At 58.7% G+C, this 57,286-nt stretch carries 53 protein-coding genes and 1 pseudogene (1 of these 54 cut by a window edge); 35 read left to right on the top strand and 19 right to left on the bottom strand.

Annotation, left to right across the window (positions count from 1 at the left end; all coding sequences use genetic code 11):
• Positions 1-68: 68 nt before the first annotated feature.
• The 4 genes from speA to Q6A51_RS10835 form a co-directional block, all read right to left on the bottom strand.
• Entirely contained in the window at positions 69-1,982 is a 1,914-nt protein-coding gene (speA, locus tag Q6A51_RS10850) for an arginine decarboxylase (RefSeq protein WP_201020354.1), read from the bottom strand.
• Between the two features lie 88 nt (positions 1,983-2,070).
• Positions 2,071-2,442: a translation initiation factor Sui1 gene (locus Q6A51_RS10845; RefSeq protein ID WP_201005002.1), complete on the bottom strand. Its 372-nt coding sequence runs from the start codon at positions 2,440-2,442 to the stop codon at positions 2,071-2,073.
• A 175-nt stretch (positions 2,443-2,617) separates the two neighbouring features.
• Complete coding sequence (locus Q6A51_RS10840; RefSeq protein WP_201020353.1) at positions 2,618-3,163, bottom strand: NUDIX hydrolase; 546 nt, start codon at positions 3,161-3,163, stop codon at positions 2,618-2,620.
• Positions 3,163-4,242, bottom strand: coding sequence for a DUF2333 family protein (locus tag Q6A51_RS10835; RefSeq protein ID WP_201005006.1), 1,080 nt, complete (start codon positions 4,240-4,242; stop codon positions 3,163-3,165). The genes Q6A51_RS10840 and Q6A51_RS10835 overlap by 1 nt, the downstream gene beginning before the upstream one ends.
• Positions 4,243-4,544: 302 nt before the next feature.
• Here Q6A51_RS10835 and Q6A51_RS10830 point away from each other — a divergent pair, with 302 nt between their 5' ends.
• The 13 genes from Q6A51_RS10830 to Q6A51_RS10770 all read left to right on the top strand — a co-directional run bounded on the left by Q6A51_RS10830 (position 4,545) and on the right by Q6A51_RS10770 (position 21,283).
• Positions 4,545-6,200 (top strand): response regulator, encoded by a 1,656-nt coding sequence (locus Q6A51_RS10830; RefSeq protein WP_201020352.1) that lies wholly within the window; start codon positions 4,545-4,547, stop codon positions 6,198-6,200.
• A 109-nt stretch (positions 6,201-6,309) separates the two neighbouring features.
• Complete coding sequence (locus tag Q6A51_RS10825; RefSeq protein WP_201020351.1) at positions 6,310-8,088, top strand: protein-disulfide reductase DsbD; 1,779 nt, start codon at positions 6,310-6,312, stop codon at positions 8,086-8,088.
• Positions 8,089-8,217: 129 nt separating this feature from the next.
• Positions 8,218-8,670 (top strand): type II 3-dehydroquinate dehydratase, encoded by a 453-nt coding sequence (gene aroQ, locus Q6A51_RS10820; RefSeq protein ID WP_201005012.1) that lies wholly within the window; start codon positions 8,218-8,220, stop codon positions 8,668-8,670.
• 79 nt (positions 8,671-8,749) lie between these two features.
• Positions 8,750-9,211: an acetyl-CoA carboxylase biotin carboxyl carrier protein gene (gene accB / locus Q6A51_RS10815; protein WP_201020350.1), complete on the top strand. Its 462-nt coding sequence runs from the start codon at positions 8,750-8,752 to the stop codon at positions 9,209-9,211.
• A gap of 17 nt (positions 9,212-9,228) precedes the next feature.
• Positions 9,229-10,572 (top strand): acetyl-CoA carboxylase biotin carboxylase subunit, encoded by a 1,344-nt coding sequence (accC, locus tag Q6A51_RS10810; protein ID WP_201005015.1) that lies wholly within the window; start codon positions 9,229-9,231, stop codon positions 10,570-10,572.
• 126 nt (positions 10,573-10,698) lie between these two features.
• The gene (gene prmA / locus Q6A51_RS10805) at positions 10,699-11,577 is read left to right on the top strand and encodes a 50S ribosomal protein L11 methyltransferase (protein WP_201005017.1); all 879 of its coding nucleotides are present in this window, start codon (positions 10,699-10,701) and stop codon (positions 11,575-11,577) included.
• A gap of 24 nt (positions 11,578-11,601) precedes the next feature.
• Positions 11,602-12,939, top strand: a complete 1,338-nt coding sequence (locus Q6A51_RS10800) for a DUF3426 domain-containing protein (protein WP_304574778.1) — start codon at positions 11,602-11,604, stop codon at positions 12,937-12,939.
• 316 nt (positions 12,940-13,255) lie between these two features.
• A complete protein-coding gene (dusB, locus tag Q6A51_RS10795) occupies positions 13,256-14,269 on the top strand; it encodes a tRNA dihydrouridine synthase DusB (protein WP_201020348.1) in 1,014 nt (337 codons plus the stop codon).
• Positions 14,266-14,586: a DNA-binding transcriptional regulator Fis gene (gene fis / locus Q6A51_RS10790; RefSeq protein ID WP_002555375.1), complete on the top strand. Its 321-nt coding sequence runs from the start codon at positions 14,266-14,268 to the stop codon at positions 14,584-14,586. Before dusB ends, fis begins: the two co-directional genes overlap by 4 nt.
• A gap of 86 nt (positions 14,587-14,672) precedes the next feature.
• Positions 14,673-16,280, top strand: a complete 1,608-nt coding sequence (gene purH / locus Q6A51_RS10785) for a bifunctional phosphoribosylaminoimidazolecarboxamide formyltransferase/IMP cyclohydrolase (RefSeq protein ID WP_201020347.1) — start codon at positions 14,673-14,675, stop codon at positions 16,278-16,280.
• A gap of 165 nt (positions 16,281-16,445) precedes the next feature.
• The gene (purD, locus tag Q6A51_RS10780; RefSeq protein WP_201005024.1) at positions 16,446-17,741 is read left to right on the top strand and encodes a phosphoribosylamine--glycine ligase; all 1,296 of its coding nucleotides are present in this window, start codon (positions 16,446-16,448) and stop codon (positions 17,739-17,741) included.
• A 91-nt stretch (positions 17,742-17,832) separates the two neighbouring features.
• Positions 17,833-20,619, top strand: a complete 2,787-nt coding sequence (locus Q6A51_RS10775) for a hybrid sensor histidine kinase/response regulator (protein ID WP_304574777.1) — start codon at positions 17,833-17,835, stop codon at positions 20,617-20,619.
• 67 nt (positions 20,620-20,686) lie between these two features.
• The gene (locus Q6A51_RS10770) at positions 20,687-21,283 is read left to right on the top strand and encodes a MarC family protein (RefSeq protein ID WP_201005026.1); all 597 of its coding nucleotides are present in this window, start codon (positions 20,687-20,689) and stop codon (positions 21,281-21,283) included.
• A gap of 4 nt (positions 21,284-21,287) precedes the next feature.
• On the opposite strand, the gene Q6A51_RS10765 is transcribed toward Q6A51_RS10770, so the two are convergent.
• The 8 genes from Q6A51_RS10765 to cobG all read right to left on the bottom strand — a co-directional run bounded on the left by Q6A51_RS10765 (position 21,288) and on the right by cobG (position 29,070).
• Positions 21,288-21,947: a hypothetical protein gene (locus tag Q6A51_RS10765; protein ID WP_201020345.1), complete on the bottom strand. Its 660-nt coding sequence runs from the start codon at positions 21,945-21,947 to the stop codon at positions 21,288-21,290.
• Positions 21,947-22,654, bottom strand: a complete 708-nt coding sequence (locus Q6A51_RS10760) for a hypothetical protein (protein WP_304574776.1) — start codon at positions 22,652-22,654, stop codon at positions 21,947-21,949. Before Q6A51_RS10760 ends, Q6A51_RS10765 begins: the two co-directional genes overlap by 1 nt.
• 72 nt (positions 22,655-22,726) lie before the next feature.
• Complete coding sequence (locus Q6A51_RS10755) at positions 22,727-23,518, bottom strand: hypothetical protein (RefSeq protein WP_201020343.1); 792 nt, start codon at positions 23,516-23,518, stop codon at positions 22,727-22,729.
• A gap of 310 nt (positions 23,519-23,828) precedes the next feature.
• Entirely contained in the window at positions 23,829-24,476 is a 648-nt protein-coding gene (locus Q6A51_RS10750) for a hypothetical protein (RefSeq protein ID WP_201020342.1), read from the bottom strand.
• A 196-nt stretch (positions 24,477-24,672) separates the two neighbouring features.
• Positions 24,673-26,376, bottom strand: a complete 1,704-nt coding sequence (cobJ, locus tag Q6A51_RS10745) for a precorrin-3B C(17)-methyltransferase (RefSeq protein WP_304574775.1) — start codon at positions 26,374-26,376, stop codon at positions 24,673-24,675.
• A complete protein-coding gene (locus Q6A51_RS10740; RefSeq protein ID WP_374005032.1) occupies positions 26,376-27,110 on the bottom strand; it encodes a precorrin-2 C(20)-methyltransferase in 735 nt (244 codons plus the stop codon). Before Q6A51_RS10740 ends, cobJ begins: the two co-directional genes overlap by 1 nt.
• Positions 27,107-27,733 (bottom strand): precorrin-8X methylmutase, encoded by a 627-nt coding sequence (locus tag Q6A51_RS10735; RefSeq protein ID WP_201005035.1) that lies wholly within the window; start codon positions 27,731-27,733, stop codon positions 27,107-27,109. Before Q6A51_RS10735 ends, Q6A51_RS10740 begins: the two co-directional genes overlap by 4 nt.
• The gene (gene cobG / locus Q6A51_RS10730) at positions 27,730-29,070 is read right to left on the bottom strand and encodes a precorrin-3B synthase (RefSeq protein WP_304574774.1); all 1,341 of its coding nucleotides are present in this window, start codon (positions 29,068-29,070) and stop codon (positions 27,730-27,732) included. The genes Q6A51_RS10735 and cobG overlap by 4 nt, the downstream gene beginning before the upstream one ends.
• 138 nt (positions 29,071-29,208) lie before the next feature.
• On the opposite strand from cobG, the gene cbiE reads away from it, so the two are divergent.
• The 19 genes from cbiE to Q6A51_RS10635 all read left to right on the top strand — a co-directional run bounded on the left by cbiE (position 29,209) and on the right by Q6A51_RS10635 (position 47,143).
• Positions 29,209-30,411, top strand: coding sequence for a precorrin-6y C5,15-methyltransferase (decarboxylating) subunit CbiE (gene cbiE / locus Q6A51_RS10725; protein ID WP_304574785.1), 1,203 nt, complete (start codon positions 29,209-29,211; stop codon positions 30,409-30,411).
• Entirely contained in the window at positions 30,411-31,508 is a 1,098-nt protein-coding gene (locus Q6A51_RS10720) for a cobalt-precorrin-5B (C(1))-methyltransferase (RefSeq protein WP_304574773.1), read from the top strand. Before cbiE ends, Q6A51_RS10720 begins: the two co-directional genes overlap by 1 nt.
• Positions 31,505-32,221, top strand: coding sequence for a cobalt-precorrin-6A reductase (locus tag Q6A51_RS10715; RefSeq protein WP_304574772.1), 717 nt, complete (start codon positions 31,505-31,507; stop codon positions 32,219-32,221). The genes Q6A51_RS10720 and Q6A51_RS10715 overlap by 4 nt, the downstream gene beginning before the upstream one ends.
• 113 nt (positions 32,222-32,334) lie before the next feature.
• A complete protein-coding gene (locus Q6A51_RS10710; protein WP_201005041.1) occupies positions 32,335-32,721 on the top strand; it encodes a DUF2946 domain-containing protein in 387 nt (128 codons plus the stop codon).
• Between the two features lie 55 nt (positions 32,722-32,776).
• Entirely contained in the window at positions 32,777-33,238 is a 462-nt protein-coding gene (locus Q6A51_RS10705) for a copper chaperone PCu(A)C (protein ID WP_304574771.1), read from the top strand.
• A 22-nt stretch (positions 33,239-33,260) separates the two neighbouring features.
• Positions 33,261-33,686, top strand: a complete 426-nt coding sequence (locus tag Q6A51_RS10700) for a DUF2946 domain-containing protein (RefSeq protein WP_304574770.1) — start codon at positions 33,261-33,263, stop codon at positions 33,684-33,686.
• A 126-nt stretch (positions 33,687-33,812) separates the two neighbouring features.
• Positions 33,813-35,186, top strand: a complete 1,374-nt coding sequence (locus tag Q6A51_RS10695) for a PepSY-associated TM helix domain-containing protein (protein ID WP_304574769.1) — start codon at positions 33,813-33,815, stop codon at positions 35,184-35,186.
• Between the two features lie 317 nt (positions 35,187-35,503).
• Positions 35,504-36,769: an urea ABC transporter substrate-binding protein gene (gene urtA / locus Q6A51_RS10690; RefSeq protein WP_201005049.1), complete on the top strand. Its 1,266-nt coding sequence runs from the start codon at positions 35,504-35,506 to the stop codon at positions 36,767-36,769.
• A gap of 89 nt (positions 36,770-36,858) precedes the next feature.
• Entirely contained in the window at positions 36,859-38,448 is a 1,590-nt protein-coding gene (gene urtB, locus Q6A51_RS10685) for an urea ABC transporter permease subunit UrtB (RefSeq protein ID WP_304574768.1), read from the top strand.
• Positions 38,448-39,527: an urea ABC transporter permease subunit UrtC gene (gene urtC / locus Q6A51_RS10680; protein WP_025262165.1), complete on the top strand. Its 1,080-nt coding sequence runs from the start codon at positions 38,448-38,450 to the stop codon at positions 39,525-39,527. The genes urtB and urtC overlap by 1 nt, the downstream gene beginning before the upstream one ends.
• Positions 39,524-40,384, top strand: a complete 861-nt coding sequence (gene urtD, locus Q6A51_RS10675) for an urea ABC transporter ATP-binding protein UrtD (protein ID WP_304574767.1) — start codon at positions 39,524-39,526, stop codon at positions 40,382-40,384. The genes urtC and urtD overlap by 4 nt, the downstream gene beginning before the upstream one ends.
• Positions 40,385-40,542: 158 nt before the next feature.
• The gene (gene urtE / locus Q6A51_RS10670) at positions 40,543-41,241 is read left to right on the top strand and encodes an urea ABC transporter ATP-binding subunit UrtE (protein ID WP_025262167.1); all 699 of its coding nucleotides are present in this window, start codon (positions 40,543-40,545) and stop codon (positions 41,239-41,241) included.
• Between the two features lie 48 nt (positions 41,242-41,289).
• Positions 41,290-42,135, top strand: coding sequence for an urease accessory protein UreD (locus Q6A51_RS10665; protein WP_304574766.1), 846 nt, complete (start codon positions 41,290-41,292; stop codon positions 42,133-42,135).
• 86 nt (positions 42,136-42,221) lie between these two features.
• Positions 42,222-42,524 (top strand): urease subunit gamma, encoded by a 303-nt coding sequence (gene ureA / locus Q6A51_RS10660; RefSeq protein ID WP_201005056.1) that lies wholly within the window; start codon positions 42,222-42,224, stop codon positions 42,522-42,524.
• Positions 42,525-42,536: 12 nt separating this feature from the next.
• Positions 42,537-43,079 carry a GNAT family N-acetyltransferase gene (locus tag Q6A51_RS10655; protein ID WP_201020331.1) on the top strand — a complete coding sequence of 181 codons (543 nt, stop codon included), beginning with the start codon at positions 42,537-42,539 and terminating at the stop codon, positions 43,077-43,079.
• Positions 43,080-43,089: 10 nt separating this feature from the next.
• A complete protein-coding gene (locus Q6A51_RS10650) occupies positions 43,090-43,623 on the top strand; it encodes a GNAT family N-acetyltransferase (protein ID WP_304574765.1) in 534 nt (177 codons plus the stop codon).
• Positions 43,620-43,928, top strand: a complete 309-nt coding sequence (locus Q6A51_RS10645; RefSeq protein ID WP_201005062.1) for an urease subunit beta — start codon at positions 43,620-43,622, stop codon at positions 43,926-43,928. Before Q6A51_RS10650 ends, Q6A51_RS10645 begins: the two co-directional genes overlap by 4 nt.
• A gap of 164 nt (positions 43,929-44,092) precedes the next feature.
• Complete coding sequence (ureC, locus tag Q6A51_RS10640; RefSeq protein WP_201005064.1) at positions 44,093-45,793, top strand: urease subunit alpha; 1,701 nt, start codon at positions 44,093-44,095, stop codon at positions 45,791-45,793.
• 234 nt (positions 45,794-46,027) lie between these two features.
• Positions 46,028-47,143 (top strand): sensor histidine kinase, encoded by a 1,116-nt coding sequence (locus tag Q6A51_RS10635; RefSeq protein ID WP_201020329.1) that lies wholly within the window; start codon positions 46,028-46,030, stop codon positions 47,141-47,143.
• A 40-nt stretch (positions 47,144-47,183) separates the two neighbouring features.
• Here the strand turns inward: Q6A51_RS10635 and cbpA are convergent, their stop codons facing one another.
• On the bottom strand, positions 47,184-48,134 hold the full coding sequence (gene cbpA, locus Q6A51_RS10630; protein ID WP_304574764.1) for a curved DNA-binding protein: 951 nt from the start codon (positions 48,132-48,134) through the stop codon (positions 47,184-47,186).
• A gap of 133 nt (positions 48,135-48,267) precedes the next feature.
• Complete coding sequence (locus Q6A51_RS10625; protein ID WP_304574763.1) at positions 48,268-49,956, bottom strand: DUF4153 domain-containing protein; 1,689 nt, start codon at positions 49,954-49,956, stop codon at positions 48,268-48,270.
• Between the two features lie 176 nt (positions 49,957-50,132).
• Between Q6A51_RS10625 and Q6A51_RS10620 the strand changes: the two genes are divergently transcribed.
• Positions 50,133-51,398, top strand: coding sequence for an Hsp70 family protein (locus tag Q6A51_RS10620; RefSeq protein WP_201020326.1), 1,266 nt, complete (start codon positions 50,133-50,135; stop codon positions 51,396-51,398).
• 105 nt (positions 51,399-51,503) lie between these two features.
• On the opposite strand, the gene Q6A51_RS10615 is transcribed toward Q6A51_RS10620, so the two are convergent.
• The gene (locus Q6A51_RS10615; protein WP_201020325.1) at positions 51,504-52,514 is read right to left on the bottom strand and encodes an AI-2E family transporter; all 1,011 of its coding nucleotides are present in this window, start codon (positions 52,512-52,514) and stop codon (positions 51,504-51,506) included.
• Positions 52,515-52,702: 188 nt separating this feature from the next.
• Complete coding sequence (locus Q6A51_RS10610) at positions 52,703-52,993, bottom strand: PsiF family protein (RefSeq protein ID WP_201005076.1); 291 nt, start codon at positions 52,991-52,993, stop codon at positions 52,703-52,705.
• Between the two features lie 134 nt (positions 52,994-53,127).
• Here Q6A51_RS10610 and Q6A51_RS10605 point away from each other — a divergent pair, with 134 nt between their 5' ends.
• Entirely contained in the window at positions 53,128-54,006 is an 879-nt protein-coding gene (locus Q6A51_RS10605) for a DMT family transporter (RefSeq protein WP_304574762.1), read from the top strand.
• Here Q6A51_RS10605 and Q6A51_RS10600 read toward each other — a convergent pair.
• Positions 54,003-54,893, bottom strand: coding sequence for an esterase/lipase family protein (locus Q6A51_RS10600; RefSeq protein ID WP_304574761.1), 891 nt, complete (start codon positions 54,891-54,893; stop codon positions 54,003-54,005). The two genes, Q6A51_RS10605 and Q6A51_RS10600, sit on opposite strands and share 4 nt — an antisense overlap.
• 176 nt (positions 54,894-55,069) lie before the next feature.
• Between Q6A51_RS10600 and osmE the strand changes: the two genes are divergently transcribed.
• Positions 55,070-55,408, top strand: a complete 339-nt coding sequence (gene osmE / locus Q6A51_RS10595; protein WP_201005192.1) for an osmotically-inducible lipoprotein OsmE — start codon at positions 55,070-55,072, stop codon at positions 55,406-55,408.
• Between the two features lie 153 nt (positions 55,409-55,561).
• Here osmE and Q6A51_RS10590 read toward each other — a convergent pair whose 3' ends face one another.
• Together Q6A51_RS10590 and Q6A51_RS10585 are read right to left on the bottom strand one after the other, a co-directional pair.
• Positions 55,562-56,299 (bottom strand): permease, encoded by a 738-nt coding sequence (locus Q6A51_RS10590; protein WP_304574760.1) that lies wholly within the window; start codon positions 56,297-56,299, stop codon positions 55,562-55,564.
• A 438-nt stretch (positions 56,300-56,737) separates the two neighbouring features.
• A pseudogene (locus Q6A51_RS10585) lies at positions 56,738-57,286 on the bottom strand (hypothetical protein); its annotated part runs 897 nt beyond the window's last position; the annotation flags it as partial.

Genomic DNA, 57,286 nt, shown 5'->3' with positions numbered 1-57,286 from the left:
GATTCGCTCCTACGAGGTGTGGGGTAGGAGCGAATCGGGCGGCGTTCCGCTCATTCGAGAAGAACAGATCAGGAAGACAAGTAAGACGAACGAGTCAGGCCAAGGCGCAACGCATCCAGATACTGCGTACGCTCACGCGGGCTGATCCTGGCGCTGGCAACCTTGTCCCGGTAATGGGTCATCAGTTCTTCCGGCGACAAGTGTACGTAACGCAGCATGTCCTCGATGGTGTCGTGGGTTTCGATACCGGCGTGGTACACGCTGCCGTCCAGGTTCTGGTAAATGTTCACCGAATCGGTATCACCGAACAGGTTGTGCATGTCACCCAGGATCTCCTGATAGGCGCCCACCAGGAAAATCCCCAGCAGGTAGTCTTCGCCTTCATTCAGGGCATGCACCGGCATGCTGGTTTCGATGCTCTGCTCGTCCACGTACTGGTTGATCTTGCCATCCGAGTCACAGGTCAGGTCCTGAAGCACCGCACGGCGCACAGGCTCTTCGTCCAGACGATGCAAGGGGATGATCGGCAGCACCTGCCCGATGGCCCAGGTATCGGGCAGGCTCTGGAATACCGAGAAATTGCAGATGTACTTGTCGGCCAGCTTGTCGTTGAGTTCGTCCAGCACCTGACGGTGGGAGCGCTGACGGGCCTTCAGCGAGTTATGCAGACGGCGGCAGACTGCGAAATAGCACTGCTCGCCCAAGGCCTTCTGCGCCAGGCTGATCTTGCCGTCGGCGTACTGGGTCGCGATATCGCTCATGTAGTGCGTAGCGCGCCAGTAAGTCTCGGTCACCATCTCGATATCGGTCGGGCCAAGCAGATCGATCAGCCACTGCACGGTTTCCGGCAGGCTTTCCTTGTCTTCGATCACCGGGACGTCATCGTTGTGTCTTTCGACGTCAGTCACCTGCACCACCAACATGGCGTGGTGCGCGGTCAGAGAACGGCCACTTTCGGAGAAGATGTGCGGATGCGGCAAGCCCTGCGCATCGCAGAACTCCTTGAGCATGCCGACCACGACACCGGCGTAGTCGTCCATGTCGTAGTTGATCGAGCTGGCATTACGCGAGTGCGTGCCGTCGTAGTCCACACCCAGACCGCCGCCCACATCGATGTGATCCACCGGCAGCCCCAGGTTGCGCAGCTCGCCGTAGTAACGAATCGCTTCCTTGAAACCATGCTGGTAGTCCGCCAGGTTGGCGATCTGTGAACCCATGTGGAAGTGCAGCAGACGAATGCCCTGGTCCAGACCAGCCTTGCGGAAACGCTCGACCACCGAGAGCAACTGTGCGGCCGACAGCCCGAACTTGGATTTTTCGCCACCGGTATCGGCCCACTTGCTGGAGGCCAGCGAAGACAGACGCACGCGCAGGCCCACTTGCGGAGCGACCTTGAGTTCTGCGGCTTCTTCGATCACCAGTTCGACTTCGGATTCTTTCTCGATCACGATGAAGACGTTGTGACCCAGCTTCTGGCCCATCAGTGCCAGGCGGATGAACTCGCGGTCCTTGTAACCGTTGCAGACGATGGTCCCGCCCTTGGGGGCCAGCGCCAGCACCGCCATCAGCTCGGGCTTGGAACCCGCTTCCAGACCAATGGAGACGTTCTGGGTGGCGATGATGTTTTCCACCACCGCTTCCTGCTGGTTGACCTTGATCGGGTACAGCGCCGTGTACTGGCTCTGGTATTCCAGGCGTGCAATGTTGCTGTCGAAAGCGCCGGTCAACTGGCGGACACGGTCCTGCAGGATATCGGGGAAACGCACCAGCAATGGCAGGGACAGACCGCTCTTGCGCAGATTGTCGACCTGCTCATAGAGATCGATGGGCGAACTGCCCGGCCCCTTGGGACGAACTTCAACGCGACCGGCTTCATTGATCGCAAAATAACCGGCCCCCCAATGACGAATCCCGTAAACACTGCGGCTGTCCGCAACGGTCCATTGGCTGCCATCGTCTTTGCGTGTGCGTCGTACGGACATCGAAGTCCCCTATAGATAAGTCATGTAGCGCCGGCCCAATGACAGGCATGCGCAGTGTAGAGAGTGGAAATGACGGTTTGGTTCTCGCTCAGCCGCCAGACTTTTTGGCCTTGAAGCCTTTCTTGACCAGTTCTGCCAGCAACAGCTCGACGTGATCGCCCTGAATCTCGATCACTCCGTCCTTGAGGGCTCCGCCTGTACCGCAACGCTGCTTGAGCGCCTTGGCCAGATCCTTGAGCCCTTCCTCGGCCAGCGGCACGCCCGTGATGGTGGTCACGGTCTTGCCTCCACGGCCTTTGCTCTCGCGCCGCACGCGCGCAATGCCGTCTCCTTCAGGGATGACGGTTTGCTTGCAGGTGCAGGCATCGACGGGCTGACGACATTCGGGGCAATGGCGCCCTGCGTCGGTTGAAAACACCAGGCCACCCAAGGCGGCAAAGGATGCGGCTTTTTTAGCCACGGGAAATCCTCTTGTTGAGGACTGAAGACGGGCCGGGCTCGGTATTGAGCCTTCGACCGCGAAGCCCCACTCTGGCAGGGGCAGCGCTACTGGAACGGCTCGGCCGGCCCAGCTTGAAAAGGTCGCGCAGTGTACCGGCAAAAAGCATGCTTGCTAAGAGCCTGAATGCGCCAATTTACTGAACATTTGCGACCTGCTCCAGATAGCGTTTCAGCGCCGCCAGAGAGTCCGGGCAATAAGGCTTTTCAGCGGTTTCCGTCAGCACTTGGGCAACCGGGATAAAACGCGCCTGCAACACCTCTTCCGGTTGCAGGCTCAGAGGCCCGTCCCAGACGGCGGAAAACACCGCGCACCAGATCCGGTTGCCCGGCTGATCGAAGAGAAACTGCTCATGGGCCTGCAACGCAACGCCAGCGACGCCCAGTTCTTCCTCAAGCTCGCGGGCTGCGGACTCGGCATAGCTTTCGCCAGCCTGAACCATACCGCCCGCCGCCACATCCCAGAAACCTGGGTAAATGGCCTTGCTCAGGGTTCTTTGGTGAACGCAGAGTTCGCCTGCCGAATTGAACAGCAATATATAGGTACCCCGCCCTATAAGGCCGCGCTCGCGCAATTGGGCACGGGGGAGCGAGCCCAATAGCTGATCCTGCTCATCGACCCAGGCGATCAGTTCGGCATCCGAGGCGGCGCGGTGCGCGGCCTCGTGCGAAGAAACGGCCATCAGCCCTGGGACAGCAACTGACGAAGGTCAATAACTGCCGCGTTGGCTCGCGAGATGTAGTTGGCCATGACCAGCGAGTGGTTGGCCAACACGCCAAATGCGCTGCCGTTCAGGACCATCGGGCTCCACAGCGGCTCCTGAGAGGCCTCCAGCTCACGAATGATCTGACGCACGCTGACGGTAGCGTTCTTCTTGGCCAGTACGTCCGCGAAGTCCACCTCGATGGCACGCAGCAGATGCGACAACGCCCAGGCCTGACCACGAGCTTCATAGAAGACGTTGTCGATTTGCAACCATGGGGTTTCCACTATTTCCTCATCGACCTGCGGCACTTCGCCCGGCTTGACCGAGGCAATGGCTTCGGTTTTCAGAGTGCTGTTGAGCTTGACCCGACCGACACTGGCCGACAGGCGTTGCGACAGGGAACCCAGACGGGTGCCGACATCGCCCAGCCAGTTATTCAGGTTGTCGGCACGGGCGTAGAACAACGCGCCCTTCTGGTTAGGATCGGACAAGCGGGCCTGATAACGGCTCAAGGCATTGATGCCATCGGTGTACTGCGACTCGCTCGATGGCAACACCCAACTGCGGTTGTCGAAGTTGAACAACGGCTCGGCACGGGCCAGATCCCCGTCTTCAGCCGATTGCGACTGCGAACGGGCAAAGTCCTTGCGCAACGCACGACTCAGGTCACGAACCTGCACCAGCACGCCATATTCCCAGCTTGGCATGTTGTCCAGCCACAGGCCTGGCGGAAAGCGGTCGTTGGACAGATAACCGCCACGCTTGGTGAGCAGCGTCTGGGTAACTGTCTTGAGGGTTTCGACGGTGGTGTAGCCAATGACCATCGGCTTGCCTTCACGCTCGGCGGCGGCCTGCGCATTCTGCTGCACGGGAAACAGGGCAGGTTCCTTGCTCCAGTACCAGCCCACCAGCAGGGAGACCAGGAGATAGATCAGAATCAGGGAGCCCAGGGCCCTGCTATAGAAAAGGTTGCCCAGGTAACCACGTCTCTTGACCGACGCAGTATCAGCGGTACGCTCACCCGCGCTGCCTGCGCGGTTCTTCCAATCCAGCATGGTAAGGGTCCTTTTCAATCACAGGTTCAGGGCTTCGACCGCAACCTTACAGCAAGGTGCCTTTTGCTGACATGTACGGCGCAAGGTTTTGTTGCCGCACCAACACCCCGACTCAGGAACAAGGTGCGAATGGCAGAGAAATAACGACCATCACGCAACCTTTGGGCACAAAAATGACTCTGACAGAAACCAGACGCTCTTTTGTTGACGAATAAGTGACTTACGGCACTCTTCTATACAATCGGAGGTGCTAGCATAGCGCCAGCAGTGGTACTACTCAGCGAACCCACAGTACTCATAATATGACCGAGTCAGAAGACCCTAGCCGCGATCGTCTCAAGCATCATTTTGCCCAAAGGGTCACTCATCAAGCGCGTCAGATTCTTGAGACTTGGCAACGCCTGCAGAAATCCGAGTGGTCGCTCGCCGACATGGCCGAGCTGAAGGATTCGACCCTGCGTCTGCTGCGTTTCGCCGAGCGTTTCGAGCAGGCCGAACACCTGCAACTGGCCCGGGATATCGGCCTGGCGCTGGAAACGGTCGAAGCCAATCGCGGCCGCCTCAATAGCAGCCTGATCACCGAACTCAACCGTTTGATGCAACGCCTCTCACGTACAGGCCTGCGTCACGGCGACAAACTGGAACAAACCTCCCTTCCGCCACTGCGCAAGCCAGTCTATGTGGTCTTGCAGGACCGCGAGCGGGCCGAACGGCTGGCCAAACAGCTGGAGTTCTTCGGCCTGTCGGCCCTGTCACTGGACAACGTGGCACAGTTCCAGTCCGCGATGCTGGAGCGCCATCCGTCGGTCATCATCATGGACGTGGATTTCAGCGGCCCGGGCGAAGGCCTGAAGCTCGCCTCCCAGGTTCAGGAAGGGCTGGAGCAGAAACTGCCGCTGCTGTTCTTCAGCCATCATGAAACCGATACGCCGACCAGGCTGGCCGCAGTGCGCGCCGGTGGCGAAGAGTTTCTGACCGGCACACTGGAAGCCTCAAGCCTGCTGGAGAAAATCGAGGTTCTGACCTGCGTTGCCCAGTATGAGCCTTATAAAGTGCTGGTCATCGATGACTCCCGCGCCCAGGCCACTCACACCGAACGCCTGCTCAATGCCGCCGGAATCGTGACCCGGACATTGCTGGACCCGATCCAGGCCATGTCCGAACTGGCCGAATTCCAGCCGGACCTGATCATCCTCGACATGTACATGCCCGGATGCACCGGCACGGAACTGGCCAAGGTCATTCGCCACAATGACCGCTACGTCAGCGTTCCGATCATTTATCTGTCTGCCGAAGATGATCAGGACAAACAGCTCGACGCAATGAGCGAAGGCGGCGATGACTTCCTGACCAAGCCCATCAAGCCACGCCACCTGATCACCACCGTGCGCAATCGGGCAGCCCGGGCGCGAAGCCTGAAGGCCCGCATGGTGCGCGACAGCCTGACCGGCCTGTACAACCACACACACATCCTCCAGTTGCTGGAGGATTGCAGCTTCCGCGCACGCCGCGAGAACAAGCCCCTGTGCTTTGCCATGCTCGATATCGACCACTTCAAGAAGGTCAACGACACCCATGGCCACCCGATGGGCGACCGTGTCATCAAGAGCCTGGCGTTATTCCTCAAACAGCGCCTGCGTAAAACCGATTTCATTGGCCGCTACGGCGGCGAAGAGTTCGCCATCGTGATGCCGGACACCGACATTCAGAGCGCACATCAGGTGCTCGAAGAAATTCGTTATCGCTTTGCGGAAATACATTACCCCGCGCAACCCACAGACCTGTTCTGCACCTTCAGTGCCGGCGTGGTCGCACTCGGCGTGCATGATGACAGCCTGACTCTTGCATCCCAGGCCGACAACGCGCTGTATCGCGCCAAGCATGCCGGGCGCAATCAAGTGCATTCGGCGGTCGTCGAGGTGCCTTACCACGTGGTATTGCCTGAGATTCAGGCCTGAAAGCTCAGTCGTTCAAGGCCCCTCCCGAAATCCATCCTTACAAACCTCATCCCTGCATGCCGTGAAACACTCCGCTATCATGCGCTGACTTTCGAGAATCGAGCCTGCCATGCGCCGTTTGTTATGCCTGATGCTGTTGATCCTGGCCCTGCCCGCTTTCGGGACCAGCCTGCTGGACAGTCGCCCTGCACCGACACTGGGCGGCGCCACACTGGATAACAGCAAGGAATTCCTGCCTGTACGCCAGGCATTCAAATTGAGCCTGATCGAAACGACCCCGCAATCGATCAAGCTACGCTTCGTCGCCACCGACGGCTATTACCTGTATCGCCATCGCTTCCAGTTCCGCACCGAACCTGCCGACATCGGCCTGGGTGAGGCGCAATTGCCCCAAGGCGAAAAGAAACACGACGAGTACTTTGGCGACGTCGAGGTCTATCACGGCATTCTGGACATCGACCTGCCCCGCAAGCCCGGTGAAGAGCGGCCTTTTGTCCTGAGCGTGAGCTATCAGGGCTGCGCCGATAAAGGCTTGTGTTACCCGCCGGAAACCGAGCGACTGAATATTGGTGACGTGCCACCTGCCGACACCGCATCAGCGGCAGGCAAGCAGGCCTGGAGCTGGAAAGAGCTGGCGCTGTTTTTTCTCGCAGGTATCGGCCTGACATTCACGCCCTGCGTGCTGCCAATGTTGCCGATTCTTTCCGGCGTGGTCTTGCGGGGTCAGGTCGGCGGTCTGCGCGGCCTGAGTCTTTCACTGGCCTACGTTTTACCGATGGCCGTGTGCTTCGCCGTGCTGGGCGCCTTGATGGGCATGTTCGGAGCGGGCCTGAACCTGCAGGCACGTCTGCAATCGGCCTGGGTACTGGTGCCGTTTTCGCTGTTCTTCGTGCTGTTTGCCGTGGCGATGTTCGGCGTCTTTGAACTGCGTCTTCCGCAAGCCATCAGCAACAGACTGGATCGTATCGCAGGCAAGACCGAAGGTGGTTCGCTCTGGGGCGCAGCCGTGCTCGGCGTGGTTTCCAGCCTGCTGGTATCACCTTGCGTCTCGGCGCCACTGGCCGGCGCGCTGCTCTATATAAGCGCCAGCGGAGATGCTCTGGGCGGCGGCCTGAAACTGTTCGCCCTGGGGCTGGGCATGGGAGCGCCGTTATTGCTGGTCGCGACCGGCGGAGCGGCGTGGCTGCCAAAGAGTGGCCCATGGCTGGTAACCGTGAAAAACGCCATTGGCGTGCTGCTGCTGGGCCTGGCCATAGGCTTGCTGAGCCGCGTACTGCCAGGGCAGATCACCTTGCTGCTGATCGGCATTCTGTGTGCCGGTGTCGCGCTGTTCCTCGGAGCCCTGGAATTCACTGCAAAATCTTCACGCCAAAAACTCGCGCAACTTCTCGGCCTGCTTTTGTTCGTCTACGCTCTGGCATGCTGGTACGGCGCATTGAGCGGGCAAACTGACCCGACTCGTCCACTGGGGCGCCCACAGGCAGCCACCATCAGCAACGGTATGGCAATACCGGTGACGTCCCAATGGCAGACCATCACCACGTCTGCCGAACTGGACCGGGCCTTGAGCGAAGCAAAAGATGCAGGCAAACCCTTGCTGCTCGACTGGTATGCCGACTGGTGCATCAGTTGCAAGGTTATCGAGCATGAAGTCCTGCCTGATCCAGGCGTCGTCGAGAAACTGACGGGCTACAGCCTGATCCGGTTCGACATGACAGACAGCAATGCAGAGCAACGTGCCCTGCTTGACCGCTACAAGCTGTTCGGACCACCCGCGTTGTTATTTTTCAGTAAAAGCGGCGAAGAACTGAAAAATGTCCGAGTCATTGGTGAAATCGACGTTCCTGCTTTCCTTGAGCGCATAAATAGAGCAAATGACCAAAATTAGGTGTCGGGTCATAAACTTTACGCAAACATCGCTCATTGTGCTGGCTACTGTAGTTAACTGGACAGTACATTCCCCTTGCGGCATAGTCGCCGGGCGTGAACGCCCGTAAACAAAATAAAGGAATAAACGATGGCGACTTTCCTGGTACTGCACGGCCCCAACCTGAATCTGCTCGGTACTCGCGAGCCCGGGATATATGGTGCCGTCACCCTGGCTCAAATCAACCAGGATCTGGAGCAGCGCGCTCGCGATGCCGGTCACCATCTGATGTACCTGCAAAGCAACGCCGAGTACGAATTGATCGACCGAATCCATGCTGCACGCACCGAAGGCGTGGACTTCATCATCATCAATCCGGCTGCTTTTACACATACAAGTGTGGCAATACGTGACGCGCTGCTGGGAGTGAGCATCCCATTCATCGAAGTGCATTTATCAAACGTGCACAAACGCGAACCTTTCCGCCATCACTCCTACTTTTCAGATGCTGCTGTAGGAGTGATCTGCGGCCTTGGCGCCAGCGGTTACCGACTGGCCCTGGAGGCCGCCCTGGAACAATTGGCCGTTAGCTCCAAGCCATGACCGGACCAGCATCGCTGGCCCTCACGGCTTGAACCGGCTGCCGAAATGCCCTGACAGACCCCTTGGGAGTTGATGATTAATGGATATTCGCAAAGTCAAGAAACTGATCGAACTGCTGGAAGAATCTGGTATCGACGAGCTGGAGATCCGTGAAGGCGAAGAATCCGTACGGATCAGCCGTCACAGCAAGACTCCGGCACAACCGTATTACGCGCCGGCTCCAGTTGCCGCGCCTGTAGCTGCTGCTCCGGTCGCACCGGTTGCCGCTGCTGCTGCCGCAGAAGCACCTTCGGCTCCGAAGCTGAACGGTCACGTGGTCAAGTCGCCAATGGTCGGTACGTTCTACCGCACTCCGGCACCTACTTCGCCTGCATTCGTCGAAGTCGGCCAGACCGTCAAGAAAGGCGACACCATCTGCATCGTCGAAGCGATGAAAATGATGAACCACATCCAGGCAGAAGCCAGCGGTGTGATCGAATCCATCCTGGTAGAAAACGGTCAGCCGGTTGAATTTGACCAGCCGCTGTTCACTATCGTTTGAACCGGGGAGAGCCTGCGATGTTGGAAAAAGTTCTGATCGCCAACCGCGGCGAAATTGCCTTGCGCATCCTGCGTGCCTGTAAGGAACTGGGCATCAAGACCGTCGCTGTACACTCCACGGCAGATCGCGAGTTGATGCACCTGGGCCTGGCAGATGAAACCGTCTGTATCGGTCCGGCTCCAGCCAACCTGTCCTACCTGAATATCCCGGCAATCATCTCGGCAGCCGAACTGACCGGCGCCACGGCGATTCACCCGGGCTACGGCTTTCTTGCGGAAAACGCGGATTTCGCCGAACAGGTAGAGAAATCGGGCTTCGCCTTCATCGGCCCAAAAGCAGACACCATTCGCCTGATGGGCGACAAGGTTTCCGCCAAGGACGCCATGAAGCGCGCCAGCGTACCGACGGTTCCAGGTTCTGACGGCCCACTGCCGGAAGACGAAGAAACCGCGCTGCGCATCGGCCGTGAAGTCGGCTACCCGGTGATCATCAAGGCCGCCGGTGGCGGTGGTGGTCGCGGCATGCGCGTGGTTCACCGCGAGGAAGACCTTATCGAAGCTGCCAGCCAGACCCGCGCCGAAGCGGCTGCCTGGTTCAGCAACCCGATGGTCTACCTGGAAAAATACCTGACCAACCCACGTCACGTGGAAGTTCAGGTCATTTCCGATGGCCAGGGCAATGCCATTCACCTGGGCGACCGTGACTGCTCGCTGCAACGCCGTCACCAGAAAGTCCTGGAAGAAGCACCGGCACCGTTCATCGACGAACAAGCCCGCAAGGACGTGTTCGCAGCTTGCGTAAAAGCATGCGTGGACATCGGCTACCGTGGCGCCGGCACGTTCGAGTTCCTGTACGAGAACGGCCGCTTCTACTTCATCGAAATGAACACTCGTGTTCAGGTAGAGCACCCGGTTTCGGAGATGGTCACCGGTATCGACATCGTCAAGGAGATGCTGAGCATCGCCGCCGGCAACAAACTGTCGTACACCCAGGATGACGTTGTCATCACGGGCCATGCGCTGGAATGCCGTATCAACGCTGAAGATCCGAAAACCTTCATTCCGAGCCCGGGCCTGGTCAAGCACTTCCACGCGCCAGGCGGTAACGGCGTGCGTGTAGACTCGCATCTGTACAGCGGCTACAAGGTTCCATCGAACTACGACTCGTTGATCGGCAAGCTGATCACATGGGGCGCGACCCGCGACGAAGCCATGGCACGCATGCGCAATGCCCTGGACGAAATCGTGGTCGACGGGATCAAGACCAATATCCCGCTGCACCGCGACCTGACCCGTGATGAAGGCTTCTGCGAAGGCGGAGTCAACATCCACTATCTTGAGCACAAACTGGCCAATCAATAAGTCAGCGTGTTTCAGATCAACAAAGCCGCAGCGATGCGGCTTTGTTGTTTGCGCCGCATAGAAGTAAACTTGCCCGCTTCTTCGCGGCAGTACCGCGCACACATTTTGACTCGAAGGTAATCCGCCATGCCTTGGCTGCAAGTCCGCCTCGCCATCAGCCCAGAACAAGCCGAAACCTACGAGGACGCGCTGCTTGAAGTCGGCGCCGTATCCGTGACCTTCATGGATGCCGAAGACCAGCCGATTTTCGAGCCTGAACTCAATACCACCCCGCTGTGGGCACACACCCACCTGCTGGCCCTGTTCGAAGCAGACACCGACGCCGATCTGGCACTGGCGCACCTGCGCCTGCTGACCGACGCCGAACTGCCCGAGCACACCGCCGAAGTCATCGAAGACCAGGACTGGGAGCGCAGCTGGATGGATAACTTCCAGCCAATGCGCTTCGGCCAGCGCCTGTGGATCGTCCCGAGCTGGCACGCTGCTCCAGAGCCTGACGCCGTGAACCTGCTGCTCGATCCGGGCCTGGCATTCGGCACCGGCACCCACCCGACCACTGCACTGTGCCTGGAATGGCTGGACGGCCAGGACCTCAAAGGCTGCAACGTGCTGGATTTCGGCTGTGGCTCGGGCATCCTGGCAATCGCTGCACTGTTGCTGGGCGCCGAGCAGGCAGTGGGCACCGATATCGACGTTCAGGCACTTGAAGCCTCTCGTGACAATGCCGGACGCAACAACATCGCAGCCGAGCGCTTCCCGCTGTACCTGCCTGAAGACATGCCACAGCAACAGGCCGACGTGCTGGTCGCCAATATCCTGGCCGGCCCGCTGGTATCGCTGGCACCGCAACTGGCAACACTGGTCAAGACCGGCGGTCGTCTGGCACTGTCCGGAATTCTTGCAGAACAAGGTGAGGAAGTAGCCGCAGCCTATGCTGCTACATTCGATCTGGACCCTATCGCCAACCGTGATGGCTGGGTACGCATCACAGGTCGTCGCCGTTAACAGCCGCCTGAACCGGACAGCAGCATGACCGACAGCTTCGTCACCCAGTGCCCCCACTGCCAAACCAGTTTCAGAGTCAGCCACGCCCAACTGAGCGTGGCCCGCGGCGTGGTGCGCTGCGGAGCCTGTCTGCAGGTTTTCAATGCCGCCCGGCAACTGCTGGAGCAGCGCTCGGCCGACGAACCCGAGATCACGCAACCGCCCGCACAGGAAATCGCCGCCCCGCAAGTCACCGAACAAGCGCCTCCCGCGCCGATCGTCGAGCCCGAACCGACTCCGGCACCTCAGGAAGTCATCCCGGAAGATGACGATCCCTGGAAGGTCAGCGAGTTCGACCTGGACAATCTGGACCTCGACGAAGAACTCGCCCGGCTTGAACAGCGGGAAATCCAGCTGCCCGACACCTTCGGCAAGGCAAACACCCGCAACGGCGATGCATTGCTGACGGCCCAGCGGGACAATGCGGAAGCCGAAGAAAGCACATGGGTCGGCAGCCTGCGCAATGACGATGTCAGCCACCTGCCGGAAATACAGGCCGAAGTTGTCACCGCCACAGAGCCGACTGCAGAGCCCGAACCCGACTCAAGCCCCGAACCCGAGCAGCCTGCCGGCCGTGAACGGACCGAGCCGTCATTGTCACTGGGCGACGTCGATCTGGACGATGACCAGCCGGCACTCAGCACCCGCAAGCAGCCAACCAGTGAAAGCACTGAGCGCTGGTCGGCACGGGATGAAGAGGAAGACGATCACGACGACGAACACGAGCCATCGATCGACCCTCGCGGCAAACGCACGCGAAACGAACCGGCGGTGCGCGATCAGGCACTTCTGGACCTGACCGATGACCCGCTGCAACTGGACTGGCAACGCCCCAAGCCACGCTGGGGACGCCGCCTGTTCTGGGGCCTGCTGGTTCTGCTCGCCCTGGCAGGGCTGGCGGGCCAGTACATCTGGTATCACTTCGACCATCTGGCCAGACAGGACCAGTACCGCCCCTGGTTCCAGCAGATCTGCCCGAAAATTGACTGCAAGGTGCCATCGAAGGTCGACATTGCACTGCTCAAGAGCAGCAATCTGGTGGTGCGCAGCCATCCGGAGTTTCAGGGCGCACTGGTAGTGGACGCAATCATCTACAACCGCGCATCATTCTCACAGCCGTTTCCGCTTCTTGAGCTAAGATTTGCCGATACCAGCGGTCAGCTCATTGCCAGTCGTCGGTTCAAACCGGGCGAATACCTGAGCGGCGAAATGGCTGGCAAGGAAGAGATGCCACCCCAGACACCGATCCATATTGCGCTGGATATCCTCGATCCTGGCGCCAAAGCCGTGAATTACAGCCTGAACTTCCGCTCACCGGAATGAGCCCGGCCTCACCCTGCCCGCCGATGCTCTCAGGTGCCTGAAAGCACGTTTGCGCGGGCCATGAAGCATAAATAGCGAAGTTTTCATGACATTTCGCCCAAAAAGCGAACCGTTAGCGATAAGAAAATAACTGTTCAGATTTTATCCAATTCAGCCTTTATCCAGTCATCGAGAGCGGGTATCATGCCAACCCTTTTTCAAACTCTCGGTTCAGTCTCAAGGTTGCGCAAGCAACTGAAGACGGGGCTGTTGCAGACCGTGTGGAACGGTTTTTTACACGGCCTGCGGATGATCCGGCCCCACGATAGGTAAAGCTATGTCGGCGGTACGCATCGGTCCGTATACGTTACAGAATGGCTTGATTCTCGCCCCGATGGCGGGCGTCACCGACCAGCCTTTCCGGCAACTGTGCAGAGAACTCGGCGCAGGCCTGGTGGTATCGGAAATGGTCACCAGTGACATGAGCCTGTGGAACAGTCGCAAATCGCGTCTGCGCATGATCCACGAAGGTGATCCCGAGCCCCGCTCGGTCCAGATCGCCGGCGGTGATCCGCAGATGCTCGCGCAGGCAGCGCGGGCCAATGTCGAACTGGGTGCCCAGATCATCGACATCAACATGGGCTGCCCGGCCAAGAAGGTCTGTAACAAGGCCGCAGGCTCGGCGCTTCTGAAAGATGAAAAGCTGGTGAGTGAGATTCTGCAGGCCGTAGTGGCTGCAGTCGATGTACCGGTGACCCTGAAGATCCGCACCGGCTGGGACCGCGACAACAAGAACGGCCTTACGGTCGCCAGAATCGCCGAACAGTCAGGAATACAGGCGCTGGCGGTTCACGGTCGGACCCGTGCAGACCTTTACACCGGCGAAGCCGAGTACGACACCATTGCCGAAATCAAGCAGGCGATGTCGATTCCGGTATTCGCCAATGGCGACATCGATTCACCCGAAAAAGCCCGGTACGTGCTACAGGCCACCGGAGCGGACGGGCTACTGATTGGAAGGGCCGCCCAGGGGCGACCATGGATTTTTCGTGAAATAGATCACTACCTGCGTACTGGCGAAAAACTGCCAGCGCTGCCGGTCAGTGAAGTGGAACGTATTCTGCTTGAACATCTGACAGCCCTCCACGCCTTCTATGGGGACGTGATGGGCGTGCGTATTGCACGCAAGCATGTCGGTTGGTATCTCGCAACCTTGCCGGGCGCCAGGGAATTTCGCGCCCATTTCAATCGTTTGGAAGATACGGAAGCACAGTGCGCCAACGTCCGGGAGTTCTTGAGCCAAGGCTACAAGGGCCCGGATAACCAGAATAAAGAAGAGGTGGCCGCATGACGATGATGACCGAGACTTTAGTGAGTGGAACAACACCCGTGAGCGACAACGTCAATTTGAAACAGCACCTCAACACGCCGAGCGAAGAGGGTCAGACCCTGCGCGGCAGTGTCGAGAAGGCGCTGCACAATTATTTCGCCCACCTCGAAGGCGCTTCCGTCACTGACGTGTACAACCTGGTGTTGTCGGAAGTCGAGGCTCCGCTTCTCGAAAGCGTGATGAACTACGTCAAGGGCAACCAGACGAAGGCTTCCGAACTGCTGGGCCTCAATCGCGGCACGCTGCGCAAGAAACTCAAGCAGTACGACCTGCTTTAAGCATTATTCAATACAGAAAAGGCGACCCGCCTTGCACAGCGGTCGCCTTTTTTTGCTGACTTCCTTTGCTTTTGATGGAAATTGAAATGACCGACCAGACTACCCGCCTGCCGATCCGCCGCGCTTTGATCAGCGTTTCCGACAAGACAGGAATCCTCGAATTCGCACGCGAGCTTGAAGCGCTGGGCGTCGAGATTCTTTCGACTGGCGGTACTTTCAAGCTGCTGCAGGACAACGGTGTTGCAGCCGTGGAAGTGGCCGATTACACCGGTTTCGCCGAGATGATGGATGGCCGGGTCAAAACCCTGCACCCCAAGATCCACGGCGGCATCCTGGGTCGTCGCGGTATCGACGATGCAATCATGAACGAGCATGGCATCAAGCCGATCGATCTGGTCGCGGTCAACCTCTATCCGTTTGAAGCCACGGTTTCCAAGCCGGGCTGCGACCTGCCGACCGCCATCGAGAACATCGATATCGGCGGCCCGACCATGGTTCGTTCCGCTGCGAAGAACCACAAGGACGTCGCCATCGTGGTCAATGCCAGCGACTACGCCCAGGTCCTGGAAAACCTCAAGGCCGGCGGCCTGACCTACGCTCAGCGTTTCGACCTGATGCTCAAGGCTTTCGAGCACACTGCTGCCTACGACGGCATGATCGCCAACTACCTGGGCAGCGTCGACCAGAGCGCCGAAACCCTCAGCACCGAAGGCCGCAGCCAGTTCCCGCGTACCTTCAACACCCAGTTCATCAAGGCGCAGGAAATGCGCTACGGCGAGAACCCGCACCAGAGCGCGGCGTTCTACGTTGAGGCCAGACCTGCCGAAGTCGGCATCGCGACCGCTACCCAGTTGCAAGGCAAGGAACTGTCGTTCAACAACGTGGCCGACACCGATGCCGCCCTGGAATGCGTCAAGAGCTTCGTCAAGCCAGCCTGCGTGATCGTCAAGCACGCCAACCCGTGCGGCGTCGCCGTCAGCCCGGACGACGAAGGCGGCATTCGCAAGGCCTATGACCTGGCCTACGCCACCGACGCCGAATCCGCTTTTGGCGGCATCATTGCCTTCAACCGCGAGCTGGACGCCGACACCGCCAAGGCCATCGTTGACCGTCAGTTCGTTGAAGTCATCATCGCACCAAGCGTCAGCGCCGAAGCTGCTGCCATCGTTGCGGCCAAAGCCAACGTTCGCCTGCTGACCACCGGCCAATGGGCTGCCGAACGTGGCGCTGCCTGGGATTACAAGCGCGTCAATGGCGGCCTGCTGGTACAAAGCCGCGACATCGGCATGATCACTTCTGCCGACCTCAAGATCGTCACCCAGCGCGCACCGACCGAACACGAAGTACACGACCTGATCTTCGCCTGGAAAGTCGCCAAGTACGTCAAGTCCAACGCCATCGTCTACGCCAAGAATCGCCAGACCATCGGCGTCGGCGCAGGCCAGATGAGCCGCGTGAACTCCGCACGCATCGCCGCCATCAAGGCTGAGCACGCTGGCTTGCAGGTTCAGGGCGCGGTCATGGCTTCCGACGCATTCTTCCCGTTCCGCGACGGCATCGACAATGCCGCCAAGGCAGGCATCACTGCCGTCATCCAGCCAGGTGGCTCGATGCGCGACAGCGAAGTGATTGCGGCAGCAGACGAAGCGGGCATTGCGATGGTATTTACCGGCATGCGCCATTTCAGACACTGATTGCAGTTTTGAGCCTCAAGCTGCAAGCGACAAGAAAGAGCGGATTGCGCCGTTCTTTCTTGATGCGGCAGTTCAATTTTTCAAAGCCATAAGCTGTAGTTCGAGAGCTGCGCGATCAGCCTTCACTTGCAGCTTGTAGCTTTTCTCCGAAGGAGACTTTCACTTATGAACGTATTGATTATCGGCAGCGGCGGTCGTGAACACGCTCTGGCCTGGAAAGTGGCTCAGGACCCGCGGGTCGAGAAGGTTTTCGTCGCGCCGGGCAACGCCGGTACGGCCATCGAAGCCAAGTGCGAGAACGTCGCCATCGACGTACTGGCTCTTGAGCAACTGGCCGACTTTGCCGAGAAGAACGTGTCCCTGACCATCGTTGGTCCGGAAGTCCCGCTGGTTGCAGGCGTCGTGGATCTGTTCCGCAGCCGTGGCCTGGACTGCTTTGGCCCGACTGCCGGTGCCGCTCAGCTCGAAGGCTCCAAGGCGTTCACCAAGGACTTCCTGGCTCGCCACAAGATCCCGACTGCCGACTACCAGAACTTCACAGAGATCGAGCCTGCCCTGGCTTATCTGCGTGAGAAAGGCGCCCCTATCGTCATCAAGGCCGACGGTCTGGCAGCCGGTAAAGGCGTGATCGTTGCAATGACGCTGACCGAAGCAGAAGACGCCGTTCGCGACATGCTGGCAGGCAATGCCTTTGGCGAAGCCGGTTCGCGAGTTGTGATCGAAGAATTCCTCGATGGCGAAGAAGCCAGCTTCATTGTGATGGTCGATGGCAAGAATGTTCTGCCAATGGCCACCAGCCAGGACCACAAACGTGTCGGCGACGGCGACAGCGGTCCGAACACCGGCGGCATGGGTGCTTACTCCCCTGCTCCTGTGGTTACTGCCGAAGTTCACCAGCGCGTCATGGATCTGGTCATCTGGCCAACTGTTCGCGGCATGGCAGAAGAAGGCAACGTTTATACCGGTTTCCTCTATGCTGGTCTGATGATCGACAAGGCTGGCAACCCGAAAGTCATCGAGTTCAACTGCCGCTTTGGCGACCCGGAAACCCAACCTGTCATGCTGCGCCTGCAATCGAGCCTGGTGCTGCTGGTCGAGGCCGCTTTGGCCCAGGCACTGGACAAGGTTGAAGCACAGTGGGACCCTCGTCCAAGCCTGGGTATCGTTCTGGCTGCCGGTGGCTACCCTGGCGATTACGCCAAAGGCGCGGCGATTGAAGGTCTGGATGCAGCGGCACAACTGCCGGGCAAGGTATTCCATGCAGGCACGGCACTGAAAGATGAGCGTGTCGTCACAAGCGGTGGTCGCGTATTGTGTGCAACCGCACTGGGCGACAGCGTCGGTAACGCACAGGAAAACGCCTACGCCCTGGCTGCGAAGATTGATTGGGAAGGTTGCTTCTACCGCAAGGACATTGGCTATCGCGCCATTGCCCGTGAGCGTGGTGAGAGTCAGGAATAAGTCTGCCGGACCAGCCCCTGACAAGGGGGCTGGTCGGTTGCTCCGGTACTGCGCACTGTTATCAGGCATTCACTCAGGAAGGGATATCAACGTGCGCTGGCTCAGGATTGCCATAGTTTCAACAGCCGGATTACTGTCCTTGCTCTTCATGCTTACGGCCAAGGCCGAGCATGGCGCAGGCTGGTCGACGCTGCTCGACGAACAGGCAAGCCTGCAACTGAACGATATCCGCTCGGCCCGCTACCAGAACCAGTTCAGCCCCATCGACCTTGAACGGGTCACTGCCGCAGACCGCAACAGCGCGCTATGGCTTCACTATCGGGTCCCTCCTACCCGGCACGAACAACTGATACGCATCTTCGCGCCAGACCTGGCCAGCGGAGACCTGTACATCATCGAAGGCGAAAAGCTGGTCGATCACCTGCGCACAGGCAACGATGTGCCCAAGCAGGACCAGCGACTGCCCTCCAACGATTTTCTGCTACCCGTCCCGCAAAGCGACGTCCCGCTGGACTTGTATCTGCGACTCGTCTCGACCCAGAAACTGCGCCCCAGCATCACGCTGCAACCGGCGATAGCCAGCGCGGCAGATGAGCGCGAACCCTTTCTGTTCGGCCTGTTGTTCGGCGCGCTGATCATGCTGATCACCCAGAACCTCACGCGCTACTGGCATACCAAATCGCGCAGCAACCTGTGGCTGGCAGCCTGTGAAACCCTGCTCGCGCTGAGTGCGTTCCTGCTGCTCAACCTGCTCGACATGGCCAAGACCTGGCATATCGCGCAAACTCCGGGCGCTCACATTGCGCTGTTGCTCGCCGCCGTGGCGGGGCTGTTTTATACCTATTGCTTCTTTGTGCATCGGGGCATCAAGCCACTCGACCGGCTGATGCAGATCGACGCCGTACTCATGGGCACGGGTGTGCTGCTGGTACTGCTCTTCGACAGCCTGCCGCTCAACGTCATGACTTTCCTGCTGGTTTCCCTGACCACGCTGAGCATCCTGACGGTATCGATCTGGCACTGGCAGAAAGGCTACCGGCCGGCGCGCCTGTTCGTGGTTTCGATGATCATCTTCAACCTCGGCTATCTGGTCATCGTTCCGGGCCTGCTGTGGCTGAGCCTGATCCCGCCGCAGTGGCTGATCCTCGCCCTGCTGGGGGTTTTCTGTATCTGCGGCCTGCTGATGGGCATCGCCCTGAACGAGCGTTCGCGCAGCATTACCGAGGACAAGTTCAGCCTCAGCCGCGACCAGGCTGCCAGCACGGCAGAGGTCAATGCCAAAGCCGAGTTCCTGGCCAAGATCAGCCACGAAATACGCACCCCGATGAACGGCGTGCTCGGCATGACCGAGCTGCTGCTGGACACGCCACTGTCGGTCAAGCAGCGCGACTATGTGGAAACCATCCACAGTGCAGGCAACGAACTGCTGACACTCATCAACGAGATTCTCGACATCACCAAGCTGGAATCGGGGCAGATCGAACTCGACGATGTGCAGTTCGATATCAGCGCTCTGGTCGAAGACTGCCTGAATATCTTCCGCGCCAAGGCCGAGCAGCAGAATGTCGAGCTGATCAGCATGATTCACCCTCAGGTTCCGCGCGTCATCAGTGGTGACCCGACACGTCTGCGCCAGACGCTGATGAGCCTGCTGGAAAACGCCCTGAAGAAAACCGAAGAGGGCGAGATCCTGCTGGCAGTCGCTCTTGACTCCAAACCCGGCAAACATCGCGTGCGTATTTCTGTGCAGGACAGCGGCATGCCCCTGTCTACCGAGGAACGCGATGCCTTGATGCACACCGAACTGCACAGCAAGCACTTCCTGACCAGCAACAAGCTCGGCGGCCATCTGGGCCTGGTGATCGCACGCCGGCTGACGGAATTGATGGATGGCGAATTCGGCATCCAGAACGGCAACCCTCAGGGCACCACGCTCTGGCTGAGCCTGCCACTGGACTCCAAACTGCTGGAGCAGCCGACTACCGATCTGGACGGCCCGCTCAAGGATGCCCGTGTGCTGGTCGTCGACGACAACGATACCTGCCGCAAGGTACTGGTGCAGCAATGCAGTGCGTGGGGCCTGAACGTCAGTGCCGTACCGTCCGGCAAGGAAGCCCTGGCGCTGCTGCGCACCAAGGCGCATCTGCGCGACTATTTCGACGTGGTGCTGCTAGACCAGAACATGCCCGGCATGAGCGGCATGCAACTGGCTGCCAAGATCAAGGAAGACCCGAGCCTCAATCACGATATCCTGCTGATCATGCTCACCGGCATCAGTAATGCACCCAGCAAGATCATCGCCCGCAATGCCGGTATCAAGCGTATCCTGGCCAAGCCGGTAGCCGGTTACACGCTCAAGACCACACTGGCGGACGAACTGACCCAGTTGAACAAAGGTGTCGTGCCTCTCCCGGCGCAGCCTTCCTTGAACACTCCGGTCAGCGTGCCCGGCGACTTCCGCATCCTGGTGGCCGAAGACAACAGCATCTCCACCAAGGTCATCCGCGGCATGCTCGGAAAGCTCAATCTGCACCCCGATACTGCCAGCAACGGCGAAGAAGCCCTGCGTGCCATGAAAGCCCAGCGTTATGATCTGGTCCTGATGGATTGTGAAATGCCGATCCTCGATGGTTTCTCGGCGACCGAACAACTGCGAGCCTGGGAAGTGGGCAACCAGCGCGTACGGACCCCGGTCGTGGCCCTTACGGCGCACATCCTGGCCGAACACAAGGACCGCGCCCGTCAGGCAGGCATGGACGGGCACATGGCAAAACCCATCGAGCTTTCGCAGCTGAGGGAACTGATCGAATACTGGGTCGCGCAGCGTGAAGCAACACGCAACCTGACGTCGAACGGCAGCCTTTACCAGCAGAACTGATGAGTCGAAACAAAGCCGCCTGATAGACTTGCCTGCCTCTCCCCACTTGCTGCCGTGAGCCAAGATCATGCTCCATGTGCTGTTCAGCGTTTATTTGAAGATGCTGGTGCTCTATAGCCCGTTCTTCGTTCTTTCCTGCTTCATCAGCCTGACCCGCGGCCACTCGCGCAAGGAGCAACGACGCCTGGCGTGGAAGGTCGCACTGGCGACACTGATTTCCAGCGTGCTGCTCTATCTGTTCGGGCGAGTGATCTTCGATGTATTCGGCATCACTGTGGATGCCTTCCGGATTGGCGCTGGCAGCGTGCTGTTCATTTCGGCACTGGGCATGGCGCAAGGCAAATCAGCGGTCCAGACCGATAACATCCAGCAGGATGTCACCATCGTTCCCTTGACCATACCGATCACCGTCGGCCCCGGCACCATCGGTGCGCTGCTGGTCATGGGCGTCAGCCAGCCTCATTGGGACGACAAGCTCACCGCCATTCTGAGTATTGCCCTGGCCAGTTTCAGCGTTGGAGTCGTTCTGTATCTGTCTGATCGAATCGAACGCATCCTCGGTGACCAGGGCCTGCAGATTGTCAGCCGCCTGATGGGGTTGTTCGTCTGTGCTCTGGCAGCGCAGATCATTTTTACCGGTGTCAGAGGGTATCTGGTTCCCTGAGACCTCAGAGCGGAATGCGCTTGATACGCTCCGCTCCCCTGCCCTGTAATTCCTTTCGCACACGGTCGCGGTTCAAAGCGTATTGAGCGCTGTCGAAGACGAAGCCGCCGCCCTTGAGCAACAGCCTCATTTCATAATTGAGCGGCCACATGGGAATCCTGGATATCCATGAGTACCAGGGTTTTGGCTTGGTAAGGCTGATCATTTGCAGCCCACAGATCACGATATGAATCTGCCCGGACTCTCGTTTCTCGCAAGGCACTATCTGAAAGCTTTCGGAGCGCCCCACACTGAACCAACTGCTGAAAAAGTCTTTTGCATGCTCGCTGTTGAACATGAGCTGAAGCGAAGATTTCGCCAGTTCAGCAAGCCGGGGAGAAGTGATACGGGCCACAAGCAACGCGGCCTGACGCTGGAAATCCTTGGGTTTATTGAAGACCGCGGACTTTTGATCAATCACCGATGTGCGTGAAAGCCCGCACGTCACCAGCTTCTGCTGGTACGCATTGATCCAGCCCTCCCAGTTTCTCTTGCGGTCATAAGCCTCGAAAGCACACAGCTCGGCCAGCAAGAGGCAGTCCTGAATATCCGCACGCTCCTGCGCATCAATGCCGGGCAGGAAAGAAACCAGGTTATTGGCCATCAACAGAGAGTTCGAATTCATCACTCGCCCTCCCCCAGATCGACAATCAACTGATCACGTCTTTCACCCAGCCTGGCGACCAGATCCTTCCTGAAATAACCGAAGCCGTGTTCATCCAGCTCGGCCGAAACAGTTGCGATCTCCAGATTCTTCAAGCTGTCCGGTCGGGCGAACAATTGCGAAAGCGGCATTTCACCTGCGAGTGGCGTGCTTTTGAACGAAAGAATGATCAGGTTGAGCACCGGCTCGACATCGACAAACCCCAGTTGCAGGGTTATGGAGCAATCCTGCCTGTCGGGCGAGGCCAACTCTGCCGTCGACCCGGGAAGCATCGGGGCCGGCAGACAGCGGGTCGTCTGTTCAATAAACAAAGCCTTGGCGGCAATCTCTTCGGTGCCACTTACAAAGTGCTTCAAGGTGCGCTCTGCATGCTCGATGAACGGCAAAGGCACTCGACTGGCCAGCTTTTCCCTGGTGTAGTCCCACAGTGAACCTGTGTACTCCAGGGGCGCATCCTGCACCTCGCGGTAGGTGATATTGCAGCGAAACCGGGTCAGAGCACTGAGATAGGTCTGACGCCATTCGACAGGCTCGGCAAACTTCTCATGCCTGGCCGAGGCGGCCAACTGGCTATACAGGCTACAGTCCAGCACATCCGACTTGAATGAAGAGGATACGCCGCTGGAAAAAAAGAACAGGCTGCCTGCGTTGATATAACGCTGTTGCATTCCCTTGCACATAAGATTCCCTCATTACGCTCATCGAAAAAAAGCCGCGGCGAACCGCGGCTCAACACCTCGTCAAATCTCGAACTCAGCCAGTGCAGATCGGGCATTTGCCGTCAGCTTCGCCTCGACCTCACCCTTTACCCGCGCATAATGCTGAAGGTTCAGGACCAGATTGTTCTCGGCACGCTTGATGCGCACAGAAGCATTGTTCCATTCCCAGAACAGCACGTTGGTTATGTCCTGAGAGGTAACGAAGTTCACGGCCCCCATCGCCATGACCACTTCACCATCACTGGACTCGGCTGCGGACGCGATAGTGAACTTGGCACTTTTATGGGTTTTGCTTGAGTTCTCGAACAACCGCAGAGGCTTGTCACTGGCTTGCAGTGCCTTCACGGTGTCCTTCGCGACCTTGAGCAGCAATACAGAAGTCGGGCCTGGCACTGCCATGGCAACGATGGCCGATTCCAGAATCTTGAGCGCTTCCTGTTCCATGGTGAAACGGGTATTGCTGCTTCGATAGTCCGAAAGCTCTTTGGACTGGGAGAACCAGCCGCAGTAACCCAGCACCTTGGTGAAGGTTTCGTACCACTGCACGGCATTCTCATTGCTGTCCCGGTACTTCTTGTTGGCGGCCAGCGAAGCGAGCAGAACGCTGTCCTTGATAATCTGTTTGTTCTCTTTGGACATGCCGGAAACGATAGAGACTACGGTATCTCCGGCCACCAGAGCACCGGGATTCTTCTCATCCACTTCCATAAGGCCGAGAGACTTCCTCTTGTTATCGACATGTTCCTGGTGATCACAGTCACCCAGGTCACAGTTAGCGATTTCGATCTTGCTTTTTTCAACTTCATCAAACATTTCAAGTTCCTTTTTTAAGTTGGGTTCATCCTTGAAGGACAACTCAAAGCTACTCCATGCATTCGGGTTTCTCCATACCGTGCAAAAGCCGCCGACTGCAAAAAGTAGGACCTCGACAGGCATATAGAGAAATAACAAATAAATACCGCACACCCCACAAGTACAAGATAAGCAAAGGAGCAGAACGGGCGTTGTTTTAAAAATCCTATTCAGGTCCTTCACCATCAAAGAACCTGGATGACATCAGAGCAACCCAAATACCCAGCACATCAATGGATATTTCTTACAGCCTCTGCTGTAAGCAAATAATTCAGATGTCTATCTGACGGATATTGAGGTTACCGACAGCTTTCAATCTGGCGCGGATACGCTCCCTTTGCGAAGCAAAAACGGTCCTGTTGAACGCATAGACACCACCCCCCAGGCGCACGACCATCTCGCGATTGATCCACGAGTCGCCGCCGCGGCTATCCGAGGTAATGGTCGAGCTGGCATGCAGACCGCACAGCAGGAGATGTACTTCCCCGGCAACCTCTTCGCAGGGCACGATCTGAAAATTACCGACCGATCCCGAACCCGACCCGTACTGAAAGAAATGCCGCGCATACTGATTGAGCCGCGCCGCCTTGAATGAGCGCCGGGTGAGTTCCAGCAGGTTGTCGACACGCACTGAACCGGTGATATCGAAACTGATGCTATCCAGCTCTTCAGCACCGGTAATGACCATCGGCTCCTTGACGATCTGACTTTTCAGTTTGCACCCTGAACGGACCAGGGTACTGCGGTAATAGTTGAGCCAACTGGTCCAGAACTCGTTTGGCCGGTAACTCTGGGTCGCAAAGAACTCGGCATACAGCAGCATATCCGCAATATCTTCACGGGCCTGTCTTGAAACAGTCGAAGAGAAAGAAACGATAGTATTGCCCGCTATCAGGGCATTGAAGTCTTGACTTGCCATTATCTACATCCTTATAGAAACAAGGATATGAAACTAGCCAAGCTGACGCAGCTGCACAACACAGAAAACGGCTAAAAGTACAAGATTACAACAACAATAAACAACGACCCGCAGGGATTAAAGAGACTTCTTACTTTATCGTCGTGAATGAACTCGCTCCTATAGCCTGCCGGAGCGAATTCATTCACAAACAACATCAACTACCCGGTTTTACCGGATACCAGCGTGGCGTATACACCCATCGCTCGCCATTGGGGCGGGCAAAGGTGCAGGTGGTCGAAGAACCGATGAGCACCATGGTGCGCATATCCACCTGCTCAGGCGTCAGCTCACCCAGGGTAATGACACGCAGGGTCTGCCCCGGACGACCGATATCACGCCCCAGCGTCACGGGCGTTTCAGGGTTACGGTGCTGGCGCACGATTTCCAGCGCCCGTCCCAGTTGCCAAGGGCGAGAGCGCGAGATCGGGTTGTAGAAAGCCAACGCAAGGTCAGCCTGAGATGCCAGGTCCAGACGCTTTTCGATCACATCCCAAGGCTTGAGGTTGTCCGACAGCGACATGACACAGAAGTCATGCCCCAAGGGCGCGCCAGCCTGGGCAGCCGTCGCCAGGGAAGCAGAGACGCCCGGCAGGATTTCCAGCTCAACGGCATGCCATTGAGGGTCACTGGATTCATGCAATGCCTCAAGCACGGCCGAGGCCATGGCAAACACACCCGGATCACCGGACGACACCACCACCACCGAGCGACCTTGCGCCGCCAGTTCAAACGCATGGCGAGCACGCATCATTTCTTCGCGGTTGTCGGTGCAATGCAGCACCTGATCGGCACGGAATGGCCCGGCCATACGCACATAGGTTTCATAACCCAGCACGTCGTTGGCACGTGCCAGTTCGGCCTTGACCGCAGGCACCATGAATTCGGCAGCGCCAGGCCCCAGACCAATGACCGCAAGCCGTCCGCGTCCACGGCCGATCTGCTGAACATCCAGTGGCTGGTGGGCAACGGCAATCGCAATGCCCTCGCCCACACTGATTGGCGGCAGCAGCTGCGGTACCGCATGCCGGGCCATCTCGCTGGCGGCTTCGCTTTTGACAAAACGCACTGGCACACCCAAACCGGCTGCGGCCTGATGCAAATCAGCATCGGCCATCTGAGCATCTCCGGCCAGCAGGCAGGCCAGGGATTGCACGGCGACTCTGGCTTCGTGCAAGGCAGCCCGCACGTTGTCAGCCAGTTCCGGGCCTGTCTCACTGACCGCAACCAGCACGCTGCGCGGGTAAATCAGCAATTCGTTGCTTGAGGGCTCGCGCTCGGCACAACCCACATGAATCGCCAGATCCGCGTGGGGATCTTCCGGCAGTTGCGCCTGGGCCAGCCACGGTGCCGCGCCTTCGATGCGTACGTGCTCGCCGGAGAGCAGATCGGAAACAAAGCGCTTGCCCAGCTCCAGATCGCCCAAGGCATAACCATTGGGCGGGTTGAGCAGGCAGGTGCCGAAACGCAGCTCACCACTGGTGGTGATAGCCGGTGCAACGCCAAGGCCAGCGGCTATTTCACGAGCCATGACATTAACCCCACCCAGCCCGCCCAGCAGCGGCACGACTGCGCTGCCGTCTTCGGCCACGGCCAGCACGGCAGGTTCGACCCCCTTTTCCAGCAGCAGTGGTGCCAGAGTCCGAATCACGATCCCGGCCGCGCACAGGGCAATGATCGGCGTGTTCTGTTGATAAAGCTGGCGCAGAGTCGTGCCAAATTCGCTGTAAGTGCTATCCGCTCCCTGCACACGCTCGGCCAGACCATGAATCAGTGCATCCGGGTATAGCTGCTGAATCCGTCGCGCGGTAGCCAGGCTGCCATTGCCCAGAATCACAATGGCTGGAATGTTCTGGACCATCAGCCTTGCCACCTTTCGCCGGGAACGATAATCAGCGAGAAATAAGGCGACGACATGGGGTCGACCTGATCCAGCGGCACGATTTTCTGGTTGGCCATGGTGGCACGCTCAACGTACAGCGCACGCCCGGCCATACCAAGTTCTGCCAGCACATCACGCACTTTGGGAAAGTTGCGACCCAGCTTCATGATGACCGCCGCATCGGCGTCAGCCAGCTTGCGTTTGAGCTCGTCGTGCGGCAGCACGCCGGACAACACCGACAGGCTCTGATTGCGATACACCAGTGGCGCACCCAGCACGGACGCACCGCCCAGCATCGAGCACACACCCGGAATCACCTGAGCTTCATAACGCTCGGCCAGACGGTCATGCAGGTACATGTAGGAGCCGTAGAAAAACGGGTCGCCTTCACAGATCACCGCCACATCGCGACCGGCATCCAGATGCGCCGCCACATCCAGACTGGCTTCGTCATAGAAGTCACTGATGACCTGCTCGTAGGACAGCGGCGCAGGTAGCGCTTCGGTGGTCACCGGGTACACCAGCGGCATCAGCGTCTGGGCTTCCTGCAAGTGACCTTCGATGATGCCGAACGCATTGCCTTTCTTGCCCTTGGCCACGAAGTAGGCCACCACAGGCGATTCGCGCAACAGACGCAGCGCCTTGACGGTAATCAGTTCCGGGTCGCCGGGGCCGACGCCCAGGCCAATCAATCGACCACGAGCCTGCATCATTCGATCTCCGTCGCCAGTGCGTTGACCGCCGCAACGGCCATGGCGCTGCCGCCACGACGGCCTTGCATGATGACGAAAGGCACGCCACGGCTGTCGGCGGCCAGCATGGCCTTGGATTCGGCAGCACCGACGAAGCCCACCGGAAAACCGAGGATCAACGCCGGTTTCGGAGCACCTGCATCAAGCATCTCCAAGAGATAGAACAGCGCGGTCGGAGCATTGCCGATCACCACGACGCTACCTTCCAGGTGCGGACGCCACAGCTCCAGCGCCACGGCGGAACGGGTATTGCCCAGCTCACGGGCCATTTGCGGAACGCCTTCGTCATGCAAGGTGCAGATGATCTGATTGTTGGCCGGCAGCCGCGAACGGGTGATGCCTTCGGACACCATCCGCGCATCGCAGAGGATCGGCGCGCCCGCCGCCAGTGCATGACGCCCGGCAGTTCCGGCACCCGGCGAGAAGCGCAGGTCTTCAATGACCTCGACCATGCCGCAGGCGTGGATGACACGCACAGCCAGCTTTTCCAGATCGGCCGGGATCGTATCCAGACGCGCTTCGGCGCGAATGATCGAGAAGGAGTTGCGATAAATCTCCTGACCATCGCGGATGTAATCAATCATGCAGAACTGCTCCGTGAGTTGGCCGCCAACTGCGCGCCAACTGCTTCAATAGTGAGGTCACGCGCACGCAGCACGCCGAAACCGGGGTGTGCTGCGTCGCGAAAATAGAGGTCGTAATGACCCGGCGAAACCGCCAGCAAAGTCACAGGCGCAACATGCGCAGCAGCGCAGGAGCGACCACAGCCGGTCAGGTGCGCTGCTTCATTGCGAGGCAACTGCCCGGCCAGCAGCAACGCATCGGCCTTGGTATCGGCAAGCCCTTTGCCGCAGCCTGCCGAACCGGTACAAGCCACGATGCGCGACAGCGGCTGTTCGCTCGAACAGATCAGGCCTGCCGCCTGCAATGCCGCCGCCACCTGCTGTGCTTGCTCGCCGGGCACATTGGGCAGCAACAGGCTTTGCCAGGGCGTAAAGCGCAAGGTTCCGTCGCCCTTTTCGCTGGCCAGTCGGGCGACAGCGCTCAGCAACGCGGGATCCAGACGCCCAAGGGGCACGACACCACCGACTGACACCAGCCCCGGCTGCGCCTGTGGATAAATGCCGACATGATGGCTATCGCCATTCGTCGGACGCTGCCATTCGGTTATTTTCTGATCAGCCCGCAGCGCAACGCTCAAGCGCTCAGACAACTGGCGCAGAATTTCCGCAACCGGCACTTCAGCCAGCAAATGCCGCATGCGAGTGTGTTCGGCCCGGGCCAGATCGAGAAACAGTTCCAGCAAGGCGATAACCAACTCATGCCCGCTCGCCAGAGGCACCGCCGCCAGCGGTCGATCATGGGCCGGGCAACCCGCCAGTCCGAAGGCCAGCAGCACTTCACCGTCCACAGCCAGCGCCGAAAGCCACAGGTCATGAGGATGCTCCAGCATGACCAGCGCCTCGCCACCATCCAGCGAGAGGGCAAACTTGGCCGACAGCTCATGAAAGCGTGAGTGCGTTTCCAGAGAAGTCAGAATCTGCGCCGCCAGCGGCCGGGTATCGAACAGCATGTGCGGGTCCAGGCCGGCGGTCGGGCTGAGCATCAGGTTGCGCACATCGTCGCTGTCAGGATTGGCCGGACCAAGCCCCGCAGCCATCAGCGACTGGATCAACCCGTCATGATCGGCGCCGATCCCGCGAATCTGAAGGTTGGACCGGTTGGTCGCCTCGATCACGCCCTGAGCATAAGTACTCGCAGCCTGCGCCACCGCCAACGCCTGAGCGGCACTGACCACGCCACCGGCCAGCTTGATCCGGCAGATTCCGCCGTCCAGAGCCGGGACGATACGCAGCAACCCCGGACAGGCCGAGGGGCGAATGGTTATGGAGGACTTGCGAGCGTACTTCGGCTCGTTCAATGAATCACCCGATCTGGACTTTCTGGACCCTGGTTGCCGCTTCAATAGGCACATGTGCCTATCGGGCGCGGTATTATGCCTGCTTTGTCCGCCAGCATGAAAAGACGCTCTGTCGGAAGTTTGGATCGAGGGATGTACATGTCGCCGTGGCTGACAGTCGTGGGAATCGGGGAAGACGGTTACAAAGGCCTGGGCAAGAATGCCCGGCATGCGCTGCTGCACGCCGATCAGGTGTTCGGCAGCCCGCGCCAGCTCGCCTTGCTGCCGCGTTGCATTCGTGCAGAGCGCAGGAACTGGCCCCGCCCGTTTTCCCTGAACCCGGTGCTGGAACAGCGCGGGGCCGAAGTCTGTGTACTGGCCAGCGGTGATCCGATGCTGTTTGGTGTCGGCGCCAGCCTTGCCCGCGTGGTCGACATCGAAGAGATGCGCATCGTATCGGCCCCGTCCTCTTATTCCCTTGCTGCGGCACGTCTGGGTTGGCCGTTGCAGGAAGTCGTCACGCTTTCGGTAGTTGCCCGTCCGTTGGCCGCCCTGAACTCACAATTTCACCATGGTGTGCGCCTGCTGGTGCTGAGCAACGATGGCAGCAGCCCGGCGGCCATTGCCGGGTTGTTGCGCGAGCGAGGATTCGGCCCGAGCCAGATGACCGTACTTGAACATCTGGGCGGCGAGGCCGAGCGGCGTATCGACGGGCAGGCCAGTGAATGGGGCAACCCGGAAACAGCGGCGCTGAATCTGGTGGCCATCGACTGTCGCGCAGACATCGACGCCCCACGTCTGAGCACCCTGGCGGGCTTGCCGGACTCGGCGTTCGAGCATGACGGCCAGCTTACCAAACGCGATGTACGGGCAATCACGCTGGCGCGCCTGGCCCCGGTGCCCGGCGAACTGCTCTGGGACGTAGGTGCGGGCTGTGGCTCCATCGGCATCGAATGGATGCGCGCCCATCCCACCTGCCGCACCCTGGCCATTGAGGCAGATGAAGGTCGTCAGCATCTGATCGAATTCAACCGCGATGCTCTGGGCGTGCCGGGCCTGCAACTGGTGCGCGGCAGTGCGCCCGAAGCACTGAACGGCCTTGAAACACCCGATGCCATCTTCATCGGCGGCGGCGTTACCCGCCCCGGCGTGCTGGAGGCCTGCTGGAAGCAACTTCGCTCCGGTGGCCGGCTGGTCGCCAATGCCGTGACCCTGCAAAGCGAAGTCACCCTGATGGCCTGGCGCGAACAGCATGGCGGCGAGCTGACACGCATCCATGTCGCCCATGCCAAACCTCTGGGGGAGTTCGACACCTGGCGTCAGGCGCTGCCCATTACCCTGCTGGATGTGGTCAAGCCCTGATGCGTGAAGAAACCGCCGAACAGCCCGCCCCTCTACGCAGTGGCCTGACCACCGGCAGTTGCGCCACGGCGACCAGTCTGGCGGCGGCTCGCCTGTTACTCGGCGGGCAGGTCAACGATGCGGTGCAGATCGTATTGCCCAAGGGCAAACAGGTGCAGATGCGTCTGGAGTTCTGCCGTCTTGTCGAAGATGGCGCGGAGGCCGCAACCATCAAGGACGCCGGGGACGACCCCGACGTGACCCATGGCGCACTGGTATTTGCCCGTGTACGGCTTGATGCCGAGCCTGGCGTGCGCTTTGTCGCCGGCTCGGGAGTGGGCACGGTGACACGCCCCGGTCTGGTCTTGAATGTCGGCGAACCCGCCATCAATCCGGTGCCACGTCGCATGATGACCGAGCATTTGCTGGGGCTGGCGCAAGAGATGAGCTATGCGGGCGGTTTCGAGGTGACGGTGGGCGTCGAAGGCGGTGAAGCGCTTGCGCTGAAAACAATGAACCCGCGCCTGGGCATTCTCGGCGGGCTGTCGATTCTGGGAACCAGCGGCATCGTCCGGCCATTCTCCTGCGCGGCTTACATCGCTTCCATCCATCAGGGTATCGATGTTGCCAAGACCAATGGCTACCTGCATATCGCCGCCTGCACCGGCAACGCCAGCGAGGACACGATGCGCAGGGTCTACGGGATCCCGGACATCGCCCTGATCGAAATGGGCGACTTCGTAGGCGCGGTGCTCAAGCATCTGCGCAAGGTGCCTGTGGATAAACTGAGCATCTGCGGCGGCTTCGGCAAGATCAGCAAACTGGCTGCCGGTCATATGGACCTGCACAGCCGTCATTCCAGCATCGACCTGCCGCAACTGGCGCAATGGGCAGCGGATGCAGGGGCCGATGAAAGGTTGCAGCAGCAGATTCGCGACGCCAATACCAGCCAGCAAGCACTGGCCATGAGCGCGGCGGCGGGTGTGCCTCTGGGCGATACGGTCTGCCAGCACGCTCTGGACTTCGCCCGCAGTGTGGTCCCCGCGCAGGTTCAGGTAGAGGTTTTCGCCATTGATCGTCAGGGCGGTATTGTCGGAAAAGCCGGAGTGACTGCATGAAACGCATATTGCTGCTGGGTGGCGTGACCGAAGCACTGGCCATCGCCCGAACCCTGGGGCCGGAGCACATCTACAGTCTGGCCGGTGTTGGCCGCGTGCCGACGGACCTGACCTGCCAGCTCAAGGTTGGCGGTTATGGCGGCGCTGAAGGCATGGCGCAATTCATACGTGAACAGGGTGTCGACCTGTTGCTGGATGCCACCCATCCCTATGCAGCACAGATCAGCCGCAATGCTGCCGTCGCGGCGGAGCTGGCCGGGATCGAGTGCTGGGCACTGCGTCGTCCGGCGTGGCAGCCAGGCCCAGGTGATGACTGGCGCGAAGTGGCTGACTGGTCAGAACTGATTACGGCCCTGGCCACATTCAAGCGTCCGCTGTTTACTCTGGGCCGCGAGCCCTTGCAGCACCTGCACGAAATTCCTGAGCACCAGTTCTGGACCCTCCGCGCCCTGGACCCATACCCCGGCAACGAACGCTGCGAAGTGATCGGCGCACGCGGACCTTTCCACCTTGAAGAAGAACGCGCCCTGTTCGAGCGCCGACAGATCGATGTCCTGATCAGCAAGAACAGCGGCAGCAGCTCCACCGAACCCAAACTGGAAGTCGCCCGGGAGCGTGGGTTGCCGGTGCTGGTGTTGAAACGGCCTGTGTTGCCAGAGGTGGATCGAGTGCTGGAAAGTGTCGAGGAAACCCTGCATGCCCTTCGCGAATGAATTCGCCCCAGATTCCCCGCGACACCCGGCCACACGTCTCCCTTTTTACTTATCGCCCCCGTTCAGGCTAAATGGCGGAGTTGACTGGACCCTTCGATAAAACGGAAACCGTAATGTCCCAACGTCGGACAACATCGGTCTGGATTGCCTGCTTTGCGGTGCTGTTCAGCCTGCTGGCCATGCCGCTGTCACCGAGCGCACCGCGCGTTCAGGGTGAGCAGTTGTTGTGGGGCAGTTTCTGTAGTGGCAGTGGCACACGTCTGGTGGCGATTTCCCTGGGCGATACTGCAAAAAGCATCCCTGACCATGAAGAACACGCCAGCATGCAGCATTGTGCATGCTGCTCAGGTTCGATCGTGGTCGTCATCCCTTCAGGCTTTACCCATGGCCCGCAGACGCGACCTGGCCCGGATTACTTTCCGCAAGCCATATTCCTGACCCACACCTCGCCCCGCCAGCAATGGCCAAGCGCTAATCCCCGAGCCTCTCCGCCAGCCTGACATTCACTGCGCACGTGTCTTGAAGCACCTGAATGAATTGACCGGAGAATCACCCATGTTCAAGAAAGCCCTCATGCTGGCTGCATTGTTGCTGCATGCCTGTTTTGCCAATGCCCACGAATACAAAGGCGGCCAGTTGCTGATCGGCCACCCGTGGTCCATGGAGCTGCCACCGAATGCGCCGACCGTCGCGGCATATTTCACCATCGAGAACAAAGGCAGCAGTGCCGACCGCCTGCTCAGCGTCAAGACCCCGATCGCAGGCCAGGCACAGTTGCATGAGCACGTGCAGGCCGACGGTCTGATGAAAATGCGCCAGGTTCCGTCAGTCGAGGTTCCAGCCGGTGCCAAAGTCAGCTTTGCGCCCATGGCGTATCACGTCATGCTGCTGGATATCAAAGACCGGTCTATGCTCACCCTCGGTCAGCGTTTCCCAATGACGCTGCACTTCGAGAAAGCTGGTGATGTCGACGTACAAGTCGTGATCCAGAAGCAGGAACCAGAACACAAGCATTGAGTGACTGCCTGACTTGAGCGCCATGCGCACTGATCGCGTCCGCTCATCCACGCCTCGTAAAGTCCGGGGCACGTGGCTGAGTCTGTTCGCCATGTTGATGATCTTTATCGGCCCACTGGTTTCCCAGTCGATGCCGATGGAGCATCACGCCGGTATGTCCATGTCGATGCCAGCCTCCATGGATATGGAGACGCACCACGCCCACCACGGCAGTGAGCATCCCAAGCCTGTCGATACGGGCATGGACGATCACGCGCTGTGGGCCAAATGTGGCTACTGCACCTTGCTGTTCAGTTGCCCCGCTCTGCCTCAAGTACTGACACTGATAGCTGCCACACCTCCCAAACCCTCCGACTTCTTTGTCGCCATCACCCGGCAAAGCCATGCGCGACAGAGCGCCTTCCTGCATGCCCGCAGCCGGGCGCCGCCCTCTTCAGCCCTGTCCTGACACCATAACGAGCGCAGCCCGGAAGGCCGCTCGAACCTGACTGATTTGCCGCAAACCTGTCCCAGAGATGGGCTTGCAATGATCCGCCATTCAGTCCTGTACTTTTTTACCGTGAGCACGCTTTCCATGTCACAGCGTAAAGTCTCTTTCTATAACCTGGCCTGGCGCTGGCACTTCTATGCCGGGCTGTTCGTCGCTCCGTTCATGATCCTGCTGTCGCTGACCGGGATCATTTACCTGTTCAAGCCACAGCTGGACAACCTGATGTACAGCGACCTGCTGACCGTCAAACCCGCTCATCACCAGATCAGCGCCGACGAGTTGCAGCAGCGGGTACTGAGCCGTTATCCCCAGTCGGCAATCAGCAAATACTTCCCGCCCGTCAGCGCCGAAGGCAGCGCGCAGTTTGTGGTGCGCGAGCAGGGTCGTGAGCTGAATGTGTTTATCGACCCTTATCGCGGCGAGATCCTGGGCACCCAGGATGCCAAAAACAACCTGCAAGCCATCGCCCGTGCGCTGCATGGCGAACTGATGATCGGCACCGTGGGTGACCGGCTGATCGAACTGGCCGCTGGCTGGGGCATCATGCTGGTGGTGTCCGGTCTTTATCTGTGGTGGCCGCGCGGGACCAATGCCGCCGGGGTGCTGTGGCCGCGTCTGAGCAGTCGCGGGCGAGTGCTGTGGCGCGACCTGCATGCGGTCACCGGTTTCTGGGGATCACTGATTCTGTTGTTCATGCTGCTCAGCGGCATGACCTGGACCGGCTTCTGGGGCAAGCAGTACGCCGAGTTGTGGAACACCTTCCCGGCTGCGATGTGGACTGACGTGCCCAAATCCACGCAACTGGCGGGCGAACTCAATACCGCCAGCGTACAGACCGTGCCCTGGGCACTGGAAAACACGCCGATGCCGCAGTCCACAGGCGAGCATGCCGAACACATGCACCATCACGGCATGTCTGCCGGCCCAGCGGCACCGAAAGTCACGTTACAGCAAGTCGTCGATATCGCCACCGAACAGGGCGTCGAGCCCGGCTACAGTATTACCGCGCCCAAGACCGCCGAAGGGGTCTTCACGGTGGCGGTGTTCGCGGACGATCCGCGCAATGACGCGACCCTGCATATCGATCAGTACAGCGGCAAAATTCTGGCTGACGTGGGCTGGAAGGATTACAGCCTGGTTTCCAGGGCCACCGAGATGAGCGTGATGCTCCATGAAGGCAAGTTCTTCGGCTGGATCAACCAGATGCTGATCTTTGTGGCCTGCCTGATGATCCTGCTCGGATCGGTAAGCGGGCTGGTGATCTGGTGGAAGCGCCGCCCTACGGGAGGCCTTGGTGTGCCGCCCTTGCGCCATGATTTACCCCGCTGGAAAACCGCAATCGTGATCATGTTCGGGCTTGCTGTAGCGTTTCCGCTGGTAGGCGTTTCCCTGCTGGCGGTATGGGCGTTCGATCGGATAGTTTTTTCACGCTTTGCTAAATCGTCGGCGGCAGCTTAAATTGCAGCTACGAAGCCTGAAACCGGCGGGCGGTTTTGTGATGAATTCCTCACCCGACCGGTTCGGGCCTCGTCAGATCTTCTGAAAAAGCCGCGAAAGCGGCTTTTTCATTTCTCCCGGGCACGTCGCGCACCAACAACGAACAAAAATCCAGCGACGCACCACGATCAGCGCCACTTCAGTGCGCGAACCTCGCCAGCGACTCCTCTAGAACGGATATGCACTCCATTTGCCCGGCTGGGCACAGCCTTTGCTTAGGACCCCTGAGGCAATTCTTTCGCCCTACCAAAAAAAGCCAACCGAACGGAGCCCGTCCAATGAAGCGTCGCAGCCTGATCAAAGCTTTCACCCTGACCGCATCAATCGCCGCAATGGGTATGACCTGGACAGTTCAGGCAGCCGAAACGATCAAGGTCGGTATTCTGCATTCGCTTTCCGGGACCATGGCCATCTCCGAGACTTCGCTCAAGGACATGGCGCTGATGACCATTGACGAAATCAATGCCAAGGGTGGCGTGAACGGCAAGATGCTGGAAGCTGTAGTCGTGGACCCGGCCTCCAACTGGCCGCTGTTCGCGGAAAAGGGCCGTCAGTTGCTGACTCAGGACAAGGTCGCTGTGGTGTTCGGTTGCTGGACGTCGGTATCGCGCAAATCGGTACTGCCGGTATTTGAAGAGCTCAATGGCCTGCTGTTCTACCCCGTGCAGTACGAAGGCGAAGAAATGTCGCCAAACGTGTTCTACACCGGTGCAGCGCCTAACCAGCAGGCCATTCCTGCGGTCGAGTACCTGATGAGCGAAGACGGCGGCTCGGCCAAGCGCTTCTTCCTGCTGGGCACCGACTACGTTTACCCGCGCACCACCAACAAGATTCTGCGCTCGTTCCTGCACTCCAAAGGCGTGAAGGACAGCGATATCGAAGAGGTTTACACCCCGTTCGGCCACGCCGATTACCAGACCATCGTGGCGAACATCAAGAAGTTCTCGGCAGGCGGCAAGACCGCTGTGATTTCTACCGTGAACGGCGACTCCAACGTGCCGTTCTACAAGGAACTGGCCAACCAGGGCCTCAAGGCCACCGACGTGCCAGTGGTTGCGTTCTCGGTCGGCGAAGAAGAACTGCGCGGCATCGACACCAAGCCACTGGTCGGCCATCTGGCTGCCTGGAACTACTTCCAGTCCGTGGAAAACCCGGTCAACAAGAAGTTCGTCGCTGACTGGAAAGCCTACGCAACGAAGAAAAACCTGCCGGGCGCAGACAAGGCCGTGACCAACGACCCGATGGAAGCCACCTACGTCGGTATTCACATGTGGGCGCAGGCCGTCGAAAAAGCCAAGTCCACCGATGTCGACAAGGTTCGCGAAGCCATGGCTGGCCAGACCTTCGCCGCGCCGTCGGGCTTCACCCTGACCATGGACAAGACCAACCATCACCTGCACAAGCCGGTAATGATCGGTGAAGTCGAGGATAACGGTCAGTTCAACGTGGTCTGGCAGACCAAGGATCCGATCCGTGCACAGCCATGGAGCCCGTACATCCCTGGCAACGACAAGAAGCCGGATCATGCAGTGAAGAGTAATTAAGACCTAGCCAATACCTTCGCGAATGAATTCGCTTCTGACGGCGCAATTCATTCGCGAAATGCCTCACCGCCGACTCCCAGGCTACCGATATGCCCAAAACCCTGTACCGCCTCATTCTCACGCTCGCGTTCCTGCTGCCATTGGCAGTACACGCCAGTGATGCTGGCGATTTCGTTTCTGCCAGCTCTTCGCAACAGGCCGATCTGCTTGAAACCTGGGCAGCCAAACCTGTGCCTGAGCGCGTCGAATTGCTTGAAGCCTTGCGCGATGGCCGTGTTGCTGCGGACAGCAGCAAACGCGCCTACCTCGAAAACAATGAGCAATACGTGGCCGTGGATGCGCAGGCTCCTGCTGCCGCCGATGCTCCAACCCCGGATGAACCGCGCAAACTGCGCCTGAACAACCGGCTGCGTGGTCTGGTCGAGACCGCGCTGGCCAGTCACCAATTGCTGGCCGCCGATGCAAAACTGCGTCTGGCCGCCGCCCGGCAATTGCAAAAAAGCGCCCGCCCCGCTCAGATCGAACTGCTGACACAACGGGTCGCTGCCGAAACCGACTCCGGCGTGCATAGCGCATTGACGCTGGCGCTGGCCAACCTGCAACTGGTCGACAGCAGCCCTTCGGTGCGTCTGGCCGCCGTGCGTCTGCTGGGTGAAACCGGCGACCCGCTGGCCCGCACACGACTTGAATCACTGCTGTCGCCGGGCGTGGAAACCGATGCAACGGTGCGCATTGCCGCTGAAACCAGCCTGGCGCAGGTCACCCGCAAGCTGATGGTTGGCGAAGTCTTGGGCCAGGCCTTCAGTGGCATGTCCCTGGGTTCGATTCTGCTGCTGGCCGCTCTCGGTCTGGCGATCACCTTCGGCCTGCTGGGCGTGATCAATATGGCCCACGGCGAAATGCTGATGCTGGGTGCCTATTCCACCTATGTGGTGCAGTTGATGTTCCAGCGCTATGCGCCGGGTGCCATCGAGTACTACCCGCTGATTGCCTTGCCGGTGGCGTTTTTCGTCACGGCACTGATCGGCATGGCGCTGGAGCGCACCGTGATTCGCCACTTGTATGGCCGCCCGCTGGAAACCCTGCTAGCCACCTGGGGTATCAGCCTGATGCTGATCCAGGCGGTGCGTCTGGCTTTCGGCGCGCAGAACGTTGAAGTCGCCAACCCCGAATGGCTGTCGGGCGGCATTCAAGTGCTGCCCAATCTGGTGCTGCCTTACAACCGCATCGTCATCATCGCCTTCGCGCTTTTCGTGGTGGTACTGACCTGGCTGCTGTTGAACAAGACCCGCCTGGGCCTGAACGTGCGTGCCGTGACCCAGAACCGCAACATGGCCGCCTGCTGCGGCGTGCCCACCGGGCGTATCGACATGATGGCCTTCGGGCTGGGCTCGGGCATCGCCGGGCTGGGCGGAGTGGCCTTGAGTCAGATCGGTAACGTCGGCCCGGACCTGGGCCAGAGCTACATCATCGACTCGTTCCTGGTGGTGGTGCTCGGCGGTGTCGGTCAACTGGCGGGCAGCGTAATGGCCGCTTTCGGGCTGGGCATCGCCAACAAGATTCTTGAACCGCAAATCGGTGCCGTATTGGGCAAGATCCTGATCCTGGCGCTGATCATTCTGTTTATCCAGAAACGTCCGCAAGGCCTCTTCGCATTGAAAGGACGGGTGATCGACTGATGAATCAGCCATTGATAGTGACCGCCGCACAGAAAGTCGGGCCAAAAGGCACGCTGACCGTGGGCATTCTGGTTCTGGCCATATTGCTGGCCATGCCGCTGTTGTCGTTGCTGCCTGCCGATAACGGCCTGCAGGTTTCGGCCTACACCCTGACGCTGGTAGGCAAGATCCTGTGCTACGCCATCGTCGCCCTGGCGCTGGATCTGGTCTGGGGTTACGCCGGTCTGTTGTCGCTGGGCCACGGCCTGTTCTTCGCTCTCGGCGGCTACGCCATGGGCATGTACCTGATGCGTGAAGCAGCGGGCGATGGCTTGCCCGCCTTCATGACCTTTCTGTCATGGACCGAACTGCCCTGGTACTGGGCAGGCACCGACAATTTCCTCTGGGCCATGTGTCTGGTGGTGTTGGCGCCGGGCTTGCTGGCGCTGGTATTCGGTTTCTTCGCCTTCCGTTCACGGATCAAAGGCGTGTACTTCTCGATCATGACCCAGGCCCTGACCTTTGCCGGCATGCTGCTGTTCTTCCGCAACGAAACCGGTTTTGGCGGCAATAACGGCTTCACCAACTTCCGCAGCATTCTGGGTTTCAGCATCAGCTCCCAAGGCACCCGGGCCACGCTGTTTCTGCTGACGGTCCTGTTGCTGGTCGCAAGCCTGTATGTGGGCTGGCGCCTTGCCCAGAGCAAGTTCGGTCGAGTACTGACCGCGCTGCGCGATGCAGAAAACCGCCTGATGTTCTGTGGCTACGATCCCCGTGGTTTCAAGCTGTTCGTCTGGGTCCTGAGCGCTGTGCTCTGCGGTCTGGCCGGAGCCTTGTATGTGCCGCAGGTCGGCATCATCAACCCCAGCGAAATGTCACCGACCAACTCCATCGAAGCTGCCGTGTGGGTAGCGCTGGGTGGACGCGGCACACTGATCGGCCCGTTACTGGGCGCAGGTCTGGTCAACGGCATGAAGAGCTGGTTCACCGTGGCCTTCCCTGAATACTGGCTGTTCTTTCTCGGCGCACTGTTCATCATCGTGACGCTGTATCTGCCCAAGGGCGTGATCGGCCTGCTGAAGAAAAGGAGCGAGTCATGAAAACCACATCGACACCCGCTTTCATGCTTGAACCGATTCTGGACCCCAACTCCGACGCCGGGACCAGCCGCGACGCCATCGGCCTGGGCCAGATAGCGGGCCAGGGGCTCAATACCCGGCACGGCACGATCCTGACCCTGGAAGACATCAGCGTCAGCTTCGACGGCTTCAAGGCCCTGAATAACCTGAATCTGTACATCGGCGTTGGCGAGTTGCGCTGCATCATCGGCCCCAACGGCGCAGGCAAGACCACGCTGATGGACGTGATTACCGGCAAGACACGCCCCAGCCACGGCAAAGCCTGGTTCGGTGAAACCCTGGACCTGACACACATGAGCGAAGTGCAGATCGCTCAGGCAGGGATCGGCCGCAAGTTTCAGAAGCCCACGGTATTTGAAGCCTTGAGCGTGTTCGAGAACCTGGAGCTGGCGCAGAAAACCGACAAGTCGGTCTGGGCCAGCCTGCGCGCACGCCTCACAGGCGAGCAAAAGGACCGGATCAATGACGTGCTGGAAACCATCCGCCTGAGCGCATCGATGCATCGCCCGGCAGGTTTGCTGTCCCACGGCCAGAAGCAGTTTCTGGAAATCGGCATGCTGCTGGTTCAGGACCCGCAATTATTGCTGCTCGACGAACCCGTTGCCGGCATGACCGACGCCGAAACCGAATTCACGGCCGAGCTGTTCAAAAGCCTGGCAGGCAAGCATTCGCTGATGGTGGTGGAGCACGACATGGGCTTCGTCGGCTCGATTGCCGACCACGTGACCGTCCTGCACCAGGGCAGCGTTCTGGCTGAAGGGTCGCTGGAAGAAGTGCAGGCCGATGAACGAGTGATCGAAGTGTATTTGGGGCGCTGAAGCGCCCAGTTGCAAGCTGTGAGCTGCAAGCGACAAGAAAAAGCGCCCTGGCTTTTGATTTTTCTTGGGGCTTGTAGCTTTCCGCTTGATGACTGCTTTTCTGCTTTTGATTTTTCTTGCGGCTTTTAGCTTGCCGCTTTCAGCTCCGAGGAACAAACATGCTGAACGTTAGCAAACTCCATCAATACTACGGCGGCAGTCACATTCTTCGCGGTCTGTCCTTTGACGTGAAAGTCGGCGAAGTCACCTGTCTGCTGGGACGTAACGGTGTCGGCAAGACCACGTTGCTCAAGGTATTGATGGGGTTGTTGCCGTCCAAAGAGGGTTCAGTCGAGTGGGAAGGCAAGCCCATCACCGGATTCAAGCCGCACCAGCGGGTGCATGCCGGTATTGCCTATGTGCCTCAGGGCCGGGAGATTTTCGGGCGGCTGACGGTCGAGGAAAATCTGCTGATGGGCCTGTCGCGCTTCCCCGGCTCCGAAGCCAAGGAAGTTCCGGCCTTTATCTACGAACTGTTCCCGGTGCTGCTGCAAATGAAACATCGACGTGGCGGCGACCTGTCCGGTGGTCAACAACAGCAATTGGCAATCGGCCGGGCACTGGCGAGTCGTCCTCGCCTGTTGATTCTCGATGAGCCCACCGAAGGCATTCAGCCATCGGTCATCAAGGAAATAGGCGCGGTCATCAAGAAACTGGCCGAGCGTGGCGACATGGCTATTCTGCTGGTGGAGCAGTTCTACGATTTCGCGGCAGAGCTGGCCGACCAGTATCTGGTGATGTCCCGTGGCGAAATCGTCCAGCAAGGCCGTGGCGAGAATATGGAAGCCGAAGGCGTTCGTGGTCTTGTCACCATTTGAGACGCCAATCCGTTAAGGTGCATGACTCGACAAAGCAATGAAGACACCATGAATCTGCCTGCCCACACCGCCCTGTTCACCCCCAGCTGGCACGCCGAGCTGGAACTGGGTTATGGACGTTTCGACGACTGCACGCGGCCGATCCAGCGACGCCATAAAGGACCGCTGCGAGTACAGAAACATCTGTATGCCGAAGGTCCGCAAGTCTGCCAGCACATCATTGTTCACCCGCCTGGCGGGATTGCGGGCGGTGACCGGCTGGATATCTCGGCCACTGTCGGCCCCCAGGCCTGGGCGCAACTGACCAGCCCCGGCGCAGCCAAATGGTATCGCGCCGCGAGCCCGGCCTATCAGCAACTGGACCTGCGCGTAGAACCCGGCGCTACGCTGGAGTGGCTGCCGCAGGAAACCATCGTGTTCAGCAAGGCCCAGGCCGAACTGACCACCCGTATCGAACTTCAGGGCGATGCCAGGCTGTGTTACTGGGACGTGGTGGCGCTGGGACGTCCGGCCAGTGGCGAGCGTTTCGAGCAGGGGCATTTTCAGTCTCATCTGGATATCCGTCGCGACGGCCAGTTGCTATGGCATGAGCGGCAGCGCATTGTCGGAGGCGACGGTTTGCTGGATTCGCCCATCGGCCTGGACGGCAGAACAGTATTCGCAACCCTGCTGATCACCGGAGAAATAAACAGTGATCTGCTCGAAACCTGCCGCTCGCTCTCGCTGCCCAATCCGGTACGCGGCGACCTGACTCAATTGCCGGGGCTGGTGGTTGCCCGCTGTCTGGCGGATGAAGCCCTGCATGCCCGGGCCTGGCTGATCGAACTATGGAAACTGCTGCGCCCGGCCTTGTTGGGCCGCGAGGCGGTCACCCCCAGAATATGGAACACATGATTTTACGGTGTGTGCGTTTGTTCGCGAATGAGCGGAGCGCCGCCCGATTCGCTTCCACACCAGAACTTTAAGAAACGGAATACACCATGGATCTGAGTCCACGCGAAAAAGACAAACTGCTGATTTTCACCGCTGGCCTGGTTGCCGAACGCCGTCTGGCTCGCGGAGTGAAGCTCAACTACCCGGAAGCCATGGCCTATATCTCCGCAGCCCTGCTGGAAGGTGCCCGTGACGGGCAGACCGTGGCTGAGCTGATGCATTACGGCACCACGCTGCTGAGCCGCGACCAAGTGATGGAAGGCATCCCGGAAATGATCCCCGAGATCCAGGTGGAAGCCACCTTCCCGGACGGCACCAAGCTGGTCACCGTGCATCAACCGATTGCCTGAGCCAAGAGACTTATGAACGACCTGATTCGCGATGCACTGCCAGCCGATCTGCCGGGCATTCTCGCCATCTACAACGACGCGGTGCTCAACACCACGGCGATATGGAACGAACAGCCCGTAGACCTGGCCAATCGTCAGGCCTGGTTCGAGGCGCGCCAGACACAGGCCTATCCGATCCTGATCGCTGTCGACGATGCGGGTGAAGTACTGGGCTACTCGTCATTCGGCGACTGGCGCCCTTTCGAGGGCTTTCGTCACACGGTCGAGCATTCGGTCTATATACGCGCCGATCAGCGCGGCAAGGGGCTGGGGCCAAAGTTGATGGCCGCGCTGATAGAACGCGCCCGCCTTTGCGACAAGCACATCATGGTGGCGGCCATCGAAAGCGGTAACACGGCCTCCATCGCTCTGCATGAACGTCTGGGCTTCAAGACCACCGGGCAAATGCCTCAGGTCGGTACCAAGTTCGGGCGCTGGCTGGATCTGACTTTCATGCAACTGAATCTGTCGCCCGGCGCACAGGCACCGGCCTCCCAGGCTCCACAACCTCACTAGGGCATCCTCCATGAATCCTGCACAGTTACGTCGTGTAAACGCTGACAGCTTTGCGCATTACCGCCACGGGCTGGCCGAGCTGTTGCTCGATGCTGTACGCCACGGTGCTTCGGTAGGATTCATGGCCGACCTGGATACAGTGCAGGCCCTTGCCTGGTGTGATGGCCTGAAAACGGATATCTCCAGCGGCAACCTGCTGTTGTGGGTGGTGGTCCAGGAAGAACAGGTGCTGGCCAGCGCGCAATTGTCGCTGTGCCAGAAGCCCAACGGGCTCAATCGCGCTGAAGTGCAAAAACTCATGGTGCTGCAACAAGCCAGAGGTCGCGGCCTGGGCACACAGTTGATGGAGGCCGTCGAGCATGCCGCCGTCCAGCACAAGCGCGGCCTGTTGCATCTGGACACGGAGGCAGGCTCGCCTGCGGAAGCCTTCTACCGCACCCTCGCCTACACCCGTGTCGGCGAACTGCCGGATTACTGCGCCACACCGGATGGCCGCTACATGCCAACCGCCATTTATTTCAAAACCTTGGGGCAACAGACATGATCCCTGGCCAATACCAGATTCAGCCCGGCGACATCGAACTCAACGCCGGACGCCGCACCATCAGCCTGACCGTCGCCAACAGCGGCGACCGCCCGATCCAGGTCGGCTCGCACTTTCATTTCTTCGAGACCAACGACGCCCTGACCTTCGACCGTGCCGCCAGCCGAGGCATGCGCCTGAACATCCCGGCCGGCACCGCCGTACGCTTCGAGCCGGGCCAGGCCCGGGAAGTAGAACTGGTGGATCTGGCCGGGTTGAGGCGGGTTTTCGGGTTTGCGGGTCGCGTTATGGGAGACCTGGATTGAAATAACGCTTTCACCCAGAAACGGATTCCATGTAGGAGCCAACTCGTTGGCGAAGAGGCCAGCACTAGCTGCAAGCTTCAAGCTGCAAGATAAAAGCAGTACGGCATCGAACAACTTATAGCTCGCAGCTTGAAGCTTGCAGCTCCAACCCCGAGACCCGAAAGATGAAAATAAGCCGACAAGCCTACGCCGACATGTTCGGCCCCACCGTTGGCGACAAGGTTCGCCTGGCCGATACCGAGCTGTGGATCGAGGTCGAAAAGGACTTCACCACCTACGGTGAGGAAGTGAAATTCGGCGGTGGCAAGGTCATTCGTGACGGCATGGGCCAGGGCCAGTTGCTGGCCGCTGAAGTGGTGGACACGCTGATCACCAACGCCCTGATCATCGATCACTGGGGCATCGTCAAGGCTGACGTCGGGCTCAAGAATGGCCGCATCGCCGCCATCGGCAAGGCGGGCAACCCGGATATTCAGCCGGACGTGACCATCGCCGTGGGCGCGGCGACCGAAGTGATTGCCGGTGAAGGCATGATCCTGACCGCAGGCGGCGTCGATACGCACATTCACTTCATCTGCCCGCAGCAGATCGAAGAAGCGTTGATGAGTGGCGTGACCACCATGATCGGCGGCGGCACCGGCCCGGCCACCGGCACCAATGCCACCACCGTAACACCCGGCCCTTGGCATATGGCGCGCATGCTCCAGGCCGCCGACTCGTTTCCGATGAACATTGGCCTGACCGGCAAAGGCAACGTCAGCGTTCCCGGCCCGTTGATCGAACAGGTCAAGGCCGGGGCCATCGGCCTGAAGCTGCACGAAGACTGGGGCACCACGCCCGCAGCCATCGACAACTGCCTGAGCGTGGCCGACGAATACGATGTGCAGGTCGCGATTCACACCGACACGCTCAACGAATCAGGTTTCGTCGAAACCACACTGGGAGCGTTCAAGAACCGCACCATCCACACCTATCACACAGAAGGTGCCGGTGGCGGCCATGCGCCGGACATCATCAAGGCCTGCGGCTCGCCCAACGTCCTGCCAAGCTCCACCAACCCGACACGGCCGTTCACCCGCAACACCATCGACGAGCACCTGGACATGTTGATGGTCTGCCATCACCTGGACCCAAGCATTGCCGAAGACGTGGCCTTCGCCGAAAGCCGCATCCGCCGGGAAACCATTGCCGCCGAAGACATCCTTCACGACCTGGGTGCGTTCTCGATGCTCAGTTCCGACAGCCAAGCCATGGGCCGTGTCGGTGAAGTGATCATGCGCACCTGGCAGACCGCCGACAAGATGAAGAAACAGCGCGGCCCGCTACCTGGGGATGGTCCAGGCAACGACAACTTCCGCGCCAAACGCTACATCGCCAAATACACCATCAACCCGGCAATCACCCATGGCATCAGCCATGAAGTGGGCTCCATCGAAGTGGGCAAATGGGCGGATCTGGTGCTGTGGCGGCCTGCATTCTTCGGTGTAAAACCGACGCTGATCCTCAAGGGCGGTGCCATCGCGGCCAGCCTGATGGGCGACGCCAACGCCTCTATTCCGACACCGCAACCCGTGCATTACCGCCCGATGTTTGCCAGTTATGGCAGCTCATTGCACGCCACCAGCCTGACCTTCATCAGCCAGGCAGCGTTCGACGCCGGCGTGCCAGAAGCCCTGGGCCTGAAGAAACAGATTGGTGTGGTCAAGGGTTGCCGCAGCGTTCAGAAGAAAGACCTGATTCACAACGACTACCTGCCCGACATCGATGTCGATCCACAAACCTATCAGGTCAAGGCCGACGGCGTATTGCTGTGGTGTGAACCGGCGGATGTGCTGCCGATGGCGCAGCGGTATTTCCTGTTCTGACCCGACGAGGGCCTTCCTGCGGGAAGGCCCTTTGGGTTTTCAGCCGCGCCGGGGTAGGCTATCGGGAGCCTATACTCGCCCTTTGCGATCAAGCCGGTCACTTTCAACATATTGAAGTGACTCTCAAAAAGTTGACTTAAGAGACAAATAACGTCAAACGGCTGTTTGTCGGACAAAGCAAAGACGATAATATGCCCGACACCTCCTCATTACCCCGAAGCAAGGTAACCGGCAATGCGCCTATCCGAATTCATCGTCGCTCATGTGGATCGCATCGTCGATGAATGGGAAGACTTCGCCAAGACCCTGACTCCTGCGGCTGACTCCATGAGCCGTGTCGAACTGCGCGACCATGCCAAGTCGATTCTGCTGGCCGCTGCACGGGACATGGATGCTGCCAGGAGCAAACAGGCCGCCAGAGTTCCGGGCACTGTACTGAACCTGGATGAAGCAGCCGCCAGCCATGGCGAGCTTCGGCATACCGTGGGCTTCGATCTGGTGCAGATGACTTCCGAGTTTCGCCATTTGCGCTCCAGCGTCACTCGCTTGTGGACCGAAAGCCTGGAGACACCGGCACAAGCCTCTTTTGAGGACATGATCAGCTTCAACGAAGTCATCGACGAAGCACTGGCCGAATCCACCGCTGCGTACGTCGAGCAGGTAACCCGCTCGCGGGATATGTTTCTGGCCATTCTCGGCCATGACCTGCGTGCGCCGTTACAGGCCGTGAGCATGTCTACAGACATGTTGATGCGCAAGACAGAGCAGAATGAAAAGACGCTCTCCTATATTTCCCAGATCAAAAGCAGCACTCGGCACATGGGCGCCATGGTCGGGGACCTGCTGGAATTCGTGCGCAGCCGACTCGGCGCCAGCCTGCCGGTGGAGCGCAAGCCCATGGACCTGGCCGCTGCATGCCGCGAAGCCATCGAAGAAGCCTGTGCCGGTCAGCCAGCCAGCACACCGACCCTGAAAGTGGCGGGCAATACCCGAGGCGAGTGGGACAGCGCCAGGATTGGCCAACTGCTACAGAACCTGATCGGCAATGCGTTGCAGCACGGCACCTCGAGCAACGAAGTCAGCGTCAAGGTCACTGGCTGGGAGGACAATGTGGAACTGATCGTCCACAACGATGGCGAGCCCATTGCGGAGGACGCCATCGGCACGATTTTCGACCCGATGGTACGCAGCGTGAACCCTGACGCCGAAACCCACAACCCATCGACCAGCCTTGGTCTGGGCTTGTTCATCGTCAAGGAAGTGGTCAATGCCCATGCCGGCAGCATTACGGTGACATCGACCATCGGCGATGGAACCACGTTTACCGTGGTCCTGCCGCGCACGGCTTGAACCTGCAGGTGGCCGGTCTGTCGACCACCTGACTCATGGCTCAATTACCCCACTGGCTCCGTGGATCAAAGGCAGACTTGTCAGCCAGCTTTTGCCAGAGGGTCTTGGTGGCATCATCGATCGTTCTGGGCATGACGATCTTGAGCTGAGCGTACAGGTCGCCACGCTCGCCTTTCTTGTCCAGCAAGCCATTGCCCTTGATACGCAGACGCTGACCGTTCTGGCTTTCCGGACGAATGGTCAGGTTGATCTTGCCGGTCAGGGTCGGCACAGCGACCTTGGCACCCAGCGCAGCCTCCCATGGAGCCAGCGGCACGGTGATGATCAGGTCATGATTCTCGACCTCGAACATCGGATGCGGTGCCAGGCGGATGATCAGGTACAGATCGCCATTCTCGCCACCTGCAACACCCGGCGCGCCCTGGCCCTTGAGGCGGATACGCTCGCCATCCACGACCCCGGCAGGAATCTTCACGTTCAGGGTCTTGGTGACGTCAGCCATGCGTTGCCCGTTGGGGCTGTGCTGCGGAACCTTGAAACTGACCTGCTTGGACTCACCCGACAGGGTTTCTTCCAGGAAGATCGCCAGTTCCATTTCCACATCCTGCCCCTTGCGGCCCTGGTTACGGGTACGACCGCCCTGCTGCTGAGCCCGACCACCGAAGATCGAACTGAAGAACTCGGAGAAGTCCGTAGTATCCCCACCAAAACCACCGCCGCCCGCCCCCGCACGGCTCTGCCAGCCGGGTGGCGGCTGGAAAGGCCGCCCCTGACGCCCGTACTTGCGCAGCTCGTCATACTCGGCACGCTTGTCCGGGCTGCTCAGGACTTCATAAGCCTCGGACGCTTCCTTGAACTTGTCTTCCGCGCCGGCTTCTCTGCTGACGTCCGGATGATACTTGCGCGCAAGCTTGCGATAGGCCGCCTTGAGCGCCTTGTCGTCGACCGTCGGCTCAACGCCGAGAATCTTGTAATAATCTTTGAAATCCATCTAACGATCACCCATCCCCAATATGCCCAGCCGCACCATACGTAACTATCTACCCTGTCATGGGGCGGTGCCTGGAAAACTCAAGTCGCAGAGTGTATCCGTAAACGGTCGCAATGGATGACAACGCCATAGCCTATTGATGGGCTGACGTGTGATCTCTCTCTATATTCGGGGTATACAACTGCCCGTCGATATCCAGATTTCGATAACGCGGCTCGACGAGCCTTACCTTACCCGCCCGGATCATATCGGCCAGCTCCTTGCCGGTATGAAACGAGCCATCCATTCTCCCGATCTCTTCCCACTGGCCGTCTGCATTGCGTTTGAAGATATACATCCACGCCTGAGTCGAAGCAAAAAACTGCACCACTTCGTTCTGACCGTCACCATCCAGATCGATAACCCACATAACGCATTGCAACTTATTGCAGTTGAGACTCCCCAGCTTGGGATTGGCGAATTGTTCATGACCATCCACTGGCTCGCCGATCCAGATCCGGTTCTGATCTGGTACAGGGATCGCCCTGTAGCGTTTCGTAGAGGTTTCCAATGCGTCATACATCCGCGTCTTGAGGACTTCACGGGCATTGGCGTCCATGTTCTGCGGGAGCTGGTCCAGGTCCGCCATCAGACGGTTAAATGCCCGCAGCCCCGGTTTACCCAAAGAGTTGCGCAGGGAATAGGCATCGAAAATGGCAGGCGATGTCGTTCCGTCCATCAACCGTTGTATCTGATTACGAGCGCTCAACTCTTCCGGGTTCCACCAAGGCGTGTGAGTCGAAACCACCACTACGCACACCAGCAAGGCCAGCCAGGGATTGGTTGCTCGTAGATTGCCCAGCCAGTCAGCGCCTGATCTCAAGACCGCCCACAGCGCAGCCAGACTGTATAGAACGGCGATCACCACTGACAACAGACCGATGACGCGCGATGGAGACAGCCCGTATTGCTCGATACGCAGCCAGGTTGAATAAGCCGCCAACACTGCCAGCACCGGCAATAGCAGCAGGCTGGCGTTTATCATCCAGTTGAGCCCCTGTGGATAAGCCTGTGGCTGGCTGCCATCCTGAAACACGCCGTTGACCAGAAACAGATTCGCAGCCACCAGAGACAGCAGGATCGTAGTGGCGCGGCCAGTCTCCCAGATTGACTGCAGCCCGGTAAACGGCAGTGCCAGAGAGAAAAACACCACGATCAACGCCGTCAGCGGTGCCAGAAAACGGCACAGACTCAGCAGAACACCCCGCAGCATGCTGATGACTTTGTCGTTCTCACGCCCTATGCGTATGCCCAAGGAGAACACCATGCACAGACTGACAATATTGAAGTTCCGGGTCTTGATCACCTCTTTGAGTGCGCCGATGCCAATCATCTGGAACAGACTCGCGCATAGCTGCAACAGTGACCAGAACAGTCCTGTCAGCAACAGAGCCAGCAGCAGGATGAGGCCACTGTTCCAGGCGTGCTGAAACAGCACCCGATAAGGCAGCCGTAGCCTCTCGCCTGATGGCCAGCTGAGGATGAAGGCCGAACAGATATAACCCACGATAAGTGAGCCAAAGATCCAGTGCTCGTCCCAGGATCTCAACGACCTGTGCATGGCCCATTCAGTAATGGCGGCCAGTATCAAAGCCAGCAACCCGGCCCCGATCCAGGCACCACGCTGCCTGAAATGGTTACCCAGCAATTGCAGGTTGACCCCGAAAACCAGAGCAGCCACGACAACAGAATTCCTTTCGAACTCCCAGGCGAACACCATCACGACGGCCTGCAAAAAGCCGACGGAAAGGTAAAACGGGAGGGTTCCCTTGAGTACGGGCATTCAACTTCCTTATTGAAAACGAGAGCCTGGGCCTCAACCACAAACCATGCAGAAACCAGAGGGCGGCGGGATCATGTCACGTAAAATGCTGTAACTCCATTCGCCTGACAGCACTACGCAATCACGATGCACTGACATACACTGCGCGGCCGTTTTTTGACTGGAACGTAAAAGACATGAATGACCAATCCCCGGCCCGTGCCTGCGGCATCGATTTCGGCACGTCCAACTCCACTGTCGGCTGGCAAAGACCAGGCGTGGAATCGTTGATTGCGCTGGAGGACGACAAGATCACTCTGCCGTCAGTGGTGTTCTTCAACATGGAAGAGCGCCGCCCGGTGTATGGCCGCCTGGCGCTGCACGAGTATCTGGAAGGCTACGAAGGCCGCCTGATGCGCTCGCTCAAGAGCCTGCTGGGTTCCAAGCTGATCAAACACGACACCAGCGTGCTGGGCACGGCCATGCCATTCAAGGATTTGCTGGGGCTGTTCATCGGCGAGCTGAAAAAGCGTGCAGAACGCACCGCTGGCCGGGAGTTCGAGCAGGTTGTGCTGGGCCGTCCGGTGCATTTCGTCGATGACGACGCGCAAGCGGACCAGGAAGCCGAAGACACCCTGGCCGAAGTCGCTCGCAAGATCGGCTTCAAGGACGTGTCATTCCAGTACGAACCCATCGCCGCAGCCTTCGACTATGAGTCGAGCATCAATAGCGAAGAGCTGGTGCTGATCGTCGACATCGGCGGTGGTACTTCGGACTTCTCGTTGGTGCGCCTGTCACCGGAGCGACGTACCCACAACGACCGTCATGAAGACATCCTGGCCACGGGCGGCGTGCATATCGGCGGGACCGACTTCGACAAACAACTGAGCCTGCAAGGCGTGATGCCGCTGTTCGGTTATGGCAGCCGCATGAAAAGCGGTGCCTACATGCCTACCAGTCATCACATGAACCTGGCGACCTGGCACACCATCAACGCCGTGTACTCGCAGAAATCCCAGTTGGCGCTGGGCAGCATGCGCTACGACATCGAAGATACCGGTGGTATCGACCGCCTGTTCAAACTGATCGAGCAACGCGCCGGGCACTGGCTGGCAATGGAAGTGGAAGAAACCAAGATCCAGCTGACCAACGCCGAAAGCCGCCATGTGCCCATGGATCGTATCGAAAGCGGCCTGAGCGTGGATTTGAGCCGGGCAATGTTCGAGTCAGCCATCGATGCCCAGCTTGAGCGCGTGCGTGACAGCGTGAGCAAACTGTTGAGCGATGCAGGCGTGGGTGTCGAGCAAGTGAACACGGTGTTCTTCACCGGTGGTTCAAGCGGCATTCCGGCCCTGCGCAACAGCGTGTCTGCAATGCTGCCCAATGCCCGCCATGTGGAAGGCAATATCTTCGGCAGTATTGGTAGCGGCCTGGCGATCGAAGCGAAGAAAAGGTATGGGTAAAAAGTGAGCTGCAAGTTTTAAGCTTCAAGCTGCAAGAAAAAGCAGACGGTATACGCGCTGTGCTTTTACTTGCCGCTTAAAGCTTGCAGCTTGAAACTTCCCCTCCTACACCAACCCTTCCTTCTGCAACTCGCTCTTGAGATACGCATAGTAGATCGGCCCGGCCACCACGCCCGGCAGGCCGAAGGCTGCCTCGAAGAGAAGCATGGCCAGCAGCAGCTCCCACGACTTGGCATTGATCTGCCCGCCGACGATCCGCGCATTGAGGAAGTATTCGACCTTGTGGATCACGATCAGGTAGGTCAGCGCCGCGAAGGCCACCCAGATCGACACCGACATGCCGACGATGAAGATCAGGGTGTTGGACATCAGGTTACCCACTACCGGCAGCAGGCCGAGCAGGAAGGTCATGATGATCAGGGTCTTGGTCAATGGCAGGTGAATGCCCCACAACGGCAGGACAATCGCCAGGAATACCGACGTAAAGGCGGTGTTGAGCAGCGAGATCTTGATCTGGGCAAAGACGATATTGCGGAACGCACGGCTCAACAGGCTCAGCCGGTCGAACAGCGCAGCAGCCAGTGGCTTGCGGGTATGAACGTCCGAGATTCGCTGCAAGGCGATGATCGCGCCCAGCACCATGCCGATCAGCATGGTCACGAACATGTGGGCCGCGCCCTTGCCGATCATCTGCAACTCACCGATATGCTTTTGCAGCCATTGGCCCAGGGACACCTGAAACTCGGCTGCACTGGCCGGCAGGTAGGCATCAATGAAAGGCGGTAACTGCCCACGGGCGCGGTCCACCAGAACCATGAACTTGTCCAGTGACGCGCCGGGATTCTCGGCCTCATGCAATACAAAACTGATGGCACCGGCGAAAATCAGCGTCAGCAGACTGACAATGATGGTCCCCAGCAAGGCCACGGCAAGCCATCGGGCACGCTCACCGGAAATCAGGCGTTGCAGCCTTGGGGTCAGCATGTTGACCAATTCGTAGACCAGCAGACCTGCCAACAGACTTGGCAAAAGCTTGAAAGGCAAAATCAGCAGCAAACCGCCAAAAACCAGAATCCAGCTGGCCAATAACACCTGACGCAAAGAAAACGTTGGCATAAAGCCTCAACGGGCGGCCCAAAGAAGACGGCAGTCTGCCAGCGTTCAGAGCCGAGGACCAGTGATCCGAAGGTCAGAACAGCAATAGCACGCGCCTCGGCTCAATAGCTACGGTGCGAATCAGGCCCAAGCGCTTTATTTCCCGCACCTGGGCCAATATTCAGGCCAGTGAGCCCATCACCGGAAAATTATTTCTTCTTGAGACAATCACTCATGAAGCTCTTGCGAGCATCGCCCTTGAGGGCTTGAGTGGTAGCGGTCGCATTGCAGGTCTTCATTTTTTCCTGCTGGGTTTGCGCCGGAGCCGGTGCAGCCTTCAGGCATGTGCTCATGAATGCCTTACGTTCATCGCCCTTGAGCGACTTGGCAGTGGCATCCGCGTTACAGGAGGTCATCTTGTTCTGCTGCGCCGTGGCAGCAAAGCCTTGGGCGGATACCATCAGACCAACGAGCAACAAAGAAATACCGAGCGTCTTCATCAGGTCAACTCTCCAGAACGACCGTACCGATCAGCGCGGTCTCAAAAGAGTGTAGTCAAAGATGTTGCGATATATGTCGAGCCAAGACACCTTGTCAGGCGGATAATCACCTCTCGCTTTTTATCGGTTACCTCATGCAATACGCATTTCCTCTGCTGACCATCCTGATCTGGGCAGCCAATACCGTCATTACCAAGGCTGCATCGGAAGTGATCTTCCCCGCCGAGATCGGTTTCTATCGCTGGCTACTGGCAGGCCTCCTGTTCACACCGTTCATGCTCAGACCAGTGTGGAAGAACCGGGCGTTCATCAAACCGGTGCTGGGCAAGATCGTCGTATTGGGCGTGCTGGGCATGGCGGTGTACCAGAGCCTGGCGTATTTCGCCGCCAGCATGACCACGGCCACCAACATGGGGATCATTCAATCCCTGGTGCCCATGATGGCGCTGGGGCTTTCAATTGCCTGCCTGGGTAATCGACTGACTTTCGGCGCCTTGTTCGGGGCCGTATTGTCTTTTGCCGGTGTAGTCGTGGTGGTGTCGGCCGGCAATCTGGCCGGGCTCATCGAGCAGGGCATCAATCGTGGGGATGCGATGGTTCTGGTCGCCGCAGCAGCCTATGCCGTCTACAGCACCCTGCTGAAAAAGTGGCAGTTGTGCCTGCCGCCCTTGCAGTTGCTGTACCTGCAAATACTGATTGCGATCATTGTGCTGTTTCCGCTGTTCATTCTCTCGCCCCGGACAGGCCTGAACATGAGCAACATCCCCATGGTCCTGTATGCGGCCATTCCGACTTCTATGCTCGCGCCATGGTTGTGGATGACCGCCATCATGCGTCTGGGACCAAGCCGCACAACGCTGTTCTTCAACCTGATGCCCATTGCGACTGCCCTGATCGCGGCAGCCTTTCTGGGCGAGCAACTGGCGCTTTATCACCTGGCCGGTGGAGCATTGACCTTGTGCGGAGTCATCCTGGCAGAGCGCTGGAAAACCCCGATGCGGCAGACCGCTTAAAGCCCAGCGGCCTTGAGACGTGCCGCATGGTCAAGGAAGAGCTTTACGGGGTTCGCGCCCTTGCCCACAAGGCCAAAGGTCTGGTTGACGATATCGAAGTGATCGAGCGGGAAGTCATCGCCGATCACAGTCCCCAGATGCGAGCTGAAACGCCCGACCATGCCGTCGCACTGGCCTTTTTCCTTGACGAAGGTGCGGGCGAAAATACGACAGGTCACGTTGGTCCCGTCGATCAGGTTACGTCCTCGATTGGTAATCCCCGGCTTCAGAATCCCGGACCAGGAGTAATAGCGAACGCCATTGACCAGTTCCTCGCCTTGCCCACCCCAGGTTTGCGGCAACCCTTGAGGGTACTGCCTGTTAAACAGCGCAACCCCGGTCGTGGTCAGCGACTGGTGGGAAGCCGAGATATTCATCGGCAACTTGGGTCCGCGATACCCGGTCTCAAACGTCGTGATCGTCCAGGACAGCAAACCGATCACCGCATTGACGACACGCCCACCCGCACTGCCAACCGGAAAAGTACGCTCCAGATAATCCGCCAGCTCTGAGCCCTGATTGGGACCGGCCACTGACGTCACCGAGGCCACCAGTTCAGGACGTTTGGCGGCGACATAACGAACAGTCAACGCGCCCTGGCTATGGCCGATCAGGTTGACCTTGGCTGCGCCGGTTTCACGGACGGTCTTCTCAATGATCTTGAGCAGTTGCTCTCCCCGTATCTCGGTTGAGTTGACCCCGGAAACCATCACCGGAATCACCGTCGCCCCACCCCGCTCCAGTGCCTTGATGATGCCGAACCAATAGGGATAAACCAGCAAACGCACAAACCCCAAGAGACCGGGCACCAGCAATAACGGATATCGCGTAGCTTGTTCTTGCGCCATGTGTCCTCTCCGACGTTAGCCAATAGCTAGAACCTTAGCGGTGTTTGGCAGCAAGACAGATATATATGACAAACACGTGTACTGCCTTATTGCCATCCATTATCGAACTCTCACGCACCTTCCCCTCTCCAAAGCACATCGGGCCAAGACCGGCTCTGTCATGCGGAGAGACAATGATGTACAAGAAAATCCTGGCGGCTACCTGTGTATTGGGGACATTGGCGGGTTGCGGTACGGCAACCGTACAGAATCCGGTGGACTTCGTGACCTATCGCAACGAGCCACTGGTCAAGCAGGTCGAAAACGGCATGACTCGACAGCAAGTGCTGACCATCGGCGGCGAACCATCGTCCACAGTGGACCGCAAGGTCAGCCCAGGAACCTGCAATAACTACGTGATGACCAAAGATGGCCACAAACAGGTCTACCACGTCAGCTTCAACGGCGACGGCCGTGTTACCAACAAAGGCTTCATGACCTGCGAACAGCGCGAAGCGAACGAACGCGCCCTGTAAGGCTGATGCCGAACAGTTAAGGTCATAACTCACTTTGTGGGAGGCAGCCTGGCGACTTCAGCGTACCGACGCAGAATATCTGCCGGTTTTCAGGCCTTTTTCGCCAGCAAGCTGCTTCCTACAAGTATCTCGTTGCATCAAGCACCGGGCTTTTCACCACTCCCAGTCTCTTTCCATGAACTCGGCTGTGGGTGGCAGGACCGAGTGCAGGAATTGCAGGAATTTCTCGAATAAATCTTTGTCGGGAAAGCGAAATTCAAATCCCACCGTGATGTCTGTTCGGTGAGTGATGATCATGGAACGCTTGCGATCCACCGTGACAAAGTTGTACTCGTTCCAGGGCAAGCTCTGTTCGTTATTGATTTTATTCTCCCAATTCAGCAAAGAGCGTGCAGCCCCGATTGAAATGGCGGCGGGGCCGACCAGAAAGAGCAGGGAGCCTGTGACGAGGGCCACGCCGAGAAATAGCAGGATGGTGAAAATGGCGATGCCTTTGAAGAGCGGGCCTGCGAAGCTTGGGTAGTAGTCGTAATATTCAAGCAGTGCTTTTTGTGAGGTGACACTGTAGTTGAATATGGTTTTTTGTCTGAAGATGAGTATATAAAAAAACACATTACAGTATAGAAATATAGCGCCGACCATTAGTTCGGGCACATGAATTTGACTTTTCCACCAAGTCAAAAAAGTAAGTAAAAGCCCCCATGCCGTACCAGCGCAAAAAATAAGCACCTGGCCTTCCATTATGTCTTTTGGAGTGCCGCTTATAGTCTTTATGGACCCGTCAAATATTTTTTCGCAGTCTTTCAACTCATCAAAATGATAAGCAGCATTTTGTTTTTCGGTATCATTCAGAGACTCGTCACTGAGCGAAGCTTTTTTCTCGTTGTGCATATCGCCTACTTATTCCGGGGTTGCAAGTGTCAGGGATTGGCTGCGGTGCTCAGCACTTATCAAAAGATGGGGTGTGGTTAATCCATCTGCTGTGCCATTCCCATTCTTGTCGAGCTCTATCTGATAAAGGTAACCTCGCTCCTCTTTTCCAGGACTGACCACATCACTGGGGTACCATATCTGCAGTTCGATATAGTCAGCACTCCTGTCAAGCGGTACCCAGACCTGCCAGACAACATCCTCGTTCTCGGGCATGATCGGAAAATGCAGTTCTGGTGGGCCGAAGGGTGGGCGCTCGTTGCTGACTTTTGTGAATTTTCTAATATGCGTGTACTGTCCGCGCTCTTCAAAGATAGTCTTTATAGAAGACTCGATCTTGGTGACAAGCAGAATACCCAGAGGACGTTTGCTACTGATAATGTTGAGCTGAATGCACTTTCCACGTACGGCATTGGGGAGTTGAATCTGAACCCATGCGCCATTTGGCACGGCCACTTCCATGTAGTCGCCTTTGCCCAGATAACGTTGCTCATAAACAACCGTGCTTTTGACAAACACTTGAGGGCTTAGCTGGATTTCCAATAGAGAGCGCTTTTCCTCGATGCGTCCTTCAGGATTATCTGCATGGCGAAACTCTATGGAGCGTGACCAGCAGCACTTTTTCAACCACCAACCAATACTGTCTTTCTTGAAATAGTTCAAGGCCAGGCACGCGAGTAAATAAATTGCGCCCACGACAAAAAGCCCCACCGCAAACCATGGATTCATTACAAAGAATTTTACTTTGCTGAATATGTTTAAACCCGACAATACGTACAGTGCACCGCCAAAGCCTGTGCCAAGTACAGCAAACTTCTTTATTGTTATTGCCATCCGCTCTTCTGAAGTTTTAGCGCTGTCGTGATCGTCGAGCAGATCCACAAACTCCAACACCGCCGCTACCACCGCAAACGCTCCCAAAGCCACCACCGTGCTCCTGAACCCGCG

The organism is Pseudomonas serbiensis (genome assembly GCF_030580745.1).
Taxonomy (GTDB): Bacteria; Pseudomonadota; Gammaproteobacteria; order Pseudomonadales; family Pseudomonadaceae; genus Aquipseudomonas; species Aquipseudomonas serbiensis.
Note: the sequence above shows the minus strand (reverse complement) of the source record. Positions and strands in the feature narration are given on the sequence as shown.

What these genes read in the sequence shown, in the direction of transcription:
- Q6A51_RS10645 (WP_201005062.1), top strand. Translation starts at nt 43,620, where the DNA reads ATGATCCCTGGCCAATACCAGATTCAGCCCGGCGACATCGAACTCAAC.
- Q6A51_RS10715 (WP_304574772.1), top strand. Translation starts at nt 31,505, where the DNA reads ATGAAACGCATATTGCTGCTGGGTGGCGTGACCGAAGCACTGGCCATC.
- Q6A51_RS10735 (WP_201005035.1), bottom strand. Translation starts at nt 27,733, where the DNA reads ATGATTGATTACATCCGCGATGGTCAGGAGATTTATCGCAACTCCTTC.
- Q6A51_RS10695 (WP_304574769.1), top strand. Translation starts at nt 33,813, where the DNA reads ATGTCACAGCGTAAAGTCTCTTTCTATAACCTGGCCTGGCGCTGGCAC.
- ureC (WP_201005064.1), top strand. Translation starts at nt 44,093, where the DNA reads ATGAAAATAAGCCGACAAGCCTACGCCGACATGTTCGGCCCCACCGTT.
- urtE (WP_025262167.1), top strand. Translation starts at nt 40,543, where the DNA reads ATGCTGAACGTTAGCAAACTCCATCAATACTACGGCGGCAGTCACATT.
- Q6A51_RS10655 (WP_201020331.1), top strand. Translation starts at nt 42,537, where the DNA reads ATGAACGACCTGATTCGCGATGCACTGCCAGCCGATCTGCCGGGCATT.
- ureA (WP_201005056.1), top strand. Translation starts at nt 42,222, where the DNA reads ATGGATCTGAGTCCACGCGAAAAAGACAAACTGCTGATTTTCACCGCT.
- urtC (WP_025262165.1), top strand. Translation starts at nt 38,448, where the DNA reads ATGAATCAGCCATTGATAGTGACCGCCGCACAGAAAGTCGGGCCAAAA.
- Q6A51_RS10615 (WP_201020325.1), bottom strand. Translation starts at nt 52,514, where the DNA reads ATGCCAACGTTTTCTTTGCGTCAGGTGTTATTGGCCAGCTGGATTCTG.
- Q6A51_RS10635 (WP_201020329.1), top strand. Translation starts at nt 46,028, where the DNA reads ATGCGCCTATCCGAATTCATCGTCGCTCATGTGGATCGCATCGTCGAT.
- Q6A51_RS10665 (WP_304574766.1), top strand. Translation starts at nt 41,290, where the DNA reads ATGAATCTGCCTGCCCACACCGCCCTGTTCACCCCCAGCTGGCACGCC.
- urtB (WP_304574768.1), top strand. Translation starts at nt 36,859, where the DNA reads ATGCCCAAAACCCTGTACCGCCTCATTCTCACGCTCGCGTTCCTGCTG.
- Q6A51_RS10800 (WP_304574778.1), top strand. Translation starts at nt 11,602, where the DNA reads ATGACCGACAGCTTCGTCACCCAGTGCCCCCACTGCCAAACCAGTTTC.
- Q6A51_RS10755 (WP_201020343.1), bottom strand. Translation starts at nt 23,518, where the DNA reads ATGTTTGATGAAGTTGAAAAAAGCAAGATCGAAATCGCTAACTGTGAC.
- Q6A51_RS10620 (WP_201020326.1), top strand. Translation starts at nt 50,133, where the DNA reads ATGAATGACCAATCCCCGGCCCGTGCCTGCGGCATCGATTTCGGCACG.
- Q6A51_RS10740 (WP_374005032.1), bottom strand. Translation starts at nt 27,110, where the DNA reads ATGATGCAGGCTCGTGGTCGATTGATTGGCCTGGGCGTCGGCCCCGGC.
- purH (WP_201020347.1), top strand. Translation starts at nt 14,673, where the DNA reads ATGACCGACCAGACTACCCGCCTGCCGATCCGCCGCGCTTTGATCAGC.
- urtA (WP_201005049.1), top strand. Translation starts at nt 35,504, where the DNA reads ATGAAGCGTCGCAGCCTGATCAAAGCTTTCACCCTGACCGCATCAATC.
- osmE (WP_201005192.1), top strand. Translation starts at nt 55,070, where the DNA reads ATGTACAAGAAAATCCTGGCGGCTACCTGTGTATTGGGGACATTGGCG.
- Q6A51_RS10710 (WP_201005041.1), top strand. Translation starts at nt 32,335, where the DNA reads ATGTCCCAACGTCGGACAACATCGGTCTGGATTGCCTGCTTTGCGGTG.
- cbiE (WP_304574785.1), top strand. Translation starts at nt 29,209, where the DNA reads ATGTCGCCGTGGCTGACAGTCGTGGGAATCGGGGAAGACGGTTACAAA.
- Q6A51_RS10840 (WP_201020353.1), bottom strand. Translation starts at nt 3,163, where the DNA reads ATGGCCGTTTCTTCGCACGAGGCCGCGCACCGCGCCGCCTCGGATGCC.
- purD (WP_201005024.1), top strand. Translation starts at nt 16,446, where the DNA reads ATGAACGTATTGATTATCGGCAGCGGCGGTCGTGAACACGCTCTGGCC.
- prmA (WP_201005017.1), top strand. Translation starts at nt 10,699, where the DNA reads ATGCCTTGGCTGCAAGTCCGCCTCGCCATCAGCCCAGAACAAGCCGAA.
- Q6A51_RS10705 (WP_304574771.1), top strand. Translation starts at nt 32,777, where the DNA reads ATGTTCAAGAAAGCCCTCATGCTGGCTGCATTGTTGCTGCATGCCTGT.
- cobJ (WP_304574775.1), bottom strand. Translation starts at nt 26,376, where the DNA reads ATGGTCCAGAACATTCCAGCCATTGTGATTCTGGGCAATGGCAGCCTG.
- Q6A51_RS10770 (WP_201005026.1), top strand. Translation starts at nt 20,687, where the DNA reads ATGCTCCATGTGCTGTTCAGCGTTTATTTGAAGATGCTGGTGCTCTAT.
- Q6A51_RS10830 (WP_201020352.1), top strand. Translation starts at nt 4,545, where the DNA reads ATGACCGAGTCAGAAGACCCTAGCCGCGATCGTCTCAAGCATCATTTT.
- Q6A51_RS10600 (WP_304574761.1), bottom strand. Translation starts at nt 54,893, where the DNA reads ATGGCGCAAGAACAAGCTACGCGATATCCGTTATTGCTGGTGCCCGGT.
- urtD (WP_304574767.1), top strand. Translation starts at nt 39,524, where the DNA reads ATGAAAACCACATCGACACCCGCTTTCATGCTTGAACCGATTCTGGAC.
- Q6A51_RS10610 (WP_201005076.1), bottom strand. Translation starts at nt 52,993, where the DNA reads ATGAAGACGCTCGGTATTTCTTTGTTGCTCGTTGGTCTGATGGTATCC.
- Q6A51_RS10605 (WP_304574762.1), top strand. Translation starts at nt 53,128, where the DNA reads ATGCAATACGCATTTCCTCTGCTGACCATCCTGATCTGGGCAGCCAAT.
- Q6A51_RS10650 (WP_304574765.1), top strand. Translation starts at nt 43,090, where the DNA reads ATGAATCCTGCACAGTTACGTCGTGTAAACGCTGACAGCTTTGCGCAT.
- Q6A51_RS10750 (WP_201020342.1), bottom strand. Translation starts at nt 24,476, where the DNA reads ATGGCAAGTCAAGACTTCAATGCCCTGATAGCGGGCAATACTATCGTT.
- Q6A51_RS10625 (WP_304574763.1), bottom strand. Translation starts at nt 49,956, where the DNA reads ATGCCCGTACTCAAGGGAACCCTCCCGTTTTACCTTTCCGTCGGCTTT.
- Q6A51_RS10825 (WP_201020351.1), top strand. Translation starts at nt 6,310, where the DNA reads ATGCGCCGTTTGTTATGCCTGATGCTGTTGATCCTGGCCCTGCCCGCT.
- speA (WP_201020354.1), bottom strand. Translation starts at nt 1,982, where the DNA reads ATGTCCGTACGACGCACACGCAAAGACGATGGCAGCCAATGGACCGTT.
- Q6A51_RS10590 (WP_304574760.1), bottom strand. Translation starts at nt 56,299, where the DNA reads ATGCACAACGAGAAAAAAGCTTCGCTCAGTGACGAGTCTCTGAATGAT.
- Q6A51_RS10835 (WP_201005006.1), bottom strand. Translation starts at nt 4,242, where the DNA reads ATGCTGGATTGGAAGAACCGCGCAGGCAGCGCGGGTGAGCGTACCGCT.
- cbpA (WP_304574764.1), bottom strand. Translation starts at nt 48,134, where the DNA reads ATGGATTTCAAAGATTATTACAAGATTCTCGGCGTTGAGCCGACGGTC.
- Q6A51_RS10720 (WP_304574773.1), top strand. Translation starts at nt 30,411, where the DNA reads ATGCGTGAAGAAACCGCCGAACAGCCCGCCCCTCTACGCAGTGGCCTG.
- aroQ (WP_201005012.1), top strand. Translation starts at nt 8,218, where the DNA reads ATGGCGACTTTCCTGGTACTGCACGGCCCCAACCTGAATCTGCTCGGT.
- accC (WP_201005015.1), top strand. Translation starts at nt 9,229, where the DNA reads ATGTTGGAAAAAGTTCTGATCGCCAACCGCGGCGAAATTGCCTTGCGC.
- fis (WP_002555375.1), top strand. Translation starts at nt 14,266, where the DNA reads ATGACGATGATGACCGAGACTTTAGTGAGTGGAACAACACCCGTGAGC.
- Q6A51_RS10760 (WP_304574776.1), bottom strand. Translation starts at nt 22,654, where the DNA reads ATGCAACAGCGTTATATCAACGCAGGCAGCCTGTTCTTTTTTTCCAGC.
- Q6A51_RS10700 (WP_304574770.1), top strand. Translation starts at nt 33,261, where the DNA reads ATGCGCACTGATCGCGTCCGCTCATCCACGCCTCGTAAAGTCCGGGGC.
- accB (WP_201020350.1), top strand. Translation starts at nt 8,750, where the DNA reads ATGGATATTCGCAAAGTCAAGAAACTGATCGAACTGCTGGAAGAATCT.
- dusB (WP_201020348.1), top strand. Translation starts at nt 13,256, where the DNA reads ATGTCGGCGGTACGCATCGGTCCGTATACGTTACAGAATGGCTTGATT.
- Q6A51_RS10765 (WP_201020345.1), bottom strand. Translation starts at nt 21,947, where the DNA reads ATGAATTCGAACTCTCTGTTGATGGCCAATAACCTGGTTTCTTTCCTG.